Annotated in this window: 51 protein-coding genes and 1 tRNA gene (1 of these 52 only partly in view); 29 read left to right on the forward strand and 23 right to left on the reverse strand. The window is 62.5% G+C overall.

Translation table 11 applies throughout. From position 1 onward, the window contains the following. Positions 1–8: 8 nt before the first annotated feature. Both V3W39_RS26065 and V3W39_RS26070 read right to left on the reverse strand, forming a co-directional pair. Positions 9–3,095, reverse strand: coding sequence for an efflux RND transporter permease subunit (locus V3W39_RS26065; RefSeq protein WP_177079630.1), 3,087 nt, complete (start codon positions 3,093–3,095; stop codon positions 9–11). 2 nt (positions 3,096–3,097) lie between these two features. Next, the gene (locus V3W39_RS26070) at positions 3,098–4,204 is read right to left on the reverse strand and encodes an efflux RND transporter periplasmic adaptor subunit (RefSeq protein WP_177112705.1); all 1,107 of its coding nucleotides are present in this window, start codon (positions 4,202–4,204) and stop codon (positions 3,098–3,100) included. Between the two features lie 183 nt (positions 4,205–4,387). On the opposite strand from V3W39_RS26070, the gene V3W39_RS26075 reads away from it, so the two are divergent. Beyond that, entirely contained in the window at positions 4,388–5,254 is an 867-nt protein-coding gene (locus tag V3W39_RS26075; protein WP_177045829.1) for a pirin family protein, read from the forward strand. A 153-nt stretch (positions 5,255–5,407) separates the two neighbouring features. Further along, the gene (locus tag V3W39_RS26080; protein WP_177045830.1) at positions 5,408–6,850 is read left to right on the forward strand and encodes a mechanosensitive ion channel domain-containing protein; all 1,443 of its coding nucleotides are present in this window, start codon (positions 5,408–5,410) and stop codon (positions 6,848–6,850) included. Positions 6,851–6,877: 27 nt separating this feature from the next. Here V3W39_RS26080 and V3W39_RS26085 read toward each other — a convergent pair whose 3' ends face one another. Then, the gene (locus V3W39_RS26085; RefSeq protein ID WP_330213636.1) at positions 6,878–7,198 is read right to left on the reverse strand and encodes a hypothetical protein; all 321 of its coding nucleotides are present in this window, start codon (positions 7,196–7,198) and stop codon (positions 6,878–6,880) included. A gap of 181 nt (positions 7,199–7,379) precedes the next feature. On the opposite strand from V3W39_RS26085, the gene V3W39_RS26090 reads away from it, so the two are divergent. The 6 genes from V3W39_RS26090 to V3W39_RS26115 all read left to right on the forward strand — a co-directional run bounded on the left by V3W39_RS26090 (position 7,380) and on the right by V3W39_RS26115 (position 14,384). Further along, entirely contained in the window at positions 7,380–8,306 is a 927-nt protein-coding gene (locus V3W39_RS26090) for a substrate-binding domain-containing protein (protein ID WP_177079633.1), read from the forward strand. Between the two features lie 63 nt (positions 8,307–8,369). Further along, positions 8,370–9,878 (forward strand): sugar ABC transporter ATP-binding protein, encoded by a 1,509-nt coding sequence (locus tag V3W39_RS26095; protein ID WP_330213637.1) that lies wholly within the window; start codon positions 8,370–8,372, stop codon positions 9,876–9,878. Next, on the forward strand, positions 9,844–10,836 hold the full coding sequence (locus V3W39_RS26100; protein ID WP_330213638.1) for an ABC transporter permease: 993 nt from the start codon (positions 9,844–9,846) through the stop codon (positions 10,834–10,836). The genes V3W39_RS26095 and V3W39_RS26100 overlap by 35 nt, the downstream gene beginning before the upstream one ends. A gap of 69 nt (positions 10,837–10,905) precedes the next feature. Beyond that, positions 10,906–11,985, forward strand: a complete 1,080-nt coding sequence (locus tag V3W39_RS26105) for an alcohol dehydrogenase catalytic domain-containing protein (RefSeq protein ID WP_177045839.1) — start codon at positions 10,906–10,908, stop codon at positions 11,983–11,985. Position 11,986: 1 nt separating this feature from the next. After that, entirely contained in the window at positions 11,987–13,519 is a 1,533-nt protein-coding gene (locus V3W39_RS26110) for an FGGY-family carbohydrate kinase (RefSeq protein WP_330213639.1), read from the forward strand. A gap of 139 nt (positions 13,520–13,658) precedes the next feature. Further along, complete coding sequence (locus V3W39_RS26115) at positions 13,659–14,384, forward strand: SDR family oxidoreductase (protein WP_177045843.1); 726 nt, start codon at positions 13,659–13,661, stop codon at positions 14,382–14,384. Here the strand turns inward: V3W39_RS26115 and V3W39_RS26120 are convergent. The 10 genes from V3W39_RS26120 to V3W39_RS26165 form a co-directional block, all read right to left on the reverse strand. Further along, positions 14,381–15,385: a LacI family DNA-binding transcriptional regulator gene (locus V3W39_RS26120; protein WP_003215765.1), complete on the reverse strand. Its 1,005-nt coding sequence runs from the start codon at positions 15,383–15,385 to the stop codon at positions 14,381–14,383. The genes V3W39_RS26115 and V3W39_RS26120 overlap by 4 nt on opposite strands. 51 nt (positions 15,386–15,436) lie before the next feature. After that, positions 15,437–16,300: a LysR family transcriptional regulator gene (locus V3W39_RS26125; protein ID WP_177079637.1), complete on the reverse strand. Its 864-nt coding sequence runs from the start codon at positions 16,298–16,300 to the stop codon at positions 15,437–15,439. 161 nt (positions 16,301–16,461) lie between these two features. Then, a complete protein-coding gene (locus V3W39_RS26130) occupies positions 16,462–17,865 on the reverse strand; it encodes an amidase (RefSeq protein WP_330213640.1) in 1,404 nt (467 codons plus the stop codon). Beyond that, the gene (locus V3W39_RS26135) at positions 17,862–19,133 is read right to left on the reverse strand and encodes a Zn-dependent hydrolase (RefSeq protein ID WP_330213641.1); all 1,272 of its coding nucleotides are present in this window, start codon (positions 19,131–19,133) and stop codon (positions 17,862–17,864) included. The genes V3W39_RS26130 and V3W39_RS26135 overlap by 4 nt, the downstream gene beginning before the upstream one ends. A 13-nt stretch (positions 19,134–19,146) precedes the next feature. Continuing rightward, on the reverse strand, positions 19,147–19,842 hold the full coding sequence (locus V3W39_RS26140) for an ABC transporter ATP-binding protein (RefSeq protein WP_008430585.1): 696 nt from the start codon (positions 19,840–19,842) through the stop codon (positions 19,147–19,149). Further along, positions 19,842–20,591, reverse strand: a complete 750-nt coding sequence (locus V3W39_RS26145; protein WP_010175101.1) for an ABC transporter ATP-binding protein — start codon at positions 20,589–20,591, stop codon at positions 19,842–19,844. Before V3W39_RS26145 ends, V3W39_RS26140 begins: the two co-directional genes overlap by 1 nt. After that, positions 20,588–21,598, reverse strand: a complete 1,011-nt coding sequence (locus V3W39_RS26150) for a branched-chain amino acid ABC transporter permease (RefSeq protein ID WP_177045853.1) — start codon at positions 21,596–21,598, stop codon at positions 20,588–20,590. The genes V3W39_RS26145 and V3W39_RS26150 overlap by 4 nt, the downstream gene beginning before the upstream one ends. A gap of 1 nt (position 21,599) precedes the next feature. Continuing rightward, entirely contained in the window at positions 21,600–22,460 is an 861-nt protein-coding gene (locus V3W39_RS26155; RefSeq protein ID WP_003215751.1) for a branched-chain amino acid ABC transporter permease, read from the reverse strand. Between the two features lie 67 nt (positions 22,461–22,527). Continuing rightward, on the reverse strand, positions 22,528–23,730 hold the full coding sequence (locus V3W39_RS26160) for an ABC transporter substrate-binding protein (RefSeq protein WP_330213642.1): 1,203 nt from the start codon (positions 23,728–23,730) through the stop codon (positions 22,528–22,530). 97 nt (positions 23,731–23,827) lie between these two features. Further along, positions 23,828–24,598, reverse strand: a complete 771-nt coding sequence (locus V3W39_RS26165) for a FadR/GntR family transcriptional regulator (protein WP_177079641.1) — start codon at positions 24,596–24,598, stop codon at positions 23,828–23,830. 755 nt (positions 24,599–25,353) lie between these two features. On the opposite strand from V3W39_RS26165, the gene V3W39_RS26170 reads away from it, so the two are divergent. Further along, positions 25,354–26,256: a LysR family transcriptional regulator gene (locus tag V3W39_RS26170; RefSeq protein ID WP_017475444.1), complete on the forward strand. Its 903-nt coding sequence runs from the start codon at positions 25,354–25,356 to the stop codon at positions 26,254–26,256. A 3-nt stretch (positions 26,257–26,259) separates the two neighbouring features. Here the strand turns inward: V3W39_RS26170 and V3W39_RS26175 are convergent, their stop codons facing one another. The 7 genes from V3W39_RS26175 to V3W39_RS26205 all read right to left on the reverse strand — a co-directional run bounded on the left by V3W39_RS26175 (position 26,260) and on the right by V3W39_RS26205 (position 34,389). After that, positions 26,260–27,606 (reverse strand): OprD family outer membrane porin, encoded by a 1,347-nt coding sequence (locus V3W39_RS26175; protein WP_177047510.1) that lies wholly within the window; start codon positions 27,604–27,606, stop codon positions 26,260–26,262. Positions 27,607–27,707: 101 nt separating this feature from the next. Further along, positions 27,708–29,060 (reverse strand): citrate-proton symporter, encoded by a 1,353-nt coding sequence (locus V3W39_RS26180; RefSeq protein WP_256348185.1) that lies wholly within the window; start codon positions 29,058–29,060, stop codon positions 27,708–27,710. A 94-nt stretch (positions 29,061–29,154) separates the two neighbouring features. Further along, positions 29,155–30,543: an amidase gene (locus V3W39_RS26185; protein ID WP_177121968.1), complete on the reverse strand. Its 1,389-nt coding sequence runs from the start codon at positions 30,541–30,543 to the stop codon at positions 29,155–29,157. A gap of 182 nt (positions 30,544–30,725) precedes the next feature. After that, complete coding sequence (locus V3W39_RS26190) at positions 30,726–31,553, reverse strand: hypothetical protein (RefSeq protein WP_330213643.1); 828 nt, start codon at positions 31,551–31,553, stop codon at positions 30,726–30,728. A 3-nt stretch (positions 31,554–31,556) separates the two neighbouring features. After that, a complete protein-coding gene (locus tag V3W39_RS26195; RefSeq protein ID WP_177047505.1) occupies positions 31,557–31,745 on the reverse strand; it encodes a hypothetical protein in 189 nt (62 codons plus the stop codon). A gap of 122 nt (positions 31,746–31,867) precedes the next feature. Next, a complete protein-coding gene (locus V3W39_RS26200; protein WP_177047515.1) occupies positions 31,868–32,458 on the reverse strand; it encodes a helix-turn-helix domain-containing protein in 591 nt (196 codons plus the stop codon). Continuing rightward, positions 32,434–34,389: an oxidoreductase gene (locus tag V3W39_RS26205; RefSeq protein WP_259197586.1), complete on the reverse strand. Its 1,956-nt coding sequence runs from the start codon at positions 34,387–34,389 to the stop codon at positions 32,434–32,436. Before V3W39_RS26205 ends, V3W39_RS26200 begins: the two co-directional genes overlap by 25 nt. Before the next feature lie 131 nt (positions 34,390–34,520). Here V3W39_RS26205 and V3W39_RS26210 point away from each other — a divergent pair, with 131 nt between their 5' ends. The 11 genes from V3W39_RS26210 (at position 34,521) to V3W39_RS26260 (ending at position 47,739) form a co-directional block, all read left to right on the forward strand. After that, the gene (locus V3W39_RS26210) at positions 34,521–35,279 is read left to right on the forward strand and encodes a class II aldolase/adducin family protein (RefSeq protein ID WP_330213644.1); all 759 of its coding nucleotides are present in this window, start codon (positions 34,521–34,523) and stop codon (positions 35,277–35,279) included. A gap of 41 nt (positions 35,280–35,320) precedes the next feature. Beyond that, positions 35,321–35,959: a TetR family transcriptional regulator C-terminal domain-containing protein gene (locus V3W39_RS26215; RefSeq protein ID WP_330213645.1), complete on the forward strand. Its 639-nt coding sequence runs from the start codon at positions 35,321–35,323 to the stop codon at positions 35,957–35,959. Positions 35,960–36,113: 154 nt separating this feature from the next. Beyond that, a complete protein-coding gene (locus V3W39_RS26220; protein ID WP_177121971.1) occupies positions 36,114–36,917 on the forward strand; it encodes an enoyl-CoA hydratase/isomerase family protein in 804 nt (267 codons plus the stop codon). Positions 36,918–36,958: 41 nt separating this feature from the next. Beyond that, complete coding sequence (locus V3W39_RS26225; RefSeq protein ID WP_330213646.1) at positions 36,959–38,119, forward strand: acyl-CoA dehydrogenase family protein; 1,161 nt, start codon at positions 36,959–36,961, stop codon at positions 38,117–38,119. Positions 38,120–38,137: 18 nt separating this feature from the next. Further along, on the forward strand, positions 38,138–40,237 hold the full coding sequence (locus V3W39_RS26230) for an acetate--CoA ligase family protein (RefSeq protein ID WP_330213647.1): 2,100 nt from the start codon (positions 38,138–38,140) through the stop codon (positions 40,235–40,237). An 11-nt stretch (positions 40,238–40,248) separates the two neighbouring features. Next, complete coding sequence (locus V3W39_RS26235) at positions 40,249–41,859, forward strand: 5-guanidino-2-oxopentanoate decarboxylase (protein ID WP_330213648.1); 1,611 nt, start codon at positions 40,249–40,251, stop codon at positions 41,857–41,859. Positions 41,860–41,871: 12 nt separating this feature from the next. Further along, positions 41,872–43,458, forward strand: a complete 1,587-nt coding sequence (locus tag V3W39_RS26240; protein WP_177078829.1) for an ABC transporter substrate-binding protein — start codon at positions 41,872–41,874, stop codon at positions 43,456–43,458. A 157-nt stretch (positions 43,459–43,615) separates the two neighbouring features. Next, positions 43,616–44,575, forward strand: a complete 960-nt coding sequence (locus V3W39_RS26245) for an ABC transporter permease (protein WP_017475430.1) — start codon at positions 43,616–43,618, stop codon at positions 44,573–44,575. Positions 44,576–44,578: 3 nt separating this feature from the next. Next, positions 44,579–45,406, forward strand: a complete 828-nt coding sequence (locus V3W39_RS26250) for an ABC transporter permease (RefSeq protein ID WP_177047493.1) — start codon at positions 44,579–44,581, stop codon at positions 45,404–45,406. A gap of 2 nt (positions 45,407–45,408) precedes the next feature. Beyond that, positions 45,409–47,028: an ABC transporter ATP-binding protein gene (locus V3W39_RS26255; RefSeq protein ID WP_330213649.1), complete on the forward strand. Its 1,620-nt coding sequence runs from the start codon at positions 45,409–45,411 to the stop codon at positions 47,026–47,028. Positions 47,029–47,037: 9 nt separating this feature from the next. Further along, positions 47,038–47,739 carry an NAD(P)H-dependent oxidoreductase gene (locus V3W39_RS26260; protein WP_330213650.1) on the forward strand — a complete coding sequence of 234 codons (702 nt, stop codon included), beginning with the start codon at positions 47,038–47,040 and terminating at the stop codon, positions 47,737–47,739. A gap of 115 nt (positions 47,740–47,854) precedes the next feature. On the opposite strand, the gene V3W39_RS26265 is transcribed toward V3W39_RS26260, so the two are convergent. Beyond that, the gene (locus V3W39_RS26265; protein WP_330213651.1) at positions 47,855–48,937 is read right to left on the reverse strand and encodes a 3-deoxy-7-phosphoheptulonate synthase; all 1,083 of its coding nucleotides are present in this window, start codon (positions 48,935–48,937) and stop codon (positions 47,855–47,857) included. 619 nt (positions 48,938–49,556) lie between these two features. Here V3W39_RS26265 and V3W39_RS26270 point away from each other — a divergent pair. Together V3W39_RS26270 and V3W39_RS26275 are read left to right on the forward strand one after the other, a co-directional pair. Continuing rightward, a complete protein-coding gene (locus V3W39_RS26270) occupies positions 49,557–50,309 on the forward strand; it encodes a carbon-nitrogen hydrolase family protein (RefSeq protein WP_330213652.1) in 753 nt (250 codons plus the stop codon). 13 nt (positions 50,310–50,322) lie between these two features. Beyond that, positions 50,323–50,757 carry a GNAT family N-acetyltransferase gene (locus V3W39_RS26275; protein ID WP_177047484.1) on the forward strand — a complete coding sequence of 145 codons (435 nt, stop codon included), beginning with the start codon at positions 50,323–50,325 and terminating at the stop codon, positions 50,755–50,757. A gap of 64 nt (positions 50,758–50,821) precedes the next feature. Here V3W39_RS26275 and V3W39_RS26280 read toward each other — a convergent pair whose 3' ends face one another. Then, entirely contained in the window at positions 50,822–51,061 is a 240-nt protein-coding gene (locus V3W39_RS26280; protein ID WP_177047483.1) for a DNA-binding protein, read from the reverse strand. Between the two features lie 81 nt (positions 51,062–51,142). Between V3W39_RS26280 and V3W39_RS26285 the strand changes: the two genes are divergently transcribed. From V3W39_RS26285 to V3W39_RS26305, 5 genes are all read left to right on the forward strand, one after another. Continuing rightward, positions 51,143–51,508: a helix-turn-helix domain-containing protein gene (locus tag V3W39_RS26285; RefSeq protein WP_177047481.1), complete on the forward strand. Its 366-nt coding sequence runs from the start codon at positions 51,143–51,145 to the stop codon at positions 51,506–51,508. A 151-nt stretch (positions 51,509–51,659) separates the two neighbouring features. Further along, complete coding sequence (gacA, locus tag V3W39_RS26290) at positions 51,660–52,274, forward strand: response regulator transcription factor GacA (protein WP_330213653.1); 615 nt, start codon at positions 51,660–51,662, stop codon at positions 52,272–52,274. Position 52,275: 1 nt separating this feature from the next. Then, a complete protein-coding gene (uvrC, locus tag V3W39_RS26295; protein ID WP_029616035.1) occupies positions 52,276–54,114 on the forward strand; it encodes an excinuclease ABC subunit UvrC in 1,839 nt (612 codons plus the stop codon). Positions 54,115–54,146: 32 nt separating this feature from the next. Beyond that, a complete protein-coding gene (gene pgsA, locus V3W39_RS26300) occupies positions 54,147–54,707 on the forward strand; it encodes a CDP-diacylglycerol--glycerol-3-phosphate 3-phosphatidyltransferase (protein ID WP_003208929.1) in 561 nt (186 codons plus the stop codon). A gap of 63 nt (positions 54,708–54,770) precedes the next feature. Further along, positions 54,771–54,846: transfer RNA gene (locus V3W39_RS26305), tRNA-Gly, on the forward strand. 49 nt (positions 54,847–54,895) lie between these two features. Here V3W39_RS26305 and V3W39_RS26310 read toward each other — a convergent pair. After that, a complete protein-coding gene (locus tag V3W39_RS26310; protein ID WP_330213654.1) occupies positions 54,896–55,897 on the reverse strand; it encodes a GlxA family transcriptional regulator in 1,002 nt (333 codons plus the stop codon). A gap of 68 nt (positions 55,898–55,965) precedes the next feature. Here V3W39_RS26310 and V3W39_RS26315 point away from each other — a divergent pair, with 68 nt between their 5' ends. Together V3W39_RS26315 and V3W39_RS26320 are read left to right on the forward strand one after the other, a co-directional pair. Further along, positions 55,966–56,697 carry a DJ-1/PfpI family protein gene (locus V3W39_RS26315; RefSeq protein ID WP_330213655.1) on the forward strand — a complete coding sequence of 244 codons (732 nt, stop codon included), beginning with the start codon at positions 55,966–55,968 and terminating at the stop codon, positions 56,695–56,697. A 164-nt stretch (positions 56,698–56,861) separates the two neighbouring features. Then, on the forward strand, positions 56,862–57,000 hold the start of the coding sequence (locus V3W39_RS26320; RefSeq protein ID WP_177047476.1) for a nuclear transport factor 2 family protein. It continues 248 nt past the right edge of the window; the window shows 139 of its 387 coding nt (coding positions 1–139); its start codon is at positions 56,862–56,864; its stop codon lies off the right edge, out of view.

Consider the following 57,000-nt stretch of genomic DNA (forward strand, 5'->3'; position numbering starts at 1 on the left):
GCCAGCTCCTACAGGACGGCGGTGGTGCTTGCTGTCACCACTTCCCGCGTCTTCTCCCGCCCCAGCACCAAGCTGCACAACGCCGGCAAGAACAGCAACGTCAATACCGTCCCCACCAGCACTCCGCCAATCAGCACATACGCCAGCGACGACCAGAACACCGATAAAGTCAGCGGAATAAACGCCAACGCCGCCGCCAGCGCAGTCAGGATCACCGGTCGTGCCCGGCGCACCGTGGCCTCGATGATCGCTTCGCGAATCACCATGCCCTGGTCCTGGTTCTGGCGAATCTGGTCGGTAAAGATCAGCGTGTTGCGCATCAGGATCCCGCCAATCCCGATCAGCCCCAATATCGCGTTGAACCCGAACGGTTGGTTGAACAGCAGCAACGTCGGCACCGCGCCGATCAGCCCCAGTGGCGCCGTGGCAAACACCATGAACATCACCCCGAACGAACGCACCTGGAACATGATCACGGTCAACGTCAGCAGGATCATGATCGGGAACAGCGCCGCCAGCGCGACGTTGGCCTTGGCGCTTTCTTCCACCGGGCCGCCGATGACGATCTGATACCCGGCCGGCAGCTTGGCGATCAGCGGCTGCAGGTCCTTGTACACCGCCATTTCCACATCCGGCGGCTGGGTGCCGTCGACAATATCGGCCCGCACTTCCACGGTCAGCGCGCGGTTGCGACGCTTGAGGATCGGTTCTTCCATCACCGCCTGGAAATGCCCGACCTGGGCCAGTGGCACCGACACGCCGGCGCTGTTGGTCAGGGTCATATTGTCCAGGTTGCCGAGGTCTTCGCGCTGGCTGCCCTGGGAGCGGGCGACCACGGAAACGGTGCGATTGCCTTCGCGCACTTCGGTGATCGGGTTGCCGCTGAGCAGGGCGTTGAGCTGGGATTTCACCCCGTCGGGGGTAAAGCCCAGCAGGCGCAGGCGGTCTTGGTCCAGCACCAGGCGGTAGCTGCTGGCACGCTCGCCCCAGTCGAGGAAACTGTCCCGGGTGAGCTTGTTGGCCGCGACCACCTGGCGCACGTCTTCAGACAGGCCGCGCAGCACATTCAGGTCGGGACCGGACACGCGAAACACCACCGGGAACGGCACCGGCGGGCCGAACACCAACTGGGTAACCCGCACCCGTGCCGACGGAAACTCACCCGCCGCGATGCGTTCATCCATGCGTTTTTTCAGCGCGTCCCGGGCGTGGGCGTCGGCGGTCTGCACGATCAGCTTGGCGAAGGCCGGGTCTGGCAATTCCGGGTTCAGCGACAGGAAAAACCGTGGCGCACCGCCGCCGACGTAGGTGTCGACCATCACGGTTTGCGGCTCCTGCATCAGCGCTTTTTCCACCTGCGCGGCCACCGCCTCGGTGCTTTTGAAGGCGCTGCCCGGCGGCATATACACCTCAAGAATCAGCTCGGAACGGTCGGAGTTGGGAAAGAATTGCTTCTTCACCACGCCCATGCCCAGGCCACACAGCACAAAGGCTGCCACCACCAGCCCGGTGACCCACCAGCGGTTGCGCACGCAGGCGTCCACCAGGTGGCGCAGTTTCTGGTAATACCGGCCGGCATAAATCGCATCGTGGCCGCCGGCAACCGGCTTGATGTGCGGCAACAGCTTGACCCCCAGGTACGGGGTGAACACCACCGCCACCAGCCACGAAGCAATCAGCGCAAAGCCGACGATCCAGAAGATATTCCCCGCGTATTCCCCGGCGCCCGAGCGGGCAAAACCCACCGGGAGGAAGCCGATAATCGTCACCAGGGTGCCGGTGAGCATCGGCGCGGCGGTGGAGCTCCAGGCGAAAGTGGCCGCGTGAATCCGGTCAAAACCTTCCTCGAGTTTGACCACCATCATCTCGATCGCAATGATCGCGTCGTCCACCAGCAGGCCCAGGGAAATAATCAATGCGCCCAGGGTCACCCGGTCGAATTCGCGGCCGGTCATCAGCATGATCACAAACACGATCGACAAGGTCAGCGGCACGGCAGCGGCCACCACCAGCCCGACACGGAACCCCAGGGCGAGCAGGCTGATCACCATCACCACCGCGAGGGCGACGAAGAACTTCAGCATGAACTCGTTGACCGCCAGGCTGATGTTTTTCGCCTGGTCGGAGACCTTGGCGAAGTTGACCCCCAGCGGCAGGTCGGCCTGGATTTTCGCCTCCTGGGCCTTGAGGGCCTTGTCCAGTTCCAGGCCGTTCCAGTGCTTCTCCATGATCACCCCGAGCATCAGCGACGGGTCGCCCTGATGGCGGATGCGGTAGCTGGGCGGGTCTTCATAACCCCGGCTGACGGTGGCCACATCGGCGATGCGCAGCAGCTTGCCGTTGGCTTCCAACGGCACGTTTTCGATCAGCGCCAGGCTGTCGAAGGCGCCGTCGATACGGATATACGCACGGGCGCCGGCGGTTTCGACAAAACCCGAAGGCGCCACGGCGTTCTGGGCGGCGAGGGCGGCGAAAATCTGCTCGGGCTTGATGCCCAGGGTGGCGAGGCGTTCATAGGAGAACTCGACAAAGATGCGCTGCGCCTGTTCGCCGAGGATATTCACTTTCTTCACCCCCGGCAGGTTGAGCAGGCCCTGGCGCATGTCCTCGGCCATTTGCACCAGTTGCCGGTGGGGCAGGTGTTCGGCCTCCAACGCGTACAGGGAGAAGTACACATCGGAGTATTCATCGTTGAAAAACGGCCCGATTACGCCCTTGGGCAGCTTCGCGGCTTCGTCGCTGAGCTTCTTGCGGGTCTGGTAGAACAGGTCCTGGATCTCGCTCGGGCGAGTGGACTCCAGGTACGTCATGCGCATCGAGACGAAACCCGGTTGGGCGATGGTCTCGACGCGGTCGTAGTAGTCCAGTTCCTGCAGGCGTTTTTCCAGGCGGTCGGCCACTTGTTCCTGCATTTCCTGGGCGGTGGCGCCGGGCCAGGCGGCGGTGATGGTCATGACCTTGACGGTGAAGGATGGGTCTTCGGCGCGTCCCAGTTTGCCAAAGGCAAAGACCCCGGCGGCGAGGATCGCGATGATCAGGAACAGCGTGACCGCACGGTGTTTTACCGCCAGTTCGGAGAGGTTGATACCGCGCATTCTCAAGGTTCCTGCCGACGGTTGAGGGCCAATACCTGGGCCGGCAACAGACGTACCGCGTCACCGCTGTGCAGCAGGTGCGCGCCGAGGGCGACCACCACTTGGCCCGGGCTTACGCCGCTGTTCAGCAGGGCATCCTCCTGGCCGAGGCTGGCGACGTTGACCGGGGCGAAGCTGACCTTGTCATCGGTGCCGATCACCCACACACCGGTGCCTTTGCCGGCATCCTGCAAGGCGCCGATGGGCACGCGGGTCTGTTGCGCCTGGCCATCTCCTTGCAGGCGCACGGTGATGGTCGAGCCGAGGGCGAAGCGGTCGACGGGGCCGTGCAATACGTAGCGCGCGCGGTAGGTGCGGGTGGTCGGGTCGGCGCTGGCGGACAGTTCGCGCAACGTGGCGGTCACCGCCTGTTCAGGCGCACCGAAGGGGAACGCCAAGGCTTTTTGCGAGGCCTGGTCGCGCTGGTTTTCCGGCAGGTTGACGATGGCTTCCCGGGCGCCGTCGTGGGCCAGGCGCGCCACCACTTGCCCCTCGGCCACTACTTGGCCGCGGTCCACCCGCACGTCGGTGATGATGCCGTCGCTGTCGGCCCTGAGCACCGAGTAGGTGCGGCGGTTTTCGATCTGGCTGGCGTCGGATTGCGCCGAGGCCAGTTCAGCTTCGGCCACCCGCAGGTTGGTGGCGGACTGGTCGAAAATCTGCCGCGACACTGCGCCGGTGTTGGCCAGGCGCTGGTAGCGGGCTTCGTCATCCCGACGTTGACGCAACTGCGCCTGGGCCGCGATGACGCGGTTTTTTGCCGAGCGCAGGGCCAGTTCGAAGTCGCCGATGTCCAGCACCAGCAAGGTGTCGCCACGGCTCACATGCTGGCCCGGATCCACCTTGCGCTCGATCACCTTGCCGCTGACGCGGAAGCCCAGGTCACTTTCAGTGCGCGCGGCCACCACGCCGGTATAGGCGCTTTGCTGGCTGCCTGCGGCTTCGACCTTGGCGGCCAACACGGGACGGGGCGGGGGCGCTTCGGCAACGGGGTCGGCCTGGCTGTTGCAGCCGCTGAGTATGGCCAGCAAGGCCAGGGGCGTGAGAAGACGCAGGGGGAGAGGGTTCATGTCGGGCTCCGTGGGGGCGGGGTGAAAATTACGGTCGTAATATTTAACGCCATATTATGGTTGAAATATAAAATAATCCAGCCCCCGGGCAGGCGTTCCACTGGTGGGACGATCAGGGCCGGTTTTGCCGGCTAGCGCAAGATTGATAACGGATTTAAGGTGTATCCATTACTGGAGACACATATGAAAAAGATCATCGGCATCTACACCAGCCCGCGCGGTCATTGGGTCGGCGACGGCTTTCCGGTTCGTACGCTGTTTTCCTACGACACCATGGGCAAGCAGATCAGCCCGTTCCTGTTGCTGGATCACGCAGGTCCCGCGGCCTTTACCCCGACCGAACAGCGTCGCGGCGTGGGCCAGCACCCCCATCGCGGCTTTGAGACCGTGACCATCGTCTACAAGGGCGAAGTCGAGCACCGGGATTCCACCGGTGCCGGCGGCACCATTGGCCCGGGCGATGTGCAATGGATGACGGCGGCCAGGGGCATCATTCACGAGGAGTTTCACTCCGAAGCGTTCGCCCGCAGTGGCGGCGCCCTGGAAATGGTCCAGTTGTGGGTCAACCTGCCGGCCAAGGACAAAATGACCGACGCCGGTTACCAGACCATCCTCGACGGTGATATCCCCACGCTGCCCCTGGCCGGCAACGCGGGCAGCCTGCGCCTGATCGCCGGTGAGTTCGACGGGGTCAAGGGCCCGGCGCGTACCTTCACGGCGATCGATGTGTGGGACATGCGCCTCAACGCCGGCAGCCAAGTGACGCTGGACCTGCACGCCGGGCGCAACACTGCGCTGGTGGTATTGCGCGGCTCGGTGCGGATCAACGACACCGACGTGGCGCGGGAAGGGCAGTTGGCGCTGTTTGAGCGCGATGGCACGCAACTGCGCCTGGAGTCCAGCGACGACGCCATGGTGTTGCTGCTCAGCGGCGAACCGATTGACGAACCGATCGTCGGCCACGGCCCGTTCGTGATGAACACCGAGCAGGAAATCCACCAGGCGTTTGCCGACTATCAGTCCGGTCAATTCGGGCAGATGCAGCGCTGACCCCCTGTAGGCGCTGGCTTGCCTGCGATCGCATCACCTCGGTGTCTCTGATAAGCCGAGGTGCCTGCATCGCAGGCAAGCCAGCTCCCACATTTTGTTTGCGGCGTTCTCATTTCATGCGATCTTCATGGCATTCGCCCTGGAGTCGCCTGGATGCCCTCATTTATCTCCGATCACCCGATGTTCTGCGCCCTGGCGCTGGTGCTGATCGACATCGCCGTGTGGCGCCTGATCTCTGCCGATTTTGGCAATTGGAAGCTGGTGGCGCGCGTGGTGATCTTCGCGGTGTTCAGCGCCGTGTTGTTCAACGAAGGCATGAACCCGATGCAGGTCGCGCCGTATGGCGACAATGTGGCGCTGCACCTGGCGGCCACGGCGTTCCAGATCGGCTGGTGGCTGTTTGCGGCGCGCACCCTCACGGTATTGCTCGGCGCGGTGATGATGCAGCGGGTCGGCCACACCGGGCGGCTGTTGCAGGACCTGGTGGGTGCGGTGATCTTCCTGATCGCGATCATCGCGGCCATGGCCTACGTGCTCGACCTGCCGGTCAAGGGCGTGCTGGCCACCTCCGGTGCGGTGGCGATCATCGTCGGCCTGGCGTTGCAAAGCACCTTGAGCGATGTGTTTTCCGGCATTGTCCTCAACACTACCAAGCCCTACCAACTGGATGACTGGATCTCTATTGACGGCACTGAAGGCCGGGTGATCGATATCGACTGGCGTGCCACCCAGCTGCAAACCTCCCAGGGCAGCCTGGCGGTGGTGCCCAATTCATTGGCGGCCAAGGCCAAGATCATCAACTTCTCGCGCCCGGCGGATATGTTTGGCTTGTCGGTCAGCCTGCAAGTCAGTCCCCATGCGCGGCCGCAAACCGTGCTGGATGCGCTGGAGCGGGCGATGCAGGGGTGTCGGCCGCTGCTGGCGAAGCCGGCGCCGAGTGTGGCGTTCAAGACTTCGGCCAGTGGTGGCGTGGAGTATGAGATCAGTGGGTTTGTGCCGGCGATGACGCTCAAGCGTGAGGTGCGTAATCAGCTTTATGATTTGGCGTTCCGGCATTTGCAGGCGGCCGGGGTCAGTTTGTTGTCGGCGGCCGAGAGCAATGCGCCGGTGGCGGTGTCACGGGCGCGGGCGTTGTTGGAGAGTTCTTCGATTTTCTCGACGTTGCGTCAGGATGAGAAGGAGACGTTCAGCCAGAACATGACGCTGCAAACCTTCCGTGCCGGGGAGATGATTTTGCCGGCCGGGGAGGTGAGTGATCATTTGTTTATCATCGAATCGGGGGTGATTTCGGTGATGTTGACCAAGGCCGGGCACAAGTTTGAAGCCGGGCGGATGGGGCCGGGGGAGGTGATTGGCGAGGCGGGGATTCTGTCGGAGCAGGGCGTGCCGGCGGACTTTTCGGCGAAGACGTTTTGCACGTTGTACCGGATTGAGAAGGAGTACCTGAAGCCTTGTTTGGATGCTCGGCATGACATCAGCGAGGCGATGAAGAGTTTGTTGGATTTCCGCTTGCATGCGGCTCAGAGTTTGACGCAGGAGGCGCCGGTGGTACCGGTCAAGAAGGGGTTCATGCAGTGGCTGCGAAGTCGGGCTTGATCCAGCAGGACCGAGCCCGACGTGACATCACACGGGGGCCAGCGGCGTGAGAGGTGCCTTGGAGATTATCGGGTTTTCGGGCAGCGGGGCGGCAGTCGAAGCGATGGACGGTTTCGCGCTGCCCTGGACCTCGGTCCGTTCGCCAAAGGTCTTTTGGACGGCAGGGGTGAATACGTCGCCATTTTTTTTCACCGGTTCATCCCGCGTGGCAGCTTCCGGTTTCTCCTCGAGGGTTGCCTCAAGCGCCTTGGTCGCTCCATAGGCGGCACCTCCGCTCACCGCGCCCAAGCCAATGGCTTTCAAAATCGGTATCGCAATACGGCCCAAAAGCCCCAAGATAGCGCCCATAAGTCTTTCCTCTCGTTCAGTTTTTCCATCGCGGTCTCATGCCCGCTCGTTCCTCTGTGTCAAAAACAATCCCCGCAGTTCCAACTCCCTCTTGCACCGGCCCCATTTCCTTGCTAGTTTCTCGCAAAATGTTAACGATAACATTTGCTCTAAAAATAAAAACAAAACAGAGATCTCAACCATGAAAATGCTTCCGAAAACCCTGTGTTTGTTGGCTTTAGGCATCAATCTCGGCACCGTCGGCCTGGCGTACGCCGACACCAAACCCGCGCCCATCCGCATCGGCGCGTCCTTCCAGGAAATCAACAACCCTTACTTCGTCACCATGAAAGACGCCTTGCAGGAAGCCGGGGCGACCATCGGTGCGCAGTTGATCATCACCGACGCCCGCCACGACGTGTCCAAGCAGGTCAGCGACGTCGAAGACATGCTGCAAAAGGGCATCGATATCCTGCTGATCAACCCCACCGACTCCGTTGGCGTACAGTCCGCCGTCAAGTCCGCCCACGCCGCCGGCGTAGTGGTGGTCGCAGTCGACGCCCAGGCCGAAGGCCCGCTGGACTCCTTCGTCGGTTCGAAAAACTTCGACGCCGGCTTCCAGGCCTGTGAATACCTGGCCAAGAACATCGGCGACAAAGGCAATATCGCGATCCTCGACGGCATCGCCGTGGTGCCGATCCTGGAACGCGTGCGCGGTTGCAAAGAGGCCGTGGCCAAGCACCCGGACATCAAGATCGTGAGCATCCAGAACGGCAAGCAGGAGCGTGACCAGGCGCTGACCGTCACCGAAAACATGCTGCAGGCCCAGCCCACCCTCAAGGGTATTTTCAGCGTCAACGACAACGGCTCCCTCGGTGCGCTCTCGGCCATCGAAGCCAGCGGCCTGGACGTCAAACTGGTGAGCGTCGACGGCGCGCCGGAAGCAATCAAGGCGATCCAGAAGCCCGGCAGCAAATTCATCGCTACTTCCGCGCAATACCCGCGTGACCAGATCCGCCTGGCCCTGGGCATCGCCCTGGCCAAGAAGTGGGGCTCGCAAGTGCCGGCCACGATCCCGGTGGACATCACCCTGATCGACCAGGCCAAGGCCAAGGATTTCAGCTGGTAAACCGCCCAGGCCCCACGCCAGGCGTGGGGCACAGGTCATCCATCTGAATGCGAGGTCGGCGGTATGAGCAGTCTTCTGAAGCTGGAAAATATCTGTAAGCGCTACCCGGGGGTGCAGGCCCTCAAGGCGATCAACCTGGAAGTACAGCGCGGCGAGATTCATGCCTTGCTCGGGGAAAACGGCGCAGGCAAATCGACCCTGATGAAAATCCTGGGCGGGGTAGAGCATCAGGACGAAGGGCAGATCCTGATCGACGGCCAGGCCCGGCAGTTCGCGACCTATGGTGATGCGATTGCCGCCGGTATCGGCATTGTGTTCCAGGAATTCAGCCTGATTCCCTACCTCACGGCGGTGGAAAATATCTTCCTCGGCCATGAGCTGAGCAACCGCTTTGGCCTGTTGCGCAAGCGCGAAATGGTCGAGGCGAGCGAGGCGTTGTTCAAGCGCCTTGGCGTGAGCATCGACCTGCAATGCGCGGTCAAGCACCTGAGCGTGGCCGAGCAGCAGTTCGTCGAGATCGCCAAGGCCCTGGCCCTGGATGCGCGGCTGTTGGTGCTCGACGAACCCACCGCCACCCTCACGCCCAGTGAAGCCGAGCTGCTGTTCGAGATCATGCGCGAACTCAAGCGCCAGGGCGTGGCGGTGATTTTTATCTCCCACCACCTGGAAGAGATTTTCCAGGTGTGCGACCGCATCAGCGTGCTGCGTGACGGCGGCAATGTGGGCGTCACCGATGTGGCCGACAGTGATATCGACCGCCTGGTGGAAATGATGGTGGGGCGCCGCCTGGAATGCAGCTTTCCGCCCAAACCCACCGCCGAACGCGGGCCGCTGTTGCTGGAGGTCAAGGACATCCAGTTGGTGCGCAACGGCCCCCACAACCACTTTGAATTGCACAAGGGCGAGATTCTCGGCTTCGCCGGCCTGGTGGGTTCCGGGCGTACCGAATTGGCCCTGGGCATGATGGGCGCGCTGCCGTCGGTGAGTAAAGACGTGTGGCTGCGGGGTGAAAAAGTCACCCTCGACGACCCGGCCCAGGCCTTGGCCCACGGCATCGGCCTGCTGCCGGAAAGCCGAAAGAGCGAAGGGCTGATCACCGATTTCAGCATTCGCGAAAACATCTCCCTCAACAACCTGCCCAAATACCAGAACGCCAGCGGCCTGATCGACAAGGACAAGGAGTGCGCCAGCGTCGAAGCACTGATGCGCCAGCTTTCGATCAAGGCCCCCAGCGGGGAGAGCCGGGTGTTCAACCTCAGCGGCGGCAACCAGCAGAAAGTCGTGATTGCCCGCTGGATCAACCATCACTGCGACGTGCTGGTGTTCGATGAACCCACCCGTGGCATCGACGTCGGCGCCAAGGCGCAGATCTACGCACTGATGCGCAGCCTCACTGAACAAGGCTACGCAATCATCATGATTTCCTCGGAGCTGCCGGAAGTCATCGGCATGTGCGACCGCGTCGCCGTGTTCCACAAGGGCGCCATCGTCAAGGTACTGGAAGCGTCTGCCGTCAATCCTCAAGAGGTCATGCGCCATGCAACAGGGGGCTCAAGTGAATATGTCCATTAATGCCGTGACGCCTGGCCGGCTGCGCCTGAACCTGGCGCGGTTGATTCGCTCGCCGGCGTTTTATCCCTTTGTGGGGCTGGTGGTGGTGACGTTAGTGATGATCTTCGCCAGCGACAATTTCCTCACCGCCAGCAACCTGTCGAACATCGCGCGCCAGGTGTCGATCAACGCGATTATCGCGGTGGGCATGACCTGCGTGATTCTCACCGGCGGCATCGACTTGTCGGTGGGCCCGGTGATGGCCTTGTCCGGCACCTTGACCGCCGGCCTGATGGTGGCGGGCTTGCCGCCGGGCCTGGCGATCGGTGCCGGGATGATGATCGGCGTGGCCTTCGGCATCGGCAACGGGTTGTTCGTTGCCTACCTGCACATGCCGCCGATCATCGTGACCCTGGCGACCATGGGCATCGCTCGCGGGTTCGGCCTGATGTACACCGACGGCTACCCGATTTCCGGGCTACCGGAGTGGTTCGGGTTCTTTGGCCGCGAAAGCCTGTTCGGCATTTCGGTGCCGATCCTGATCATGCTGGTGACGTATCTGGCGGCCTATGTGCTGCTGCAACACACGCGCATCGGCCGCTATATCTACGCGATTGGCGGCAACGAGGAAGCGGTGCGCCTGTCCGGTGTGCGGGCGGCGCGCTTCAAGTTGCTGGTGTATGGCATCAGCGGGTTCACCGCCGCGATTGCCGGGCTGGTGCTGACCTCGCGCTTGATGAGCGGCCAGCCGAATGCCGGGGTGTCGTTCGAACTCGACGCGATTGCCGCCGTGGTCCTGGGCGGCGCCTCGATTGCCGGCGGGCGCGGGGTGATTGTCGGCACCTTGCTCGGCGCCATGTTGCTGGGGGTGTTGAACAACGGCTTGAACATGCTCGGGGTCTCGCCCTACGTCCAGAGCGTGATCAAGGGCGGGATCATTTTGCTGGCGATCTTCATCAGCCGTCAGCGCCACAAGTAAACCGGTTATCTCCACGCGGCCATGGCGGCCGCGATGGGTTCTCTCATGCTCAAGAAAGGTCCGCACATCATGGAAAAGCACAACGAAATGCAAGCCGTCGTCTGCCACGGCCCGAAAGACTACCGCCTGGAACGCATCAGCAAACCCCAGGCGCGGGTCAATGAACTGGTGATTCGTATCGCCGCCTGCGGCATCTGCGCCAGTGACTGCAAATGCCACTCGGGCGCGGCGATGTTCTGGGGCGGCGACAACCCGTGGGTCAAGGCGCCGGTGGTGCCGGGGCACGAGTTTTTCGGCTACGTGGTGGAAGCGGGCGAGGGCGCCGAGGAGCATTTTGACGTGAAGGTCGGCGACAAGGTGATCGCCGAGCAGATCGTGCCGTGTGGCAAGTGCCGCTTCTGCAAGTCCGGCAAGTACTGGATGTGCGAGGTGCACAACATCTTCGGCTTCCAGCGTGAAGTCGCCGAAGGCGGCATGGCCCAGTACATGCGCATTCCCAAGACGGCCATCGTGCACAAGATTCCGGAGTCGGTGTCCCTGGAAGACTCGGCGCTGATCGAGCCGATGTCCTGTGCGATTCACACCGTCAACCGCGGTGAGATCCAGCTGGATGACGTGCTGGTGATCGCCGGTGCCGGCACCCTGGGCCTGTGCATGGTGCAGGTGGCGGCGCTGAAGACGCCGAAGAAACTGGTGGTGATCGACATGGTGGACGAGCGTCTGGAACTGGCGAAAAAGTTCGGTGCCGACGTGGTGATCAACCCGTCCCGGGACAACGCCCGGGAGATCATCAATGGCCTGACCGACAACTACGGCTGCGACGTGTACATCGAAACCACCGGCGTGCCGGCGGGCGTCACCCAGGGCCTGGAGTTGATCCGCAAGCTGGGGCGTTTCGTCGAGTTCAGCGTGTTTGGCGCCGAGACCAGCGCCGACTGGTCGATCATCGGTGACCGCAAGGAGCTGGACGTGCGCGGCGCGCACCTGGGGCCGTATTGCTACCCGGTGGCCATCGACCTGTTCGAGCGCGGCCTGCTGACGTCCAAGGGCATCGTGACCCATGACTTCGGGCTGGACAGCTGGGCCGAGGCCTTTGAGCTGGCCAACTCGACCAAGTCGATCAAGGTGCTGCTGAAGCCGGTGGTCTGAGATGAACTACGTGATGGGTGTGGACATCGGCACGCAAAGCACCAAGGCGCTGCTGGTGGACGCTGACGGTACGATCATCGCCCAGCACAGCCAGGGGTATCGCGTGGATACCCCGAAAGTGCGCTGGGCCGAGCAGTGGCCGCAGGTCTGGCTGGATGCGGTGGAGGCGTGCGTCGCCCAGTGCATGGCCAAGGCTGGCGTGGCGAAAGAGCAGGTCAAGGCGCTGTGCATCAGCAGCCTGTACGGCGGCTCGGGGATTGCCGTGGACGCCCGGATGACGCCGCTGCACCCGTGCCTGATCTGGATGGACCGGCGCGCGGGCGAGCAGGTGGAGTGGGTGCGCGAGCATGTGGACCTGGAGCGGCTGTTTGCGGTCACCGGCAACTCGGTGGACAGCTACTACGGCTTCACCAAGATGCTCTGGCTCAAGCAGCACCAGCCGCAGGTGTGGGCCAACACCCGCTACCTGCTGCCGCCCAACAGCTACATCAACTGGTGCCTGAGCGGCGAGTTGGCGGTGGATCACAGCAGCGCCGGCAATATCGGCGGCGTCTACGATGTGGCGCAGCGGGGCTGGTCGGCCGAGATGCTGGCGGCGCTGGAGATTCCCCTGGCGATGATGCCGGAGCGTCTGCTGTATTCCGGTGAAGTGGTCGGCGGCTTGCTGGAGGCCTGGGCACCGCGCCTGGGATTGCAGGCAGGTACGCCGATCCTGGCCGGGGGCGTGGATGCGGCCATGGCCACATTGGCCGCCGGGGTGACCCGGCCGGGCAACCATGTGGCGATGATCGGCACCAGCATGTGCTGGGGTTATCTCAATCAGCAGGTGGATGCGCGGCATGGCCTGGTGAGCATGCCCCATGTCTATAACGGCCACCGCGACCTGTACATCTTCGGTGGGGCGATCACGGCCGGGGCGTCGGTGAGCTGGTTCCGCGAACAGTTCTGCCAGGCCGAAGAGCAACAGGCGAAGGACACGGGCCAGGACAGCCTGTGGCTGCTGGAGCAGAGCGCTGCGAAGATCCCGGCGGGCTGTGAAGGGCTGTTGTTCCTGCCGTACCTCATGGGCGAACGCAGCCCGGTGTGGGATGACCGGGCCAGCGGCAGTTTTGTCGGCTTGAACCTGTATCACAGCCGTATCCACCTGTACCGCGCGGTGCTTGAAGGGGTGAGTTTTGCCCTGCGGCACAACATCGAGGCGGGGACTCGTGGGGCACATTCCCTTGATCCACGCCTGATTGTGGTGGGCGGGGCGAGCCATTCGGATTTGTGGATGCAGATTATTGCGGACATCACCCATTACCCGGTCTACACCATCGTGCAAGAGGTGGAGGCGGCGTTGGGCGCGGCGTTGCTGGCGGCCCATGCGGTGGGGTTGGTGGATGACCGGGAGATGGAGAAGGGCTGGGTGCAGCTGGAGCTGCGGGCGGAGCCGGAGGCGGGGAATGTCGGGGTGTATGACCGGGCGTTTGCCAGTTATCTGGCGCTGTATCCGGCCTTGAAACCGGTGATGCACAGCTTGCAAAACGCTTAAGCGAGCACCGATTAAAAATGTGGGAGCTGGCTTGCCTGCGATGGCGGTGCATCAGTACCAAGTGGGCTAAATGACCCACCGCTATCGCAGGCAAGCCAGCTCCCACATTGGATCTCCATTGTCTTTTGGAATAGTTGCCATGAACGCTATTTTTGACTTCTCCGAGCAGCGCATCCTCGTCACCGGCGCCAGCAGCGGCATCGGCCGGGAAATTGCTCTCCAACTGATCGCCAGCGGTGCCGAGGTTTTCGCCCTGGGCCGCGACGCCCAGGCCCTGGCCCAACTCGGCTGCGAAACCTTGTGCCTGGACATCGCCAACAGCGCCGCCCTGGACCTGGCCCTGCAAGGCCTGCCGCCGATGCACGGCCTGGTCAACTGCGCCGGCATCTCCCGCCTGGAACCCGCCGCCGCCATCAGCGCCGAAGCCTTCGACCAGGTGATGCACGTCAACGCCCGCGCTGCGGCCCAGGTCGCCAGCCGTATCGCTGCTGCGATGATCGAAGCCAGGATTGCCGGCAGCATCGTCAACGTGTCCAGCCAGGCTTCACTGGTGGCGCTGGACGATCACCTCGGCTACTGCGCCTCCAAGGCCGCGCTGGACGCCATCACCCGGGTGCAATGCGCCGAATGGGGCCGTTTCGGGATTCGCGTCAACAGCGTCAACCCCACCGTCACCCTCACGCCCATGGCGCAAATGGCCTGGTCGGCGCCCGCCAAGCGCGACCCGGCATTGGCGGCGATTCCCCTGGGGCGGTTTGCCGAAACGGCGGAGGTGGCGTTACCGGTGCTGTTCCTGCTGAGCGACGCCGCCAGCATGATCAGCGGCGTCAGCCTGCCGATCGACGGTGGCTACACCAGCCGCTAGCCGTTCTCCAGTTTGCCGGCGATCACCACCTTGTCCCGCGGCTTGTGTGGGTCTTCGAGGCGGTCCAGCAGCAGCCGCACCGCGCTGCTGCCGGCCAGCGATGCATCGTGGGCCACGCAGGCAATCGGCACGCCGAAGATATCGGCGAAGGGCAGGCGGTCGATGCCGCAGATGGTCAGGCTGTCGTGGGGGATGTTGTGCATGCGCAACGCACGCAGCGCGCCGAGGGTGATCAACTGGTTGAAGCCCATGATCGCGTCCGGCGCCGAGTGCTCGGCCAGGTAGTCGAGGGTGTGCAGGTAGGAGGGCATCAGCGTGTAGTCGCCGGCGCACACTTCGACGTGCACTTGCGGGTGTTCGGCCAGCACTTCTTTGAGGCCCTTGAGGCGTTCCATGGTGATGCGCGAATGCTCGGGCCCGGTCAGCACCAGCAGGCGCTTGAGATTCGGGGTTTGCCGCACCAGGTACTGCGCCGCCTCGATGCCGCTGTGGTAGTTGTCCAGCACCACGCGGCTGAACGGGCTGTCGTGGATCGTGCGGTCGAGCAGCACCACCGGGGTCTTGCCGTTGCCCAGGCGCTCCAGGTAGTCCGGCTGGTAGCTGGGCTCGTCGGAGACCGGCGACAAAATGATCCCCGCCACGCGGTAGCCCAGCAGGGTGTCGACGGCCTTGCTTTCCAGTTCTTCCAGCTCGTCGGTGTCCACCAGCATGATGGTGTAGCCGTGCTTTTTCGCCTCGCGGGAAATCGCCTTGATCATTTCGCTGTAGAAGGGGTTGTCGACGGAGGCGGTGATCACGCCGATGATCAGGCTTTCGCTGCGCTTGAGCCCGCGGGCGAAGGCGTTGGGCACATAGTCCAGCTCCCGCGCCACCTCGAGAATCCGCGCCAGGGTGGCGGGCTTCACCAGGTCAGGTTTGCTCAGCGCCCGGGACACCGTGATGGTGGTCATGTTGACCCGTTTGGCGATGTCGCTGATGGTGACGGACTTTTTCTTGTTCATCGGCAGGGGGCAACCAGGAGAAAACAGTAGGAGGCTAACATGTGTGCCGGATCAAATCACCGGATCCCAGCGCTGCGACCAATCCTTTTCCGCCTCCACCACCGCCCGAAGCAACCCCAGCGCCTGCTGCAAAACCGCCGAATCGCGCTCCCGGGAATACACCAGGTACGTCGGGAAGCTGAACTCCGGCGCCTTGGGCACCCGCTGCATCACGCCGCTGTCCAGGTAGCTCTGCACCACCCGCGTGCGGAAATAGCCGGCGCCGCCATGCTCCAGGATGTACTGCAACGCCAGCGGCCCGAGATTGAAACTCAGGGCGGCGCGGGCCTTGTCCGGCAGGGCTGCGTCATGTTGCTGGCGAAAGCCCTGGCCCCAGTCGATGTACACGTAGGGCTCGGGCCGGGCGGCCAGTTGCACCAGGATCAACTTTTCTTCCAGCACCTGCTCCACCTGCAACCCCGGCCAGTATTGCGGCTGGAACACCAGGGCGGCGTCCAGCACACCGAGTTCCAGTTGGCGCAGCAGGTATTCGCCTTCGCGAATCTCGGTGCGCAAGGCATGGCCGGGAATGTGTTCGCGCAAGGCCTTGGCCCAGCCGAGCATCAACGGATTGCACAGGCTGACTTCGCCGCCGATGTGCAGCACGTTGCGGTAACCATCGGGCAGTGGCAGGTCGCGGCGGGCGGCTTCCCAGGTCTGGACCAGCTGGTTGGCGTAGACCACGAAGGCCTCGCCGTCCGGGGTCAGGCGGGCACCGGCGCGGTTGCGTACGAACAGGGTGCTGTTGAGCTGGCTCTCGAGGTTTTTGACCCGGGCGGTGATTGCCGTCTGGGTGACGTGCAGCTTCTCGGCCGCCGCAGCGAGGCTGCCGCAGCGGGTGATTTCGAGGAAGGTGCGTGCCAGTTCGATGTCCATGAAACCCCCGGGAGTGAATGGGGGACATTGTAGAGCGATGCAGGAGCGGAGTGCGATCAAATGTGGGAGCTGGCTTGCCTGCGATGGCGGTCGCTCAGCTCGCCCATGTGGCACTGATACACCGCTATCGCAGGCAAGCCAGCTCCCACAGTGATCGTATTTCAGGTTGGGGTTTTGGGTGTTTGCAGATGCTCGGTCGGGAAAGCCTTGGCATACGCCTGGCAAACCCTCAGTACCTGATGATCAGCAAACCGCGCGCCCACCACATGCAACCCCACCGGCAACCCGTTCGCCGCCAACCCGCACGGCACCGACGCCGCCGGTTGCTGGGTCAGGTTGAAGGGATAGGTAAACGGCGTCCACTCCATCCATTCCCCAAGGCCCGAACCCGGCGGCACGTTGTGCCCGGCCTCGAATGCGGTGATCGGCATCATCGGCGAAACCAGCACATCGTAATGCTCATGGAACGCCGCCATGCGCGCCACCAGGGCGGCCCGGGCTTCCAGTGCGGCGCTGTAGTCGCTGAGGCTGATCTGCTCGCCCAGTTGCGCAATGCGCAGCAACCCCGGGTCCATCAGTTGCCGCTGGGCATCGCTCAACGGCCCGGCCAGGCGCGCCGCACCGGCAAACCACAGGGTATTGAACACCTCCAGCGGATCGCTGAACCCCGGATCAATCTGTTCAACCTGGGCCCCCAACTGCACCAGGCCTTCGACCGCCCGGGCGACGACTTTGGCCACTTGCGGGTCCACATCCACGTAGCCAAATGCGGGACTATAAGCGACGCGAAGGCCCTTCAAATCAGCCCCGGCGTGCAACCATGGCGTGGTCCGTGGCGCGCCGATCAAACCGTCCCGCGCATCCGGCTGGGCGATGGTTTGCAGCATCAGCACCGAGTCTTCCACGGTGCGGGTCATCGGCCCCAGGTGCGACAGAATGGTCATCGAACTGGCCGGCCATTGCGGCACATAACCGAAGGTCGGCTTGATGCCGAAAGTGCCGGTGAACGCGCAGGGAATCCGGATCGAGCCACCGGCATCGCTGCCCTGGTGCAGCACGCCCAGGTTCAAGGCCGCCGCCGCACCGGCACCACCCGACGAACCGCCCGCCGTCATGCGGGTGTCCCACGGGTTGCGGGTAATCCCATACAGCGGATTATCGGTGACGCCTTTCCAGCCGAATTCCGGTGTGGTGGTCTTGCCCAGCAGCACCGCGCCGGCCTTGCGCATAAAGGCCGAGAAGGGCGCATCCACATCCCACCGGCCTTCGGCAGATGTGGTGCGCGAGCCTTTGCGCGTCGGCATGCCGATGGTCTGCGTCAGGTCCTTGATGGACGCCGGCACCCCGTCCAGCGCCCCGCATGGCTGGCCCTTGAGCCAGCGCTGTTCCGAATCCCGGGCCGCCTTCAAGGCGCCTTCCGGGTCGACGTGGCAGTAGGCGTTGACCGCGGGGTTATAGCGTTCGATGCGCAGCAGGGCGTCTTCGGTGACTTCCACCGGCGACAGGCTTTTATCCCGGTAGTGAGCCAGCAGTTCAACGGCTGTCAGGTTGGCGATATCCGTCATGCCGCTTTACCTCCTTGCGCCGCGTTGACCATGGCCCGCAGCAGCACTGCGCAGCCCGCCGCCAGGTCATCCGGTGCGGCGTTTTCGATTTCGTTGTGGCTGATGCCACCTTCGCATGGCACAAAAATCATCCCGGCCGGGCCCAGTTCGGCGACGAAGATCGCGTCATGCCCGGCGCCGCTGACGATGTCCATATGGCTCAGGCCCAGGGCGCTTGCACCGTCGCGCACCGCGTTGACGCAGGCGGGGTTGAAGTCCAGAGGCGGGAAGTCGGCGGTGGGGGTCAGCTCAAAGCTCAAGCCGTGTTGCTCGGCGGTGGCTTCGATCACTTGGCGCACTTCGTCGACCATGGCCTGCAGCTTGTCGGCGTGCAGATGGCGCAGGTCGATGGTCATGTGCACCTGGCCGGGAATCACGTTGCGCGAGCCGGGGTGCAAGCTAAGGCAGCCGACAGTGCCGCAGGCGTGGGGTTGTTGCTCGTGGGCGATGCGGTTCACTGCGCTGACCACTTGCGCGGCGCCCACCAGGGCATCCTTGCGCAGGCGCATCGGCGTGGGGCCGGCGTGAGCTTCGACGCCGGTGAGGGTCAGGTCGAACCATTTCTGGCCCAGGCAGCCCATGACCACGCCAATGGTGGTGGCCTGGTCTTCCAGCACCGGGCCTTGTTCGATATGCGCCTCGAAATACGCGCCTACCGGGTGGCCCAGTACCGCGCGGGAACCCGCATAGCCGATGCGCTGCAATTCGGCGCCCACCGACAACCCTTGCTCGTCCTGCTTGTCGAGGGTCTCCTGCAAGTCGAACTTACCGGCGAACACCCCGGACCCCATCATGCACGGCGGGAAACGCGAGCCTTCTTCGTTGGTCCACACCACGACTTCAATCGGTGCTTCGGTCTCAAGGTTCAAATCGTTGAGTGTGCGGATCACTTCCAGGCCGGCCATCACGCCATAGCAGCCATCGAACTTGCCGCCGGTAGGCTGGGTGTCGATATGGCTGCCGGTCATCACGGGCGCCAGTGCCGGATTGCGCCCGGCGCGGCGGGCAAAGATATTGCCGATGGCGTCGACGCTGACGCTGCACCCGGCAGCCTCGCACCATTGCACAAACAGGTCGCGGGCCTGGCGGTCGAGGTCGGTAAGGGCCAGGCGGCACACGCCGCCCTTGGGCGTGGCGCCGAGGCGGGCGAGGTCCATCAGCGATTGCCACAGGCGTTCGCGGTTGATCAGCGGGGCATTGCTCTGGAGCGGTTGCGCAAAACTATTCATCAGCAGTCTCCGGTCAGGCACTCAGGGCCAGGTAACGGTTCTTGATCGTCGGGTCGGCGCGGAAGGCTTCGGCACTGCCTTCGTACACCACGCGGCCCTGTTCGAGGACGTAATGACGGTCGGCGAGCTTGTCGCAGACCATCAGGTTCTGTTCCACCAGCAGCACCGGCAGGCCGTCTTCCTTGACCTTGCGCAGGATCTTCACCAGCTCGTCGACGATCACCGGCGCTAGGCCTTCGGTAGGCTCATCAAGGATCAGCAGCTTGGGATCGTTGAGCAGGGCGCGGGCGATGGCGAGCATCTGTTGCTCACCGCCCGACAGCGCGTGGCCGGCGTTTTTGCGGCGCTCCTTGAGGCGCGGGAACATGCCGTACACGTCTTCCATCTGCCAGCGGCTGGTCTTGCGCACCGCGATGCGCAGGTTTTCCTCGACGGTGAGCAGGCGGAAGATCCCGCGGTTCTCCGGCACCAGCGCCAGGCCCTGGCGCGCGATTTCGAAGATTTTCTGCCCCACCAGCGGCTGGCCGTTGAAGTGAATCTGGCCCTGGCGCGGGCAGATGATCCCGAGGATGCTGCGCAAGGTCGTGGTCTTGCCGGCGCCGTTGCGGCCCAGCAGGGTCACCAGTTCGCCGGGGTTGACGGTCAGGGACACGCCTTCAAGGACGTGGCTCTTGTCGTAGTAGGAATGGATATTGTCGACGGTCAGCATCAGGCAGCTTCTCCCAAATAGGCGGTGCGCACGCGCTCGTCGGCGCGCACGAATTCCGGTGTGCCTTCCACCAGGATCTGGCCGTGGCTCATCACGGTGATGCGTTGGCTGATGGACATGACGATGCTCATGTTGTGCTCGATCAACAGCACCGTGTGGTCGCGGCCGAGGTCGCTGATCAGTTGGGTCATGATCGGAATGTCGTCGATGCCCATGCCCGAGGTCGGCTCGTCGAGCATCAGCAGCTTGGGTTTGGAACAGATCGACATACCGACTTCCAGCACCCGCTGCTGGCCGTGGGACAGCTCGCCGGCCAGGGTGTCGGCGCGGGCGGTGAGTTGCAGGCGTTCCAGTACCTGGTCGGCCATCTCCAGGTGTTCGCGCTTGCTGTCGACCCGGCGCCAGAAGTTCAGGGCGCGGGCGCCGTCGCGGCCCTGGGCGGCCAGGCGCAGGTTCTCGCGCACGCTGAGGTTCTGGAACAGGCTGGTGAGCTGGAACGAACGGGCCATGCCCAGGCCGACGCGACCGTGGGCCGGCTTGCGCATCAGGTTCTTGCCATCGAAATGAATCGCCCCGGCGGTGGCCTGGCGTTCGCCGGTCAGGCAGTGGAACAGGCTGGTCTTGCCGGCGCCGTTGGGTCCGATGATGGTGTGGATGGTGCCGGCTTGTACCTTGAGGTTGACGCCGTTCACCGCGTGGAACGCACCGTAGGCCAGTTCCAGGTTCTTGGTTTCCAACAGGATGCTCATGACAGCTTCTCCTTGGTCACAACGTCGGCCTTGCGGCTGCCGCGCACACGTTCGAACAGCGTCGACAACCCGCCCCACAACCCGCCGCGCATGAAGATCACCACCAGGATCAGAATCACCCCCAGCAGCATCAGCCAGCGCGGCCACAGGTCGGAGAGGAAGTCCCCCAGCAGCACGATGGAACCGGCGCCGAGCAAGGAGCCGAACAGCGAGCCGGTACCGCCGACGATGGTCATGATCAGGATGTTCTCGGACATCGCCAGGTCGATATTCGACAGCGGCACAAAGTGCAGCAGCATCGCGTACAGCGCCCCGGCGATCCCGGTGACGGCGCCGGACAACACGAACACCAGGATCTTGAAGTGACGGGTGTCGTAGCCGATGGCGGAAGCGCGGGTTTCGTTTTCGCGGATCGCCATCAGCGTGCTGCCGAATGGCGAGGCGATCACCCGGCGGGCGCCGATGAAGATCAGCAGGAACAGCACCGCGACAAAACCATAAAACGCGCGGGCATCGGTAAGGGACAACAGCACCGTGTCACCGATGCGGATTTCCGGGCGCGGCACGCTGAGCAGGCCGTTGTCGCCGCCGGTCCAGTCGCTCAGGGTGTAGGCGACGAAGTAGGCCATCTGGCTGAAGGCCAGGGTCAGCATCACGAAGTAAATGCCGGTTCGGCGGATCGCCAGGGCGCCCACCAGAAACGCCAGGAAACCACCGGCGACGGCGGCGCCCAGCAGTGCGCTGAACAAGCCGAGTTGCAGATGAATCATCAACAACGCGGCGCAGTAGGCGCCGGCCCCGAAGAAGATGCCTTGGCCGAATGACAGCAGCCCGGTGTAACCCAGCAACAGGTTGCAGGCGAGGGCGGCCATGGCAAAGATCAGGATCTCGGTGGCCAGGGTCGCCGAGGGCAGAATCAACGGCAGGCCGATCAATACCGCCAGCACCAACAGCAGCATGTAGCGCGACTGGGTCTTGGCGAACGGCAGGGGATTTTTCTCGCTCATGTCAGGCTCTCCCGAACAGGCCGTAAGGACGCACCAGGATCACCACGGCCATCGCACCGTAGATCATCAGGCTCGCGCCCTGGGGCCAGAGTGTGGTCATCAGGCTTTGCACCACGCCGACCAGCAGGCCGCCGACCAGTGCACCGCTGAAGGAACCCATGCCGCCGATCACCACCACCACGAAGGCCACGCCAAGGATTTCCGGACCGACAAAGGGTTGGGCACCGCGCAACGGGGCGAACAGCACACCGGCGACGCCGGCCAGGGCCACGCCGAGGGCAAAGGTCATGGAGAACAGGCGAAAGATGTTGGTGCCCAGCAGGGACACGGTTTCAGTGCTTTCACTGCCGGCCCGCACCAGGGCACCGAAGCGCGTGCGCTCCAGCAGCAGCCATAGGCCGAGGCCGACGAGGCCGGAGAATACGATCAGGAACAGGCGGTAGTAGGGGTAGACGAAATCACCCACCACCAGCACCCCGCGCAGCAACTCCGGCACGGCGACGCTTTTGCCCACCGGGCCCCAGATCATCACGCTGGCTTCCTGGATGATCAGGGCGATCCCCAGGGTCACCAGGATCTGGAACATGTGCGGCAAGTGATAAATCCGCTGGATCAATAATCGCTCGATCACCCAGGCCAGCGCGGCCACCACCAGTGGTGCGATCAGCAGTGCCAGCCAGAAACTGCCGGTGAGGCTGACGGCGGTGTAGCAGATGTAGGCCCCCAGTAAAAAGAACGCACCGTGGGCGAAATTGACGAAGTTCAGCAGGCCGAAAATGATCGTCAAGCCGACCGCGATCAGGAAGTAGATCATCCCAAGGCCCAGGCCGTTGAGAATCTGGAACAGGTAAAGATTAAGCATGCAGGAACCCTCGGCAGGCGGCCGCGTGAGCGACCCTGCGCAGTGTCACCAGTAGATTTTCAGCGGATCAGCCGAGCACACAGCCCGTGGCTTCCACCGGCGGGAACGACTGGCCGGAGCTGAGCACCTTGGCCAGGTCGTCCTTGTCGGCCATGTCGCCCGCGGCCTTGCCCACCAGCAGGTAGTAATCCTTGATTACCTGATGGTCGCCGGCGCGGATCGATTCCTTGCCGGTGGGGCCTTCGTAGCTCAGGCCCTGCATGGCCTTGGCTACGGTCGGTCCGTCGAAGCTGCCGGTGGAGATGATGGTTTCGAGCATGACCTTGGTGCTGATGTAGTCAGCGGCCAGCGGGTAGGTGGGGTTGATTCCGTACTTGGCCTTGGTCAGTTTCACCAGGTCGCGGTTGAGCGGGGTGTCGACCTGATGCCAATACTGCGCGCCGAGGTACACGCCTTCCAGCACATCGCTGCCCAGCTCCTGGAACTGATCGAGGCCGGCGGACCACACCAGCAGCACTTTCATGCGCTCCTTGATGCCGAAGTTCACCGCCTGGCGCAGGGTGTTGGACGACTGGCTGCCGAAGTTCAGCAGCACCAGCACGTCGGGTTTGGCAGCGATGGCATTGGTCAGGTAGCCGGAAAATTCCTGTTCCTGCAGCGAGTGGTAGCTGTTGCCGGCGTGCTCCAGGCCATGTTCGGCCAGCACCGATTTGGCGCCCTCTAGCAAGGCTTCGCCGAACACGTATTGCGGAGTGATGGTGTACCAGCGCTTGGCGTCGGGCAGCAATTTGATCAGCGGCACGAGGGTTTCGCGAATCGCACCGTAGGTAGGTACCGACCAGCGGAAGGTGGCGCTGTTGCAGTCCTTGCCAGTGACTTCATCGGCGCCCACCGGGGTCATGAACACGCCGCCGGCCTTGCTCACTTCCTTGGCGACGGCGAGTGCCGAAGACGACAAGGTGCAGCCCTGGAAGAAGCGTGCGCCGTCCTGCTGGATCGCTTCCTGGACCTTGCGCACCGCCTTGCCGGCGTTGCCTTCGGTGTCGATCACCTTGTAGTTCAGCGGGCGACCGAGCACCTCGGGGTGTTGTTCCACCGCGAGGCGTGAACCCATGTCGGCAAATTTGCCATAGCTGGCAAAGGCGCCAGACATGGACTTGAGGCCGTAAAAGGTAAAGGGCTCGGCGGCGAATGCCGAGCGCACACCCAGCGGAAGGCTGAGGGCGGCTGCGGCGGTGAGACTGGCTTTCAACAACGTACGACGCTGCATGGGGTGACTCCCTGGATTAGTTATTGGCAGGAGTGGCAATGGCGATACGGTGGAGCACGGCCTGTGGGCAGGCCTTTTATTTGGATTTTTGGGGGTGTCAGTGGGTGTGATCGAACTCCAGTAGAAAGTGCGGGCTGACTTCACCTTCCAGTGCGGTCATGTGGTGTTCGGCGTCGCACATGTGTTCGTGCATCAGACTGCGCACGCTGGCTTCATCCTCGGCGCGGAAGGCGATCAGCAGTTGCTTGTGGTAGTCGAGGTTGGCGGCGTCGAATTGTTTGCGCTTGGGTTTGTAGGCTTTTTTCAGGACAACCAGGTCGCGCAACAAGTCGTTGAGGAATTGCGCCATGAAGCTCAGCAGCGGGTTGGGGCAGGCCTTGGCCAGCAGGTTGTGGAATTCCAGTTCGGCGATGCGTTGTTCGCGTTGGCCGGCTTCGCTGTCTTCGGGGGCGCTGCAAAAGTCGACGTTGTCCTGAAGGGCGCGGTAGTCGTCTTCGCTCAGGCGGCCCAGCACGGAGACGGCGAGTTCGACTTCGATGACCTTGCGCAGTTGGTAGACCTGTTCGCCGTCCAGGTGCTGGAAGTGCAGGTAGTTGCGCAGGGCGCGGCTGGCGGGTTCGGTGCCGGCCTGGTTGAGGTAGGCGCCGCCGCTGGGGCCGGTGCGGGTGTTGACCAGGCCTTCGACTTCCAGGGCCTTGAGGGCTTCGCGGGCGGAGCCTTTGGAGCACTGGAAGCTTTCCATCAGCTCGCGTTCGGTGGGCAAGCGGTCGCCGGGTTTGAGGGCATCGGTGACGATGGAGCGCTTGACCGACTCGACGATCACGTCGGAGAGCTTCTGGCGTTTGCGGCGCAACGGGCGGCTTAGCATGGCGGTTGATTGATCCTATTAATGCGCATTAATAGTACTTAATAGGGGTTTGGGGTGGGGCGTCAACGGAGGGGGTCGTTTTTGGTTTGGATGGGTCGTAAATGGGGTGGGTGTGTATATCCGTTATTTAGGTGATGGCTGGTATTGGTTCCGCTCTTACAGCGGCTCACTTTTGAAGAGCGCAAAAGTAAGCAAAACGCTCTTGCCCCACCACTCGGCACCTCGCTAGGGCTCGGTGTGCCAGCGTGGTTTAACGGGGCGCCTAAGATCAAGATCAAAAGCAGATCAAGTGCACAGCGGCCTACAGGCCGGCTTGAGTGTGGTGAAGCAAAGGCAACATCAAAATCCAAAGCGGGCACGGTCCACTGTAGGAGCTGGTTTGCCTGCGATGGCATCACCTCGGTGTATCTGATGTTCCGAGTTGTCTGCATCGCAGGCAAGCCAGCTCCTACAGAAAAGCGGCTTTTGCCTTTGCTTTTACCACTCAGGTCGGCTTTCAGGCCGCCGTGCTGTTGATCTTGATCTTGCTCTTGATCTGACTGCCCCACTCAGCCCGGAGTGAGGGAACACCGAGCCTAGGCGAGGTGCCGACAGGCGGGGCAGAGCGTTTTGGTTACTTTGCCGCTTTTGCAAAGTGACTCGCTGTAAGAGCGAAACCATAGGCGGCCGTTACCGAAGAAACGGATATGTACACATGCATGGCGCAGTAATTGCCTGCCCCCCACCCCCAGCCCCCAAAAAAGGAGCACCCCGCCATGCAACTACGCGCCTTGCGCTATTTCCACGAGGTCGCCCGCTGCGCTTCGTTGCGTAAAGCGGCGGAGCGTCTATACGTCACCCCAACCGCCGTAAGCCGCCAGATCGAACACCTGGAACACTTCTTCGGCGCCGCCCTGATTGAGCGCGGCCCCCGAGGCATCCGCCTCACCGCCGAGGGCGAATGCCTCGCCGAACAAGTCACCTCAACCCTGCGCGGCCTCGACCAGGTACGCGAGGTCATCGCCAGCCGCCAAAGCCAGGTGGCCGGTAACATCAGCATCCATGTGTCAGAAAGTATCGTTTCCACCGTGCTCGCCCCGGTACTCGCCACCTTCTACCGCGCTCACCCCAAAGTCACCTTCAACATCGTGATCGCCAGCGCCTCCGCCACCCTCGACGCCCTGTGCAGCGGCGAAGCCGACCTGGGCCTGGCCTTCTACCTGCAAGAGCGCGCCGACGTCGAAGTCACCGCCCACTGCCAGTTATGGCACCGGGTACTGGTCAGCGCCGAACACCCCTTCGCCCAGCGCGAAAGCATCGAATTGAGCGAACTGGAAGGCCAGCCCCTGGCGATTCCCGACTCGGCCTACGGCGTGCGCCAGGCCCTGGAAGTGGCCGCGAAAAAACGCGGAGTGACCCTCGAGCCAGTGTTCACCACCAGCTCCCTGGAAGTGCAGAAGAGCCTGGCCCGACAACGGGCAGCCGTGCTGATTTTGCCCCAGGTAGAGGCAGACGTGCGGGACCTGGGTGACGGCCTGGTCGCCGTGCCGATCGCCGATGAAGACCTCGGCCGCATCCGCATCGACCTCTGCGTATACCGCAACCGCCCCCGTTCGGTGGCGGTGCTCAAGTGCCAGGAGATGCTGGCGGGGGCGATGCAGCGTTGTTCGTTGAACTGAGCCTCAGAAGATATTGATCGGCACGTTGGCGACCAGGCGGAACTCGTCGTAGCTGCCGTCGATCTGCCCGCCGCTGGCGCGGTGGTTGTAAACGATGGTGCGCAGCACGGTGTTCTTGAGGGTGCCCGACTGGATCACGTACGCCAGCATCAAGCCGTTTTCGTTGTGCTTGGCGCCATCCAGGCTGCGCACGTTGTAGCCGGTGTTGTGGCCGTTGCGGTCGCCGTCGTAGTGGGTGCCGTCGATGTCCCAGCCCTTGGCGTGCCACAGGCTGGCGGTGAGGCCGGGCACGCCGTAGGCGGCGAAGTCCAGGTCGTAGCGCAGTTGCCAGGATTTTTCGTTGGGGCCGTTGTAGTCCGAGTACAGCGAGTTGGCCATGTAGTTGCCGGTGGACTCCCATACGTAGTCGAAGTACTCGTTGCCGAACACTTGCTGCCAGGCCAGGGTCAGGCTGTGGGCCAGGTGCGTGGCGGTGAAGGCCAGGCTGGCGGCGTTGTTGTCGATGTAACCGAGGTTTTTGTCGCCCGAATCGCTGGTGTGGTAGTAGTTGAAGGCGGTCTTCAGGGCCACGTCGCTTTTGTCGCCGATACGGTGGGTCAGGCCGACGTAGGTCTGGTCCCACATGTCTTCGAAGCGTGAGGCGTAGACGCTGGCTTCCAGCCCGTAACCCGGCTTGACCGTGGCCCCCAGGTAACTGATGCGCGCACCGGTGTAGGCGCGGTTGCCGAAGGTGGTGGTGAGTTTTTCGGCGCCTGTGCCGGTGCGGGGGATCGCCCGTTCGAAGCTGCCACCCTGCACCGACAGCCAGTCGAATTCGTTGCTGAACAGGCCCACGCCCTGGAAGCTGGAGGGCAGGGCGCGGTTGTCCTTGTAGCGCAGGATCGGGTTGTCGGTCATCAGCCGGCCGGCCTTGATCTCGGTGCTCGACAGGCGAAAACGCACATCGCCCACGCCCAGGCGGCTCCAGGTAGGAATCGCGTCGCCGTCACCGTCCACCAGCACCCGGTCGCCGCCATTGGCCACCTTGCCGTGGCCGCGTTCCAGGTTGACCGCGCTGAAGATCCCCGCGTCCACCCCCACACCAATCAGGCCCTGGGTATAGCCGGAGCTGTACTTGAGCATGCTGGTCTGTACCCAGGTTTCCCGCACGCGGGTGGGCTCGATGCCGCCGGCTTTCTTGATGCTCAGGTGAGTGGTGCGTTGGGTGTGCTGGTTGGAATAGTAGTGACGCAGGTTCAGGTCCAGGGTGCTGCCTTCGAGGAAGCCCGGTGCGCTGGCTTGAGCGTTGTCCTGGGCAAAAGCCTGGGTGCTGGACGCCAGAGTGACGGCCAGCAAAAGACGTGGATACATGGTAAATCCCCATACAAATCAGACGTAAGGCGACCGTCCCGGCAGGCCCTCAGGCGCTGCCGGTCGGTGGCGAAAAGACGCGGGACAGTGGGAAGCGTGTATCAGCGAACCGTGGCTTCTGTGAGCCGGGTTTCGCGGGCCGGGCTGCCGGGCAGCGGCGGGCGGGTTTCCTTGGCGAACCAGGCAGCGGTGAGGCATACCAGGTTGGCGATCAGCAGGTACCAGACCGGCGACATCGGATCGCCCGTGGTGCCGATCAGCCAGGTGATGATGATTTGCGCGGTGCCGCCAAACGCCGCCACACCGAAGGCGTAGACGATGGAGAAACCGGTGGAGCGCACGGATTTCGGGAAGCTTTCCACCAGCAGCACGATCAACGCCGCGCCGCTCATGCCGTGCAGGCCCGAGAGTACTGCGAGGGTCAGCAGGAAAGTCGCCGGGCTTGGATGCTCGGTCATCAGTTGCAAGGCCGGGAACAGGATCAACAGCAACACCACCCGGGGTGTCATCAGGATCATCCGGCGCCCGAAGCGGTCGCAGAGCATGCCGCCGGCCACCGCGCACACGGCCATGGCGGCACCGGCCACCAGGGTCGAGAGCATGGAGATGCTGGTGGGCAGCTTCAGCTCGGTAAGGGCGAAGGTGGTCATGTAGTTGAGGAAGTATTGGGTGATGGTGCTGCCGGAAAGGATCAGCAGTCCCAGCACCAGTGCCCGCCGGTGTTTGCCGCAGACTTCCCGCACCAGGTCGCCGGTGCTGGTCTTTTCGCCGTGGCCGTGAAAGGTTTCGGCGAGGTTGCGGCGGATGTAGATGCCGATCGGCAGCACCAGCAGGCCGAACACGAACGGCACGCGCCAACCCCAGCTGTTGAGGTCTTCCGGGGACATGACCTTGGTCAGGGTGAAACCCACCAGCCCGGCCACCATGGCCGCGACGCCCTGGGCGACCACCTGCCAGCAGGCATAGGTCCCGCGTTTGTGAGGCGGCGCAGCTTCCAGGATGTAGGTGGTGGCGGGGCCGGCTTCACCGCCCCAGGCCAGGCCCTGGATCATGCGGGTGACCACCAGCAGGATCGGCGCGGCGATGCCGATGGTCTCGTAGCCGGGCAGTATCGCGATACTGCCGGTGCCCACTGCCATCATCACCAGGGTCAGCAGCATCGCTGGTTTGCGCCCGACGCGGTCGGCGTAGGCGCCGATCAACACCGCGCCCAAAGGCCTGACGATAAAGCCGATACCGAACGCGGTGACCGACAGCATCAAGCTGACGAAGGCGCTGTCGGATGGGAAAAACGTGTGGCCGATCATCACCGCAAAGGTTGCGTACACACCAAAGTCGAAAAACTCCACGGCGTTACCCAGGACCACGGCGAAGATGCTCTTTTTGCCGGCGTCCGGGGACGGTGTTTCGGGTGCGTGATCAGGATCGGATCGTGTCAATTGCTCAGTGTGCATACCAGCCCCTCGATTTTAGTTATAGGTCGTCCGAGCTCCCGGCCGGTGTGGCCCGGAGCTGGCGTGTGGGTGGGCAGTTCTTACAGCGTCAAAGTCAGGAAGGATTCGGCCAGTGGTGGATTGCGCCACGCCAGCTCTCGTAGGTTTTAGCGATTTGCAGCAGCCATTGATCGGCAAAGCGCGGGGCGATCATCTGCAGGCCGATGGGCATGCCATCGGCGGCGAAACCGCAGTTGATCGACAGCGCCGGTTGTTCGCCCATGTTCCAGGGCACCGTGAACACGATGTGCTCGAACGGCAATTGCGGGTCGTTGCTCGGTGACGGCCACTCGGCCGGGAAGGCGTTGACCTGGTTGGTGGGGGAGAGCACCAGGTCGAGTTCGGTGAACACCTGGGCGGCGCGGCGGCGCATTTCGAAGGTCTGGTTGAAGCCCTTCACGGCCTGTACACCACTGATTTCGGCGCCCGGCGCGGCCCAGTCGCGAATGTACGGCAAGACCTTGTCGAACTGTTCGCTGCTCAACGCCGACAGGTCGCCCCACTGACGGGCGCGCCAGAAGTGGTCGAGGCCGTCGAGTTGTGCACGGTCCATGATCGGCGGGATCAACGTGACCTTGGCGCCATGGGCTTCGAACAGCCGCGCGGCTTGCTCCACGGCTTCACACACGAAGCCTTCCGGCTGCATGCCCACCCCGGGCTCGAGCATCAGGCCCACGCGCAGGCCTTTCACCGACAGCGGCTGGTTGCTCCACGCAGTGGTGAGCGGCGGCAGGCTGGTGGCGTCGCGGGCATCGGGGCGGGCCAGGTGTTGCATCAGCAGCACGCAGTCGTCGACGGTACGAGTCATGGGGCCGGCGGCGCGGCCGGTGTAGTACGGGTCGATGGGGATGCGCCCCAGGGTCGGCTTGAATCCCACCAGGCCACACCAGGCGGCGGGCAGGCGCACCGAGCCACCGATGTCGGTGCCCACGTGCAGCGGGCCGTAACCGGCGGCGGCCGCTGCCGCAGCACCGGAGCTGGAGCCGCCGGTGTTGTTGGCGGTGTTCCAGGGGTTGCGGGTGACGCCATGGAAGCTCGACAGCCCGGAAGACAGCATGCCGAAATCCGGATTGGTGGTCTTGGCCAGGATGATTGCGCCGGCTTCACGCATACGGGCGGCGGGTGGTGCGTCCTTGAGGGCCGGGGTCAGGCGGGTGGCGGCGCTGCCGAGGGGAATGGGCACGCCTTCGGTGGCGATCAATTCCTTGAGGGTCACCGGTATGCCGTCGAGAGCGCCGTTGGGTTGGCCCTTGTTCCAGCGTTCGGTGGAGGCCTGGGCCTGCTGGCGTACCTGTTGCGGGTCGAAGGCGTAGAGCGCGTTGATCCGCGGCTCCCAGCGGTCGATATGGGCCAGGAGCTGGTCGTAATAGTCGATGGGCGCGAGTTGCCGGCTGGCGAATTGCGCCAGCAGTTCGGCGGCCGTAAGGGTGTGCAGGTCAGTCATCGAACGCTTCCTTGGGATGGGCCGGGTGGCTCATGGCGGGTTGCAGTAGGGCTGACTATATAAACCCGAGTGTGGCGCGGCCATCACAATCGGTGCAGTTCAGTGTTGCGTTTTTGTGTGCACTGAGACCGGTGGGTAGATACGGGATATGGCTGGAAGTTGTACTGCTCGGCAGGAGGGCCTCAGGCACAGGCGCCTGGGGTCTTTTTCTTGTGTGCCGACGTACGACGATAGCTCCGGATAGGCTGGGGTTTTGCCCTTGTGCGGGATTGGAAAGACATCCACGTCGCAGGGTCAAAGCAGGTCGCTGATACCACCGCTTCTTGGAGCAGCATGATGGAAATGGCGTCTGACGCATCCGGGTATTCAGTATTGAGGACGATTTCCAGGGTGTCCTTGTCTCGATACCCGCTACAGGTCGGAATCAGACTGAAGGCGTGATCTATACCTTCGGACTCATTTGGCTCGCAGATGGACGAAACGACGCCCACATAAACGTTTCGATCGTTCAGCGTGAACATACATTGAGAGCCGCGCGCAATAGACTCCCTGAGCAGTGTTCTGAGGGGGCGGCCCGTTAGAAGCTCAAGCATCAATTGCTGGTTCAGTTCCTCCTCTGAAGCAAGTTGCAGTCGCCGCAGACGCCAACGCACAAATAATCGGGCCCAGCAGTAGGGAATAATCATGGCTGTCAGGCCTACCTGGAGCAAAAATACCCAGAGGCCATGATTTCTCTCGGTGGCAATATCCAGCTCTACCAGCAGCTTGCCCAGATAAGCACTGTAATCAATTGGGATTGCCTGACCAGCCAGTTGCAGCGGCTGTTTCGACAGGCAAAGAATCAGGGTAGTCAGTACGAATGACAGTACGAGGCAGGTCCAGCCTAATCTTGCGACCTGTAGATAGAGTAACTGGCCCTCAAAGCGGTGAAGGCGGCAGTAATGGCCCGGGTGTTTCAGGCACACCAGATAGCCACTCACCAGCAATGGCAGTATCAGTAGTAGTCCCATGGGTTATTTGAATATCAGCTCACGTATCTTGCGCTTGTGCTCCTTGAATTCGGGCGAATTGGCAATTTCTTCAGGATCAACCGCAATGCCCCAGTCACCCACTATCCTCATGGTTTTGTATCGCTTGATAGCCCTGATATTTTCCAGATCTTCCTCAGTGGGTTTCTTGAACCACGCAAACGACTCAAACATGACCGGCACCCTCGAAAAGAAGTAGTCGGTTTTATAGCAAGAGTCGTTTTTACAGACTACTGATGGCCCCCATTCAGAATTCTCCACGTATCGTAGGAAACGTCCTCAGTTGCTCCAGCGGTCTAAAACGTCGGCGGCGTAATCACCCAGATCACTACCGCATCCACTTTCCCTGGGTTGCCATACCGATGGGGCTCACTGCTGGGGAAGCTGAAACTGTCCCCTTCATCCAGCTGGAAGTGCCGCTCACCCACCCACAGCTCGAATTTCCCACTCAGCACATAACCCGCTTCTTCACCCTCATGGCTATAGCTCTGCTGGCTGTAGCTGCCCGGAGGAAAGCGCGAATGCAGCATTTCCAATTGATGATTGGGCAGGGGCGTCAGCAACTGGTCGACGATGCCGTCTTCGTAATGAATGCTCTGCCGATTGTTCTTGCGCACCACAAAACCTTCATCCTCCGCTGCCGGGGTGGTTTCACTGGCAAAAAACCACTGTATCGTCACCCCCAGGCTGCGGGCGATATTGAACAGTGCCGGAATCGACGGGTACGCGAGGTTCCTTTCCAATTGGCTGATGTAGCCGGCGGTCAGTTCACTGAGTTCAGCCAGCGCCGTGAGGGTCATGCCGCGGGCCTTGCGCAAGCCACGGATGCGCGTGCCGAGAAACAGCTGGGGTGGTTGGTCGTTCAAATGTCCCACGCTACCTTCAATCCTTCATAAATCGCCTCTTCGGCGGTACGCGGCGCCAGGCAATCGCCGATGCGCGTGAACGCCACCAGGCCTTCCAGTTCTGCGCCCAGAGTGTCCACCGGCTGGTGGCCCTGGCACAACACCAGGGTGTCGATATTTTCCAGCAACATCGGCTCGCCGCTGGCGGTGTGTTGCAGGTAGACGGTGGTGTCGTCGCAGCCGTACAACCGGGCGTAGGGGATGATCGGGATGCCCAGCCGATGCAGTTCACCGGCCAGTTGGTCACGCACGTACAGCGGCAGGTTTTCCCCGCAATGGGTGCCGTTCACCGCCAGTTGCACCTGATGGCCGGCGCGGGTCAGGCGCTCGGCGATGCCCGGCCCGATCCAGTCGCAACGCCAATCCACCACCACCACCGAACGGCCCAGCGGAACCTCATCGCGCAGCACTTGCCAGGCATCCACCACCTGCAATTCGCCGCCGCGCTCGAAGGCGGGCCAATAGGGTTCGGCACCGGTGGCGATAATCACCCGATCAGGTTGTTCGCGCTCCACCAACCCACGGTCGACGCGGGTGTTGCGCATCACCCGCACGCGGGCCAGTTCCATCTCGCGCTGCAGGTTGGTACTGGCGCCGCCGAACTCGCTGCGCCGTGGCAGCAACTGCGCGAGCAGCACCTGGCCGCCCAGTTGGGCACTGGCTTCATACAGGGTCACCTCGTGCCCGCGTTGCGCCGCCACCGCAGCCGCTTTCATCCCCGCCGGGCCGCCACCGACCACCATGATCCGCTTGCGTTGCAGTGCCGGTTGCAACTGGCCGAATTGCAATTCGCGGCCGGTCTCCGGGTGCTGGATGCAGGAGATGGGCAAGCCCTTGTGGAAGTGGCCGATACACGCCTGATTGCAGGCGATGCACGCCCGCACATCCTCGGCATGGCCGCTTGAGGTTTTGGTCGGCATTCGTGGGTCGCAGATCAGCGCGCGGGTCATGCCGCACACATCGGCCTGGCCCCGTTGCAGCATCAGTTCGGCCTCCTGGGGCTGGTTGATGCGGCCGGTGACGAACAGTGGAATCGACAGGCTGGCCTTGAACGTCGCGGCTTCTGCCGCCAGGTACGCCGGGGCGATGGCCATGGGCGGGACGATATGGATTGCGCCGCCGAGGGAGGCCGAGGTGCCGGCGACGATGTGCACATAGTCCAGCGCGGATTGCAGCTGTTGCACGGCGGTCAGGGAGTCCTCTTCGGTCAAGCCTTCGGGGTCGCGTTCATCGGCAGAAATGCGCAGGCCGATGATGAACTGTTCGTCGGTTGCGGCCCGCACCGCCGCGATGATTTCCCGCAGGAAGCGCAGGCGTTGTTCAAGCTCGCCGTTGTAGCCATCGGTGCGGCGATTCACCCGTGGATTAAGAAATTGCGCCGGCAGATAACCATGGCTGGCGACCACTTCCACGCCGTCAATCCCCGCCTGATGCAGGCGCCTCGCCGCCGCACCGTAGCCCGCCACAATCTCGTCGATCATCGCCTGGTCAAGCGCACGCGGCATCACCCGGAACCGCTCGTTGGGCACCCCGGACGCCGAGTAGGCCACCGCCAGCAGGCCGTCGGCCGACTCCATGATTTCCCGCCCCGGATGGAAGATCTGCGACAGCACCACGGTGCCGTGGGCATGGCAGGTGTCGGCCAGTCGGCGGTAGCCGTCGATGCAGCTGTCATCGGTGGCCATCAGCACATGGGAGGTGTAGCGGGCGCTGTCGTGCACCCCGGCCACCTGCAACACAATCAGCCCCACGCCGCCCTCGGCGCGGGCTCGGTGGTAGGCGATCAACTGCTCGTTGACCCGGTTGTCGGTGGGCATCGAGGTGTCGTGCCCGCTGGACATGATGCGGTTTTTCAGGCGTTTGCCGCGCAGCGTCAACGGTTCAAAAAGATGCGGGAAGGCATGGGGCGACATGGTGCGGATACTCCAGGCGCTGTTGTTATTATTTTTCTATAGGAGGTCAGCCCCAGTAAAAAATCAACTTGTTTTTTTACTGGGGACTGGATTAGCGTCAGCCACATCACCCACCCGCCTGGAGAATAAAAATGACTGGGGCCACCGAACAACACCTGCGCGAAGAGCTTGCCGCCTGCTACCGGCTGATCGCGCATTTTCGTATGAGCGATTTGATTTTCACCCATATCTCGGTGCGCATCCCGGGGCCCGAGCATCACTTTTTGATCAACCCTTATGGGCTGATGTTCGAGGAGATCACCGCGTCCAGCCTGGTGAAAATCGGCCTGGACGGGCGCGCCGTTGAGGCTTCGGCCCATGGCGTCAACCCGGCGGGGTTTGTGATCCACAGCGCGATTCACGGGGCTCGCGAAGACGCCCAGTGCGTGCTGCACACCCACACCCGCGCCGGCTGTGCGGTGGCGGCACTGGAATGCGGGCTGTTGCCGGTGAACCAGATCTCGATGGAGTTCTACGGCAAGGTCGCCTACCACGACTACGAAGGCGTGGCGCTGGACATGGACGAGCAGCAGCGACTGGTTCGCGACCTGGGCGACAAGCCGGTGTTGATGCTGCGCAACCATGGCCTGTTGACGGTGGGGGAGACGGTCAGCCAGGCGTTCCTGCGCATGTACTACCTGGAAAAGGCCTGCGATATCCAGATCGCCGCCCAGGCCTGCGGCACGCTGATCCTGCCGCCTGCGGATGTGTGCGAATACACCGAGCGCCAGTTCAACGAACCGGGCCGACCGCTGGAAGAGGGCGAACTGGCCGACCTGGACGCGATGCAGTTGGCGTGGGCGGCATTGCTGCGCTTGCTGGATCGGGTGTCGCCGGGGTTCCGGGAGTGAGGTAGAGTCGTCCAGCCGACTCAACCCAAGGACACCGCCTCATGACTCAGGAATCCCGTTTCTCCCGCATGGAACCGGAGTTGCGCAAGGCCAATCTGGTCCAGGCGACATTGGCCTGCCTCAAGCGCGATGGCTTCCAGGGCGCGTCGATCCGCAAGATCAGCGCCGAGGCCGGGGTGTCGGTGGGGCTGATCAGTCACCACTATTCGGGCAAGGATGAACTGGTGGCCGAGGCTTATCGTTCGATTACCCGGCAGGTGATGGACCTGCTGCGTGATGCCATGGCCAAGGCGCCGCCCAGCCCACGGGAACGGCTGTCGGCGTTCTTTCGCGGCTCGTTTTCCCCCGAGTTGCTGGACCCGCAACTGCTGGATGCCTGGCTGGTGTTCTGGGGCGCGGTCAAGACGGCCCCGGCGATCAATCAGGCCCACGAACATTCCTATGGCGAGTACCGCACCATCATGCGCTCGGCGTTGGTGGACATGGCTGCAGAAGAAGGCTGGAAGCGTTTCGACGCCGACCTGGCCGCGATTGCCTTGAGCGCCTTGCTCGACGGTTTGTGGCTGGAATCGGGGCTTAATCCCGGCACCTTCACCCCGGAGCAGGGCGTCCAGATCTGCGAGGCCTGGGTCGATGGCTTGCAGTCTGGCGGCCGCCAGCGCTTCCAGATCACACCCTGAACTGACGATTTCTCGCCGCCTGGACGCAATGTCCAGGCCGGCATTCCTCCCTCGAAAAATATTTGCAGCTACCCGATTGCCTCCTTACTGAACACTCGTTTAGTATCGCCCCATGTCGCACCCCTCAAGCCAATTAAAATAATTCGAGGATTCCATGACTACAGATCCGTCCGTGCTCACTCAAGTGCAAGCAGGCGTTGCCTGGATCACCCTCAATCGCGGCGCCCAGCGCAATGCCCTGGACATCCCGACCCTCAAGCACCTGCATGCCTTGCTGGACGGTTTCAACAGCGACCCGGCCGTACGCGTGGTGGTACTGACCGGCAGCGGTCGCAGCTTTTGCGCCGGTGCCGACCTGGCTGAATGGGCCGACGCCGAAGCCCGTGGCGCTCTCGAAACCTACGGCTGGACCGAAACCGCCCACGCCCTGATGACCCGCCTGCACACTCTCGACAAACCCACCCTCGCCGCCATCAATGGCACCGCAGTCGGTGCCGGCATGGACCTGACCCTGTGCTGCGACCTGCGTGTGGCCGCGCAATCGGCTCGCTTCAAGGCCGGCTATACCAGCATGGCTTACTCGCCGGACGCCGGTGCCAGCTGGCATCTGCCGCGCCTGATCGGCAGCGAACAGGCCAAGCGCCTGCTGTTCCTCGATGAGCTGTGGAGCGCCGACCGCGCCCTGGCCGCCGGCCTGGTGGGCGAAGTGGTCGCCGATGAACAACTGCACGCCCACGTCACCGACCTGGCGACTCGCTTGGCTAACGGTCCGACGTTCGCCTTTGCCCAGACCAAAACCCTTATCCGCGAAGGCGCCGGGCGCAGCCTGCCCGAGCAGCTCCAGGCGGAACTCGCCGCCGGTTTGCTGTGTGGCCGCAGCGCTGATGGTGCCGAAGCCTTGCGCGCCTCGATGGAAAAGCGCCCTGCGAATTTCTCCGGCAAATTCTCCGGCAAATAGCCCCTCCTCAAAACACCCTCGAACGATCGACAGGTAGCGCCATGAATTTCCAGCCCAGCCAAGAACAAGACATGTTGGTGGACGCGGTACGCAGTTTTGTTGCCAAGGAGTTGTTGCCCCACGAGGAGGCGGTGGACCGCGCCGATGAGGTCTCGTCGGAACTCGCCGCGCAGATCCGTGACAAGGCCATCGCCGCCGGCTTCTATGCCTTCAACATGCCGGAAGAGGTTGGCGGTGGGGGCCTGGATTACCTGTCCCAGGCGTTGATCGAGCGGGAGTTGTCGAAGGTGTCCTGGGCGCTGCATGTGTTTGTCGCCCGGCCGTCGAAAATCCTCATGGCCTGCACCGGCGAACAGATTGGCGAGTACCTGTTGCCGTGTGTGCAGGGCAAGAAAATCGACTGTTTCGCCCTGACCGAACCGGGCGCCGGTTCCGACGCCAATGCCATCAAGACCCGCGCCGTGCGCAGTGGTGATGACTTTGTACTCAACGGCAGCAAGCACTTCATCAGCCACGCCGGCCACGCGGATTTCGCCATCGTGTTTGCGGTCACCGACACCTACGAACACAACGGCCGCCAGCGCAACGCCGTGACCTCGTTCCTGGTGGACCGTGGCACGCCGGGCATGACCATTCGCCGGGGCCCCAAGTGCGTCAGCAACCGCGGCTACCACACCTATGAAATGTTCTTCGACGACTGCCGCGTACCGGCCTCCAAGGTCCTCGGTGAAGTCGGCAAGGGCTGGGATGTCGCCAACGCCTGGCTGACCGCAGGCCGGGTGATGGTCGCCGCCAACTGCGTCGGCCAGGCCCAGCGTGCGCTGGACGTGTCCCTGCAATGGGCGGCGGACCGCAAACAGTTCGGCCAGCCCATCGGCACCTATCAAGGCATCTCGTTCAAGCTCGCCGACATGGCCACGCAAATCCGCGCGGCCGAGCTGCTGACCCTGAACACCGCCTGGAAGATGGACCAGGGCACCATGACCGATGGCGAGGCCGGCATGGCCAAGCTGTTTGCCAGCGAAGTGCTGGGCAAGGTCGCCGACGAGGCGGTGCAGATTTACGGTGGCATGGGCTTGATGGACGAAGGGCCGGTGGAGCGCATCTGGCGCAACGCGCGGATCGAGCGGATCTGGGAAGGCACTTCGGAAATCCAGCGCCACATTATTGCCCGCGAACTGTTGCGGCCGTTGTTGCGCTGATCGGGCGGGAGAACGCTTATGTCCCAGGCTATTCGCGACAATCTCAAGCGCCTGCTGGCGCCCCGGCACCTGGCGTTTGTTGGCGGGCGCAGCATGGCTCGTGCCCTCAAGCGCTGTGCCGAGGGTGGTTTTGCCGGCCAGATGTGGCTAGTCAACCCACAGCATGACAGCCTCGACGGCATTCCCTGCGTGCGCCGCGTGGCCGACTTGCCGTGCGGCCCGGACGCGGTATTTATCGCCACCAACCGCGAGCTGACCCTGACCTGCGTCGCCGAACTGGCGGCCATCGGCACCGGCGGCGCCATCTGCTACGCCTCCGGGTTTGCCGAAACCGGTGCCGAGGGCCTGGCCTTGCAACAACAACTGCTCAAGGCGGCAGGCGAGATGGCGTTGCTCGGCCCCAATTGCTACGGGCTGCTGGACTACTTGCACAGCTCTGCGTTGTGGCCGGTAGCCCATGGCGGCAAGCCGGTGGAGAAGGGCGTTGCGGTGCTGACCCAGAGCGGCAACTTCGCCTACAACCTGTCCATGAGCGACCGTTCGCTGCCGGTGGCCTATATGGCGTCGGTGGGCAACCAAGCGCAATTGGGCGTGGCCGAATTGATGGACGTGCTGCTGGATGAGCCGCGCGTAACGGCCATCGGCTTGCACCTGGAAGGCTTGAAGAATGTGCCGGGGTTCGCCCGGGCGGCCCACAAGGCGCTGGAAAAAGGCATTCCGATCATCGCGCTGAAAACCGGCGTGTCGCAGATCGGCGCCGAGTTGGCCTTGAGTCATACCAGTTCGTTGTCGGGTTCCGATGCGCTGTACGACAGCCTGTTTGCGCGCCTCGGCGTTATCCGGGTAAGCGGGCCGGTGAGCTTTGTCGAAACCCTGAAAGCCGCGGCCTGCGGTAATTTGCCGGCGGGCAATAGCCTGATTGCCCTGGCCTGTTCCGGTGGCGATGCCGGGTTGATTGCCGACTATGCCGAGCGCAACCATTTAAGCCTGCCGAAACTCGATGAAGGCCAGCGTTCGGAACTGGCGCAGGTACTGCCCAGCTACGCCAACCTGGTCAACCCGCTGGATTTCACCACGGCCATCTGGGGCAACCGCGAAGCCCTCAACAGCATGCTCGACACGGCGCTGCGCACCGAAGCGGATGCGGCGATGCTGGTGCTCGACTACCCGGCGGAATTTACCGGCGAGCGCAAGGAGTGCGACTTGCTGCTGGAGCTGTTTTGCAGCGCGCTGGCCCGCCACGGCAAGACCGGTTTTGTCACCTCGGCATTCCCGGAATTGCTGCCGGCCCACGCCCGTGAGCGCCTGCATGCCCAGGGTGTTGCAGCGTTGCAAGGCGTGGAAGACGCGCTGGCGGCCTGGGGCCGGATTGCCGATTACCAGGACAATCGCCGGGCGCTCCTGGCGCGGGGTGAATCTATACTGGTTCCGCTGTGTCCGCAGGCGCTTGAAGAGCACGGGCAGTCGCTGAATGAATGGGATTCCAAGCAGGCGCTACGGGCTTTCGGGCTGACCACGCCGGCAGGTGTGTTGAGCACGCCCGAGCGAGCCATTGCCGATGCAAAACTGCTGGGCTATCCGTTGGTCCTCAAAGCCGTCAGCGCCGATCTACCGCATAAAACCGAAGCCGGTGCCGTTGCGCTCAACCTGCGAGACGGCTTCGCCTTGACTGCCGCCCTGGCTCATATGCGCGAGCAAATCGCCGCCTATGCGCCGGATGTGCCGTTCGATCACCTGCTGCTGGAATCCATGGCCACGCCACCCCTGGCCGAGTTGATTGTGGGCATCAAGCGCGAAAACGACTTCGGCCTGGCGCTGGTGATCGGCGCTGGTGGAATCCTCGTGGAATTGCTCAAAGACAGCCGCAGCCTGTTGCTGCCGACCACCGACGACGCGATCCGCAATGCCTTGCTCAGCCTGCGCAGCGCGGCATTGCTGCAAGGCTTTCGTGGGCGTGAAGTGGCCGACATGGAAGCGCTGGTGATGGCGATTCGTGCCGTGGCCGACTACGCCTGCGCCAATGCCGGGCAGTTGTTGGAACTGGATGTGAACCCATTGCTGGTCAATGCCCGGGGCGCCACGGCGGTCGATGCATTGATCCGTCTCGCCCACGCGTGAAGGAGATGACGATGCAAAGCAAAACCTTGACGGGCGGCCAGGCCCTGGTGCGATTGCTGGCCAACTATGGCGTCGACACCGTGTTCGGGATTCCCGGCGTGCATACCCTGGAGCTGTACCGCGGCTTGCCCGGCAGCGGCATTCGCCACGTCCTGACGCGCCACGAGCAGGGCGCTGGCTTCATGGCTGATGGTTATGCGCGGGTCAGCGGCAAACCGGGGGTGTGCTTCATCATCACCGGGCCTGGCGTGACCAATGCCGCGACCGCTATCGGCCAGGCCTATGCCGATTCGATCCCGCTGCTGGTGATTTCCAGCGTCAACCATACCGCCAGCCTCGGCAAGGGTTGGGGCTGCCTGCATGAAACCCAGGACCAGCGGGCGATGACTGCGCCCATCACCGCGTTCTCGGCGGTGGCGTTGAGTGCCGAGGACCTGCCGGAATTGATCGCGCGGGCCTACGCGGTATTCGACAGTGAGCGGCCACGCCCGGTGCATATTTCGGTGCCGCTGGATGTGCTGTCGGCGCCGATCAAAAGGGACTGGAGCAATGAAGTGGTGCGCCGTCCCGGACGTGGTTTGCCATCGGCTGAAAGCCTCGATCAGGCGGTGGCGAAACTGGCTGCGGCCAAGCGCCCGATGATCATCGCCGGTGGCGGCGCATTGTTGGCGGCGGATGCCTTGCAACGCTTGAGCACGCAATTGGCGGCGCCGTTTTTCAGCAGTGTGGCCGGCAAGGGATTGCTGCCGGCGGAGCACCCGTTGAATGCCGGTTCGACTTTGTGTGTCGAGCCCGGCTGGCAGTTGATCGCCGAGGCGGATGTGGTGTTGGCCATCGGTACCGAAATGGCCGATACCGACTTCTGGCGAGAACGCCTGCCGATTAATGGCGAGCTGCTGCGAGTGGATATCGACCCGCGCAAGTTCAACGACTTTTATCCCTGCGCCGTGGCCTTGCACGGTGACGCCCAACAAACCGCACTGGCCTTGCTGGAGCGCCTGCCGGCCACGCCGCGCAATGCTGATGCAGCGGCCGAAGCAGTTGCAGCCTTACGCCAGGCAGTCAGCACCGGGCATGGTCCGTTGCAGCGCATTCACCAGGCGATTCTCGACCGCGTGGCCGCCGAGCTGCCGGCCAATGCTTTCATCAGCAGCGACATGACCCAACTGGCCTACACCGGCAACTATGCCTTCGCCAGCAACGCCACCCGCAGTTGGTTGCATCCCACCGGCTACGGCACCTTGGGCTATGGCCTGCCGGCGGGTATCGGCGCCAAGTTCGGCGCGCCTGAACGCCCGGGCCTGGTGCTGGTGGGCGACGGCGGGTTTCTCTACACCGCCCAGGAACTGGCCACGGCGGTGGAAGAACTGGACAGCCCGCTGGTGGTGTTGCTGTGGAACAACGACGCCCTGGGGCAGATTCGCGACGACATGCTGAACCTGGGCATCGAACCCATCGGCGTGCTGCCGCGCAACCCGGACTTTGCCGCCCTGGCGCGGGCCTTCCGTTGCACGGTCAGCGAGCCACAGAACCTGGATGAGCTGCAGACGGATTTGCGTAACGGTTTCAAGCGCAACGGCGTGACCTTGATCGAGTTGAAGCATGCCTGTGTGAACCTTTAGAGGAGCGACACCATGAGCGAAAACAACAACAAAATGACTCAAGCGATGCACCGACGGGATTTCCTCAAACACAGCGCCGTCGCCGGTGCCGTGGCCGCCGCGTTTTCCATGGGCCTGCCATTGCAGGCCTTCGCCGAAGAGGCCGTGCCCAAGCCGGGTGGCGTGCTGCGCATGGGCCTGGCCGGGGGCAGCACCACCGACTCTCGCGACCCGGGTTCGTGGGTCGACACTTTCACCTTCGTCGGCTTTTCGGCGGTGTACAACACCCTCACTGAAATCGCAGTGGACGGCAGTGCCATCCCCGAACTGGCCGAAAGTTTTGAGTCAACCCCCGACGCGCGTATCTGGACCTTCAAGTTGCGCCAGGGCGTGACCTTCCATAACGGCAAGAGCCTGACCGCCGAAGACGTGGTGGCCTCGATCAACCACCACCTCGCCGCCAACTCCACCTCGGCGGCCAAGACGGTGATCGGCGATGTGGCCAGTGTCAGCGCCAAGGGCAGCGATGCGGTGGTGTTCGAGTTGCACTCGGGCAATGCCGATTTCGCCTATGTGGTCGCCGATTACCACCTGGTGATCATGCCCGCCAAGGACGGCGCCGCCGACTGGCAGGCCGGGATCGGCACCAGCGGTTATCGCCTGAAAAGCTTCGAGCCCGGCGTGCGCATGGACCTGGAACGCAACCCCGATTACTGGAAACAGGGAAGGGCGCATTTCGCCAGTGCCGAGCTGATCGCCATTGCCGACGGCGCGGCGCGGGTTAACGCGCTGGTCACCGGGCAAGTGGATGTGATCAACAAGGTCGACCTGAAAACCGTGGCCCTGCTCAAGCGCAACCCCACGCTGGTCATCGAAGAAACCAAGGGCGCCCAGCACTACACCTTCCCGATGTTGTGCGACAGCAACGAGTTCAAGAACAACGACATTCGCATGGCAATGAAGCATGCGGTCAACCGTGAAACCCTGCTGGCGTCGGTGCTGCATGGCTATGGCCTGGTGGGCAATGATCACCCGATCCAGCCCGGCAGCCGTTTTATCAACGCCGCGCTGGAGCAGCGCAGCTACGATCCGGACAAGTCGCGCTTCTACCTGCGCAAGGCCGGTGTGGATTCGCTCAAGGTACGCCTGCAAGCCTCCGACGCCGCCTACACCGGCGCGGTGGACGCCTCGGTGCTGTTCAAGGAACAGGCACGCCAGGCCGGGATTGATATCGACGTGGTGCGCGAGCCGGCGGACGGGTTCTTCTCCAACGTCTGGATGAAGCAGCCGTTCACCACCTCGTTCTGGTACAGCAGCCTGACCGCCGACCGCATGTTCAGCATCGGCTACGCCAAGGGCGCGGCGTGGAACGAAACCCATTGGGATAACGCCCGCTTCAACCAGTTGCTCAACGCCGCGCGGGGCGAGATGAACGCGCCGCTGCGCCAGGAGATGTACAACGAAATGCAGAGCCTGTGCCGGGACGATGGCGGGGCGATTGTGCCGCTGTTCGCCAGCTCGGTGGCGGCACGCTCGAACCGCGTCAGCCATGGACCGTTGACGGCGCCGTATGGGGAACTGGATGGGTTGCGGCTGATCGAGCGGTGGTGGCAGGCGTGATTCTTGTGCCGGGCGCTATAGCTCAGGCAATGAAGCTCAACTGTAGGAGCTGGCTTGCCAGCGATGCAGGCACCTCGGTGTTTCAGGAATATCCAGGCGATGCCATCGCCGGCAAGCCAGCTCCTACACAAGCGTGCCCGACTCAAGGAACTGCACGATGAATAGCCTGTTCAAACTGGTGCTCCAACGCCTGGCGCTCGGCCTGCTGTCCTTGTTCGCCGTCTCGGTGATCATCTTCCTGGCCGTAGGCATGCTCCCCGGCGATATCGCCCAGGCCATGCTCGGCCAGTCCGCTACGCCGGAAACCATCGCAGCGTTTCGCGCCCAATTGGGCCTCGACCTGCCGCCCCTGAGCCGCTTCGTGCAATGGCTGCTGCGCCTGCTGCACGGTGACCTCGGCGCCTCCCTGGCCAACCAGCGGCCCATCGCCGAGCTGATCGGCGCACGCCTGGGCAACACCTTGCGCCTGGCGGCACTGGCCGCGCTGGTCTCGGTGCCCCTGGCGCTGGTGCTGGGGATGCTCGCCGCGTTGTACCGCAACAGCTGGTTCGACCGCCTGCTCAATACCTCGGCCTTGAGTGCGGTGTCGTTCCCGGAGTTCTTTGTTGCCTACCTGCTGATCCTGGTGTTTTCGGTGAAGCTGGGCTGGTTTCCCAGCCTGTCCAACCTGGCACCGGACGCCTCATTCGGCACCATCCTCGAACGCTCGGTACTGCCGGTCGCCACCCTGAGCCTGGTGGTGATCGCGCAAATGATGCGCATGACCCGCGCCTCGCTGATCAACCTGTTGGCCAGCCCCTATATCGAAATGGCCCGGCTCAAGGGCATCAGCCAATCGCGGATTATCTGGCGGCACGCGCTGCCCAATGCCCTGGCGCCGATCGTCAACGTGATCGCGCTGAACCTGGCGTACCTGGTGGTGGGCGTGGTGGTGGTCGAGGTGGTGTTTGTCTACCCGGGGCTCGGGCAGTTGCTGGTGGACTCGGTGTCCAAGCGCGATATCCCGGTGGTGCAGGCCTGCAGCCTGATCTTCGCCGCCACCTACATCCTGCTCAACACCGGCGCCGATGTGCTGTCCATCGCCACCAACCCACGCCTGATGCATCCCAAGGGGTAGTCCATGAGCCTTCTCACACAACTGGCCCGGGCGCCATTGAGCGCGAAGTTCGGCCTGCTGATTATCGTGCTGTACGTGCTGGTGGCGCTGTTTGCGCCGGTGCTCGCGCCTTATGGGGAAACCCAGGTGGTGGGCGACGGGTTTGCGCCCTGGAGCGGCCAGTTTTTGCTGGGCACCGATAACCTCGGGCGGGATATGTTCAGCCGCCTGGTGTATGGCGCGCGCAACACCCTGGGCATCGCGTTCCTGACCACGGTGCTGGCGTTTTTGCTGGGGGGCTTGAGCGGCCTGGTTGCGGCGATCAAGGGTGGCTGGGTCGACCAGGGATTGTCGCGGGTGGTGGACATCCTGATGGCGATCCCGCAACTGATCTTCGCCTTGCTGATCCTCAGCGTGGTGGGCACCAATGCCACTTCGCTGGTGCTGGTGATTGCCCTGCTGGATTCGACCCGGGTGTTTCGCCTGTCACGGGCCGTGGCGATGACTGTGGTGGTGCAGGATTTCGTCGAAGCCGCGCGGCTGCGCGGGGAAGGGCTGTGGTGGCTGGTCACCCGCGAAGTGTTGCCCAACGCCGCGGCGCCGTTGATTGCCGAGTTCGGCCTGCGGTTCTGTTTCGTGTTCCTGTTTATCAGCGCGCTGTCGTTCCTTGGCCTGGGCATTCAACCGCCCACCGCCGATTGGGGCAGCATGGTTCGTGACAACGCGGTGCTGATTACCTTCGGCGACATCAGCCCGTTGCTGCCGGCCCTGGCCGTGGCGCTGATCACCGTCAGCGTGAATTTTGTCGTCGACTGGATGCTGCACAAATCCAGCGGCCTGAAGGAGTGTTGAGGATGGACAAGCCACTGCTGGAAATCCGCAACCTGCAGATTGAAGGGCATTACGAGGACGCCTGGCATCCACTGATCAAGGGCATCGACCTGACCTTGCAACGGGGCGAGGTGTTGGGGCTGATTGGTGAGTCTGGCGCGGGTAAGTCAACGCTTGGCCTGGCAGCCATGGGCTTTGCCCGCGATGGTTGCCGCATCACCGGGGGCTCGGTGTGCTTTGACGGCATCCAGCTGTTGCAGGCCAAGCCCGAAGCCTTGCGCAAGCTGCGCGGCCTGCGCATTGCCTATGTTGCGCAAAGCGCTGCCGCGTCGTTCAACCCGGCGCACCGGCTGATTGACCAGCATGTGGAAACTGCCGTGATCAACGGTGGCATCAGCCGTGCCCAGGCCGAACGCGAGGCGGTGGAGTTGTACCGTGTGCTGCGCCTGCCGAATCCGGAAACCATCGGCCAACGGTATCCGCACCAGGTGTCCGGCGGGCAACTGCAACGGGTGATGACCGCCATGGCGATGGCCTGTCACCCCGACCTCATCATCTTCGATGAACCCACCACCGCCCTCGACGTCACCACCCAGATCGAAGTGCTGGCGGCGATTCGTGATGCGATAAAAACCTTCGGCAGCGCCGCGCTGTATATCAGCCATGACCTGGCGGTGGTCGCGCAAATGGCCGACCGTATCATGGTGCTGCGCCACGGCAAGCTGGTGGAGGAGGCCGAGACCCGCACCATGCTCAGCGCACCGCAGCAGGACTACACCAAATCCCTGTGGGCGGTGCGCAGCTTTCGCACCGAGCCCAAGGCCTGTCCGCAGCAGCAAGTGCCGCTGCTGGAAGTGCGCCAGGTGTGTGCCAGCTACGGGCATCAGCCGGTGCTGCACGACGTGTCGATGAGCCTGTATCGCGGCCAGACGCTGGCGGTGATCGGAGAGTCCGGCAGCGGCAAAAGCTCCACGGCGCGGCTGATCACCGGGTTGCTGCCGGCCACGGCGGGGCAGGTGTTGTATGACGGTGAAGCGTTGCCGGCGGACTTCCGGCGGCGCAGCAAGGAGCAATTGCGGCGGATCCAGATGATCTACCAGATCCCCGACACGGCCCTGAATCCGCGCCAGCGCATCGTCGACATCATCGGTCGGCCACTGACCTTCTACCTCGGCCTCAAGGGCAAAGCCATGCGCGCCCGGGTCGCCGAGTTGCTGGAGATGATCGAACTGGACCCGGCCACCTTCATGGAGCGTCAGCCCCGTGAACTGTCCGGCGGCCAGAAACAGCGGATTTGCATCGCCCGCGCCCTGGCGGCTGACCCTCAACTGATTATCTGCGACGAAGTGACCTCGGCCCTGGACCAACTGGTGGCCGAAGGCGTGCTGAAGCTGCTCAACCGTATCCAGCAGCAGTTGGGCGTGGCCTATCTGTTTATCACCCACGACGTGGCCACCGTGCGCGCCATCGCCGATGAAGTGGTGGTGATGCAGCGGGGCAGGGTGGTGGACCAGGGCAGCCGCAGCGCGATCTTCACCCCGCCGTATCAGGATTACACCGGCCTGCTGTTTTCATCGGAGCCGGAGATGGACCCCGACTGGCTCGACCATTTGCTGGCCGAACGGGCCACGCTTACTTCTTGAGGAGTTTTTATGAAGGTGTTGATTGTCCACGCCCATCCCGAGCCGCAGTCGTTTACCGCGGCCTTGCGCGACCAGGCGATTTCCACCCTGCAGGCGCAGGGGCATCAAGTGCAGGTCAGTGATCTTTATGCGATGAACTGGAACCCGGTGGCCAGCGCCTCGGACTTCACCGCGCGGGAGAATCCCGAGTACCTGGTGTATGCCCTGGAGCAGCGACTGGGGGTTAAAAGCCAGTCCATCGCGGCGGATATCCAGCAGGAGTTGGACAAGCTGCTGTGGGCCGATTTGCTGATCCTCAACTTCCCGATCTTCTGGTTCTCGGCGCCGGCCATGCTCAAGGGCTGGATTGACCGGGTGCTGGTGTCGGGCGTGTGCTATGGCGGCAAGCGGTTTTATGATCAGGGTGGGCTCGCGGGCAAGAAGGCGCTGGTCACGGTCACCCTCGGCGGGCGCGAGCATATGTTCGGCGAGGGGGCAATTCATGGACCGCTGGAAGATATGCTGCGGCCCATTCTGCGAGGCACGCTGGCGTATGTCGGGTTTGAGGTGCTGGAGCCGTTTGTGGCGTGGCACGTGCCGTATATCAGCGCCGAGGCCCGGGAGGAGTTTCTGCAAAGTTACCAGCGGCGGCTGGAAGGGCTGGCGGATGACCAGCCGTTGGTGTTTCCCAAGTTGGCGCAGTTTGATGAGGGGCTGTATCCACTGCCTTGAACTCAGTGAAGATCTACTGTGGGAGCCGGGCTTGCCCGCGATGGCGGTGCATCAGTCAGCCTATCAGGTCACTGATACACCGCTATCGCAGGCAAGCCAGCTCCCACATTGATCTTCATTGTCCGCCGGGATTGTGTGCCCGCAACCGCTCGGCAGCGCTGCGCAGCAACTGCTCGGTACCGTCCCAGCCCAGGCAGCCATCGGTGATCGACACGCCGTATTTCATCGACGGACCGAGCGGCTGGCAGCCTTCGAACAGGTGGCTTTCGATCATCATGCCGATCAGCGACGTGTCGCCCTGCAAGCGTTGCTCCAGCACATCGTTGAATACCGCCGGTTGACGCAGCGGGTCTTTGCCGCTGTTGGCGTGGCTGCAATCGACCATGATCCGTGGCGCGACTTTGCTCTTGGCCAGGTCGGCGTGAACCTGGGCCACGCTCTGGCGATCGTAGTTCGGCCCACGGTGGCCGCCGCGCAACACCAGGTGCGTGTCGGGGTTGCCGGGGGTCTGAATGATCGCCGGATGGCCCTGGCTGTCGACACCGAAGTGGCGGTGTGGGTGAGCCGCGGAGCGCATGGCGTCACAGGCGATGGCGACGCCGCCGTCGGTGCCGTTCTTGAAGCCCACGGGCATGCCCAGGCCGCTGGCCATTTCGCGGTGGATCTGCGATTCGGTGGTACGTGCGCCAATCGCGACCCAGCTCAGCAGGTCATCGAAGTAGCCGGCAGCCATGGGTTGCAGCAGTTCGGTGGCGACCGGCAAACCCAGGCGCAGCATTTCGCGCATCAGTTCCCGGGACAGGCTCAGGCCGGCGGCCATGTCGTCGCTGCCGTCCAGGCGCGGGTCGTAGGCCAGGCCTTTCCAACCGATGGTGGTGCGGGGTTTTTCGACGTAGGCGCGGATTACCAGCAGCATCTGGTCACTGACTTCATGGGCCAGTTTCTTCAGGTTGCGCGCGTATTCCATGGCCGATTCCGGGTCGTGGATCGAGCACGGGCCGACGATCACCAGCAGGCGTGAGTCTTCACCCTTGAGGATGGCGCGCACGGCTTGGCGATGGGCGTGGATCTGTTCGTTGAGGAACGGGCTCAGGGGCAGTTGGTGCTTGAGCTCAAGGGAACTGGGCAAACGCTGGGTCAGCGCTTCATTGGCGCAGGACAGGGTAGAAACAGGCAGAGCGGCGATCGAGGAGTTCATATTCGGGCTTCCTGGGCAAGCGGCGGGCTGTTCCCGCACGCTCTGCCCTACTGGGGTGTTCGACAATTGGCCGTATTGGCTACGTGTGTTGGCTTGCCACCAATAGGTGACCGATCGGAGGCGGCAGGCTGTCCCGAACGGAGCTTGCTAAATCGCCAGGCGGTGGAGGTGTCGTAGCGGTAATAGGTGGCGTAGTTCATGTCGTGAGTCCTTTAAGTGTTCGGTGTGTGGCAAAAGTAATAAGGGCTGAAAAAACAAAACCCCCGGTCGGGGAGCCGACCGGGGGTTAGATTTCTCTGGTAGGCGACCCCTTGAGTAGTGGGCGCCGATTTCAGGTATCAGGCGCGCCAGTGGCTAAACCAATACCCAAAATAAAAGCTGACCAGTGCGCTCAAACCGCTCACACGGGTAGCCACGACCGAGCGCTGGGCGCTGGCAGCAGGGCAAACCTGAGTGTGGGTGAGTTGCAACATGGTGTTTCTCCAAATGATGGGAGGGAGCTTAACTGAGGCGAGCGGGTGGATTCAATCAGTAATTTCTATCGCGGCTGGGTACTTACGGCTATGACCCAAGTGTCGATATGCTGCACGGACTTCCCAATGATTGCCAGGATGCGACCATGACTGCCTTGACCATTGCTGCTGCCCAATCCATCTCTATTGCGGGCGACGTGCCGGGCAATATCGCCCGTCACCTGGCATTCATGCGCAAGGCGGCGGAGCACGGCGTGCAGTTGCTGGTGTTTCCTGAGCTGTCCCTGACCGGCTATGAGCCGTCGCTGGCCGCCGGGTTGGCGATCGCGCCGGACGATGGCGTGCTGGCGCCGCTGCGGGAGATGGCCCGTGAGCTGCGCATCACCGCCGTGGTGGGTATGCCAATTCGCCTGGGGGCGGCCAGTCAGGTGCTGATCGGCGCGCTGGTGCTGGGGCCGGATGGCTCGATGGCTGTCTATACCAAGCAGCATCTGCATCCCGGCGAAGAGGCGGCATTTGCGGCAGGGCAGGGCGGCGAGGCGCTTGAGTGGGGCGACGACCGCATCGCCCTGGCGGTATGCGCAGATTTCTCCCTCGCCAGTCATCCACGGCAGGCTGCCGAGGCCGGGGCGAATATCTACGCCGCCGGTGTGCTGATCAGCGAAGGCGGCTACGCTCCTGATACCACCTTGCTACAGGGCTACGCCGCCGAGCATCACATGGTGGTGCTGATGGCCAACCATGGCGGCTCAACCGGTGGCTGGGCGTGCGCCGGGCGCAGCGCAATCTGGGGCGATGATGGCGGTTTGATCGCAGCTGCCCCAGGTGTGGGCGATACGCTGGTGATTGCACGCCGCAACACGGCCGGCCAGTGGCACGGGGAACAGCTGGCGATTTAGGGAGCGCAGGCTCATGGCGTTTCAACTGCAGGCCGCAACCAGCCAACATCTGGCGTTCGCCCGAACCCTGACTCATCAGGCCATGGGCAACTACTACCGCCAATACGACTTGTCTTGGTCCGACGCCGGGTTCGATACCGCCTGGGCCGGTCGGGAGAATTGGCTGGTGTGTCGCGATAACGAAGTGCTGGGGTTTGTCAGTCTCAGTCGTGACCCCAAGGCGCTGTATATCCGCGAATTGCACATCCTTGAGGCGTTTCGTCATCAAGGGGCGGGCGGTTGGGTCATCGAGCAGATGGTGTACAAGGCGCGCGCCGAAGGGCTGGGTCTTTTACGGTTGACCGTTTTCAAGACCAACCCGGCGCGAAGGCTCTATCAGCGCAAGGGCCTGGACATCGTGGATGCGGAGGATTGCTTCTGGCGCATGGAGCGCAATTGCCAGCCGTGATCAGGTGCGGATTTGTCTGATTTCAGGAAAACAGGCACGTGGTTTTAATAAGCGCATACTGACTTCACGGAGTGACTTCCTGCTCTTGCCTCACGACTTCATCATCATTTGGAATGATGCCGTCCTTCATGCCCAACAGGACCGCCACCTTGTGGGCTTCTCCGCGCCGTCCTTTTTTGCGCCCAGCGAGCACTTGATAAGTGGTTGCCGGGTCCACGCCATGTTCCCGGGCGAACGCTTGAACAGACTTACCTTGATGTTCCAGCCAGGCCTTGGCTTGTGCAGCAGTGCGAATACCGGGCATAGTTCAAAACCGTTCAAGTTTGTGTAAAACGAGATGAGTGTGTCACCTCTTGAGGTGTGCCAAATAGGATCATACATCCAAATGAGTGGAATCGGTTTCCGGTTAAGGCAAGAAAGAGAGCGGCTCGGCCTGTCGCAGAAAAATTTTGGTGAAATAGGAGGAGTAGAGGCAAACGCACAGGGTAAATATGAAAATGGCGGCCGCGCGCCCAAGGCTGATTACCTGTCTCGCGTAGCAGAAAGAGGTGTCGATATCCTGTACGTGCTGACCGGCACACCAACGCCGACTCAACTTGAAAACCTGAGTCAGGTCGAAGAGAAAGTGCTGGGCAACTACCGGGCGATGTTCAAGGAAGACCAGGATGCAATCCATCGTTTAACCTCTACGCTGGCCGAGCATTCAACCTTGAGCAACGGGAAAAACAGGTCGTCGGCCCAGGATTCTTGACCTTTTACCCAGGAAACTAAGCCGCCAGCCGCTCGGCGACGGTCTGTCGTGCATTGAAACTCTATATATATGACGCTTGCAGCTAGGTCTGCGCCTTGGTTTTTTGCTAAGGTGTTCAGCAACCTATAAGACCATATCGCGAGGTGTCTGCTTGATTAGGGTGCTAGTAGTCGATGACCATGATCTCGTTCGTACAGGCATTACACGAATGCTGGCTGACATCGATGGCCTGCAAGTAGTCGGCCAGGCCGAATCAGGGGAGGAATCTCTGATCAAGGCCCGGGAGTTGAAGCCCGACGTGGTTTTGATGGACGTCAAGATGCCCGGGATCGGCGGTCTTGGCGCCACTACGAAGTTGTTGCGCAGCCATCCGGATATCAAAGTCGTCGTAGTCACCGTGTGTGAGGAAGATCCGTTTCCTACACGGCTTCTACAGGCGGGCGCTGCCGGCTATCTGACAAAAGGTGCTGGCCTGGTGTTTGCCGGCCAACGCTACATCAGCCCGCAGATTGCCCAGCAATTGGCGATCAAGTCGTTCCAGCCCACCAGCGACTCGCCGTTCGACGCGCTGTCGGAGCGGGAAATCCAGATCGCCCTGATGATCGTCGGCTGTCAAAAAGTCCAGTCGATCTCCGACAAGCTGTGCCTGTCGCCGAAAACCGTGAACACCTACCGTTATCGGATTTTCGAGAAGCTTTCCATCAGCAGTGATGTTGAACTGACCCTGCTGGCGGTACGCCACGGCATGGTTGACGCCAGCGCCTGAAATGACAGCCCCTGAAATAAAATTCCTGTTCGATCCGAGTGCGTTTCTTGCAACCTGCAGTGGCCGCCCCGGCGTGTATCGCATGTTCGACAGCGAAGCGCGCCTGCTCTACGTCGGTAAAGCCAAGAACCTGAAGAGCCGCCTGGCGAGTTACTTCCGCAAGACGGGCCTGGCGCCGAAGACTGCGGCGCTGGTGGCGCGTATCGCCCAGGTGGAAACCACCATCACCGCCAATGAAACCGAGGCGCTGCTGCTTGAGCAGACGCTGATCAAGGAATGGCGGCCGCCCTACAACATCCTGCTGCGTGACGATAAGTCCTACCCGTACGTGTTTCTCTCGGACGGCGACTTCCCGCGCCTGAGCATCCATCGCGGGGCCAAGAAGCAGAAGGGCAAGTATTTCGGGCCTTACCCCAGCGCCGGCGCCATCCGCGAAAGCCTGAGCCTGCTGCAAAAGGCATTTTTCGTGCGCCAGTGCGAAGACAGCTTCTACAAGAACCGCAACCGCCCGTGCCTGCAGTACCAGATCAAGCGCTGCAAGGCGCCGTGTGTGGGCCTGGTTGAGCCGGCGGAATACGCCGAGGACGTGCGTCACTCGGTGATGTTCCTCGAAGGCCGCAGTAACGCCCTGGCCGATGAATTGTCCGGTGCCATGGAGCAAGCGGCCAGCACCCTGGATTTCGAGCGTGCTGCCGAGCTGCGTGACCAGATATCCCTGCTGCGCCGCGTCCAGGACCAGCAGAGCATGGAAGGCGGCACCGGCGACGTCGACGTCATCGCTGCCTTCGTCAACCCGGGCGGCGCCTGTGTGCACCTGATCAGCGTGCGCGGCGGCCGGGTGCTGGGCAGCAAGAACTTCTTCCCCCAGACCGGTATAGAAGAGGAGGTCGCCGAAGTCATGGCGGCGTTCCTCGGCCAGTACTACGTCAGCAGCCCCGAGCGCGACCTGCCGAGCGAGCTGATCGTCAACGTGGTGCACGAGGACTTCCCGGCGCTGATCGAAGCGATTCACGAACTGCGTGGCCGCGAGCTGGACATCAGCCACCGCGTGCGCGGCACCCGTGCCCGCTGGCAGCAACTGGCCGTGACCAATGCCGAACAGGCCCTGGGCGCGCGCCTTGCCAACCGGCAACACGTTGCTGCAAGGTTTGACGCGCTGGCCGAAGTGCTCAAGCTCGACGAGCCGCCCCAGCGCCTCGAGTGTTACGACATCAGCCACTCCAGCGGCGAGGCCACCGTGGCCTCCTGCGTGGTGTTCGGGCCGGAGGGGCCGATCAAGTCCGATTACCGGCGCTACAACATCGAAGGCGTCACCCCGGGCGATGACTACGCCGCCATGCACCAGGCCCTGACCCGGCGCTTCAGCAAGCTGAAGGACGGCGAGGGCAAGCTGCCGGACATCCTGCTGGTGGACGGCGGCAAGGGGCAGCTGTCCATGGCCCGCGATGTGCTCAACGAATTGGCGGTGCCCGACCTGATCCTGCTCGGCGTGGCCAAGGGCGCCACCCGCAAGGCCGGTTTCGAAACCTTGTACTTGAATGATGCGGCCCATGAGTTCACCTTGAAGGGCGACTCCCCGGCGCTGCACCTTATCCAGCAGATCCGCGACGAAGCCCACCGTTTCGCCATTACCGGCCACCGTGCCCGGCGTGGCAAAACCCGGCGTACCTCAACCCTGGAAGGGGTGGCGGGGGTCGGGCCGACACGGCGGCGCGACTTGTTAAAACATTTTGGTGGCTTGCAGGAGCTGTCCCGTGCCAGCATCGAAGAAATAGCCAAAGCTCCCGGTATCAGTAAAAAGCTCGCAGAGTTGATTTATGCAAATCTGCACAGCGAGTAGAATGCCTTCTCACCTCGTAGCCAGTTGTGCCGATGAATATCCCTAATCTGATCACCGTACTACGCGTCCTGCTCATCCCGATTTTCATTTTGCTGTTTTACCTGCCGTACGAATGGAGCTACATGGCATCCAGTTCGGTGTTTGCCTTTGCGGCCGCCACCGACTGGCTGGACGGCTACCTGGCCCGCCGCCTGGAGCAGAGCACGCCGTTTGGCGCGTTCCTCGACCCGGTGGCCGACAAACTGATGGTAGCGGTGGCCCTGGTGCTGCTGGTGCAGGAACACGGCAACCTCTGGCTGACCTTGCCGGCGGCCGTGATCATTGGGCGCGAGATCGTCGTCTCGGCCTTGCGGGAATGGATGGCCGAAATCGGCGCCCGAGCCCATGTGGCCGTGTCCAACATGGGTAAATGGAAAACCGCGGCGCAGATGCTGGCGCTGGTGATCCTGCTGGCCAACCCGTCGGACTTCTCCTTCTGGGTATTGCTGGGCTACGCCTTGCTGCTGATCGCCGCAGGCCTGACCTTGTGGTCCATGCTGCAATATTTGCGCGCCGCCTGGCCGCATCTGCGCACCGAGGTTGAAAAGAAATAAAACTTTTTTGAATCAAGGGGTTGACGGGTGATGAGGATTCTATAGAATGCGCATCACCAAGACGCGGGAATAGCTCAGTTGGTAGAGCACGACCTTGCCAAGGTCGGGGTCGCGAGTTCGAGTCTCGTTTCCCGCTCCAAACACAAAGAAAAAGCCACTCTAGCGAGTGGCTTTTTTTTGCCTGTGATTTAGTTGGCTGAGCTGAAACGACGACGGTACTCAGTTGGCGTGAGGCCAACGACTTTTCGGAACCGCGACCGGAAGGTCACTGCAGACCCGAATCCGGAAAGAAATGCTGTTTGATCAATCGATGTCTCGCTCTCCTCAAGCAATGCACGCGCTCGATCAATACGAGCGGTGAGAAGCCACTGTAAAGGAGTAGTACCGGTCTGTTCTTGAAATCGCCGAGCAAAGGTGCGGGAGCTCATGTTGGCGCGAGCCGCAAGACTATCGACCGTGTGCGAACTGTTCAAATTGTCCCGTATCCATTCGATCAAGGGCGCCAAGCTTGTTGGAGAGCCTGGAAGCTCCTGACGAATAAACTGGGCCTGACCACCATCACGGTACAGTGGCGCGACCGCTAGACGGGCAGTGTTTGCCGCAACAGACTGACCATAATCGCGTCGCACGAGATGCAAACACATATCCAATCCTGCTGACGCACCCGCCGAAGTCACGATGCTACCTTCATCAACGAATAGAACATTAGGTTCTACTGTTATCTCTGGGTGAAGCCTGGCCAAGTCCTCGGCGAAGCGCCAATGCGTCGTGACGCGCTTTCCGCTTAGAAGACCGCTCGCGGCAAGGATAAAAGCTCCTGTGCAAATTGACGCTAATCTTGCACCACGAGCGTGTGCCTGGCGAAGAGCAATTCTTACCGCCTCTGGAACCTCTCCAAACGGGTCTTCACACCCGGGAATGACAATGGTGTAGGCCAGCTCAAGACGGTCGAGGCCGTACCGCACATTCATATCAAAGCCAGTGGCCCGAATTGTCCGCTCGGGTGCGCACACCTCCACCTCGTAAGCTTTGCTCCCATCAACTTGAGAAGCCAAAGCGAAAACCTGATAAGCGATACCAAAGTCCAACGGCACCACGTCATTCAATACCAGAACCGCAATTTTATGCACGGCGTCGACCTCCGCTCTCACAATCAAAATAACTGGCAGAAAACGATCGCTCGATGTCATTTAAGCCACTCACGTGCAGCGTCCGGCAGGAATACTCTTTTAGTCAAGTACGACGAGAGGAGACGGTAATGTCTGATGAGATGAGCAATGAGAGTGAAGGCCGCCAACTGCAGATTGGCATGGTGATTTTTCCTGGTTTCACTCTGCAGGACTTGGCCGGCCCACAGACGGCATTCGGCCTTCATGCCAAAACCCACATAATCTGGAAGACCCTGGAGCCCGTTCCCACGGATATGGGCGTCACCATGAACCCCACGATCACGATTGATGACGTTCCAGATAACCTGGACGTGCTGTTTGTCGCAGGTGGCGGAGGAACGCCTGAGATCATGAAGGACCAGGAGCTGCTCGATTTTATTGCTCGCGCAGGCAAGACTGCCACCTATGTCACCGCTGTATGCACAGGCTCTGTACTTCTTGCTATGGCGGGACTATTGGAGGGCTACCGTGCAGCGACCTATTGGCCTTTCTACGAACCCCTTATCGCACTGGGTATCGAACCGAGCTACGAACGGGTATGCGTCGACAGGAACCGAATCACAGGCGGCGGTGTAACGGCAGGTATCGACTTTGCGCTGCAGGTCATCGCCGAACTCAAAGGTCGGGACGCGGCTGAGTTTACGCAGCTCGTGCTCGAGTACGACCCGCAGCCGACAATGAACTCGGGGAATCCACGTACCGCGCGGCCAGAGATCGTCGCACAGATAACGGGGCTGTGGGGGCGGACTGACGAAGCGGTGAGAGTCGCGAATGAGCATATGGCGCGTCGAGCGCAATTATCAAAACTGGCTTTCACCTGATCTTGGCTTCGTTGCACTGTTCTCGGCGGACCATGCGGCGGACATAGTGCGGTGAATATCCATGCAGCCGAACGAATGCCTGACGCATCCGTCCTGGGTCAGTAAAGCCCACCGCCTGAGCAACTTGCTCGATCGGCTCGCTAAGTAGCTTTCGAGGGTTCAACATGACTTTACATATAAAACCAGTGGACACCACTGAGTACGATGATGTGATTCAGGCAGCACAGGCTTATATCGACGGCTATCGCTCTGGGGATATCGCCGGAATTGAGAAGGCCTTCCACGCAGATGCGATCATGTGGG

This window comes from Pseudomonas sp. Z18(2022) (assembly GCF_036346535.1).
Taxonomy (GTDB): domain Bacteria; phylum Pseudomonadota; class Gammaproteobacteria; order Pseudomonadales; family Pseudomonadaceae; genus Aquipseudomonas; species Aquipseudomonas yamanorum_A.

Coding starts and splice junctions, on each gene's coding strand:
- V3W39_RS26155 (WP_003215751.1), bottom strand. CDS start 22,460: ATGCTTAATCTTTACCTGTTCCAGATTCTCAACGGCCTGGGCCTTGGG.
- V3W39_RS26230 (WP_330213647.1), top strand. CDS start 38,138: ATGTCCCAGGCTATTCGCGACAATCTCAAGCGCCTGCTGGCGCCCCGG.
- V3W39_RS26190 (WP_330213643.1), bottom strand. CDS start 31,553: ATGGGACTACTACTGATACTGCCATTGCTGGTGAGTGGCTATCTGGTG.
- V3W39_RS26120 (WP_003215765.1), bottom strand. CDS start 15,385: ATGAACAAGAAAAAGTCCGTCACCATCAGCGACATCGCCAAACGGGTC.
- V3W39_RS26235 (WP_330213648.1), top strand. CDS start 40,249: ATGCAAAGCAAAACCTTGACGGGCGGCCAGGCCCTGGTGCGATTGCTG.
- V3W39_RS26315 (WP_330213655.1), top strand. CDS start 55,966: ATGTCTGATGAGATGAGCAATGAGAGTGAAGGCCGCCAACTGCAGATT.
- V3W39_RS26095 (WP_330213637.1), top strand. CDS start 8,370: ATGAGCAGTCTTCTGAAGCTGGAAAATATCTGTAAGCGCTACCCGGGG.
- V3W39_RS26090 (WP_177079633.1), top strand. CDS start 7,380: ATGAAAATGCTTCCGAAAACCCTGTGTTTGTTGGCTTTAGGCATCAAT.
- V3W39_RS26085 (WP_330213636.1), bottom strand. CDS start 7,198: ATGGGCGCTATCTTGGGGCTTTTGGGCCGTATTGCGATACCGATTTTG.
- V3W39_RS26100 (WP_330213638.1), top strand. CDS start 9,844: ATGCAACAGGGGGCTCAAGTGAATATGTCCATTAATGCCGTGACGCCT.
- V3W39_RS26255 (WP_330213649.1), top strand. CDS start 45,409: ATGGACAAGCCACTGCTGGAAATCCGCAACCTGCAGATTGAAGGGCAT.
- V3W39_RS26210 (WP_330213644.1), top strand. CDS start 34,521: ATGACTGGGGCCACCGAACAACACCTGCGCGAAGAGCTTGCCGCCTGC.
- V3W39_RS26170 (WP_017475444.1), top strand. CDS start 25,354: ATGCAACTACGCGCCTTGCGCTATTTCCACGAGGTCGCCCGCTGCGCT.
- V3W39_RS26265 (WP_330213651.1), bottom strand. CDS start 48,937: ATGAACTCCTCGATCGCCGCTCTGCCTGTTTCTACCCTGTCCTGCGCC.
- V3W39_RS26275 (WP_177047484.1), top strand. CDS start 50,323: ATGGCGTTTCAACTGCAGGCCGCAACCAGCCAACATCTGGCGTTCGCC.
- V3W39_RS26285 (WP_177047481.1), top strand. CDS start 51,143: ATGAGTGGAATCGGTTTCCGGTTAAGGCAAGAAAGAGAGCGGCTCGGC.
- V3W39_RS26180 (WP_256348185.1), bottom strand. CDS start 29,060: ATGCACACTGAGCAATTGACACGATCCGATCCTGATCACGCACCCGAA.
- V3W39_RS26130 (WP_330213640.1), bottom strand. CDS start 17,865: ATGACGGATATCGCCAACCTGACAGCCGTTGAACTGCTGGCTCACTAC.
- V3W39_RS26070 (WP_177112705.1), bottom strand. CDS start 4,204: ATGAACCCTCTCCCCCTGCGTCTTCTCACGCCCCTGGCCTTGCTGGCC.
- V3W39_RS26165 (WP_177079641.1), bottom strand. CDS start 24,598: ATGCTAAGCCGCCCGTTGCGCCGCAAACGCCAGAAGCTCTCCGACGTG.
- V3W39_RS26115 (WP_177045843.1), top strand. CDS start 13,659: ATGAACGCTATTTTTGACTTCTCCGAGCAGCGCATCCTCGTCACCGGC.
- V3W39_RS26065 (WP_177079630.1), bottom strand. CDS start 3,095: ATGCGCGGTATCAACCTCTCCGAACTGGCGGTAAAACACCGTGCGGTC.
- V3W39_RS26135 (WP_330213641.1), bottom strand. CDS start 19,133: ATGAATAGTTTTGCGCAACCGCTCCAGAGCAATGCCCCGCTGATCAAC.
- V3W39_RS26145 (WP_010175101.1), bottom strand. CDS start 20,591: ATGAGCATCCTGTTGGAAACCAAGAACCTGGAACTGGCCTACGGTGCG.
- V3W39_RS26195 (WP_177047505.1), bottom strand. CDS start 31,745: ATGTTTGAGTCGTTTGCGTGGTTCAAGAAACCCACTGAGGAAGATCTG.
- V3W39_RS26260 (WP_330213650.1), top strand. CDS start 47,038: ATGAAGGTGTTGATTGTCCACGCCCATCCCGAGCCGCAGTCGTTTACC.
- uvrC (WP_029616035.1), top strand. CDS start 52,276: ATGACAGCCCCTGAAATAAAATTCCTGTTCGATCCGAGTGCGTTTCTT.
- V3W39_RS26185 (WP_177121968.1), bottom strand. CDS start 30,543: ATGACTGACCTGCACACCCTTACGGCCGCCGAACTGCTGGCGCAATTC.
- V3W39_RS26160 (WP_330213642.1), bottom strand. CDS start 23,730: ATGCAGCGTCGTACGTTGTTGAAAGCCAGTCTCACCGCCGCAGCCGCC.
- V3W39_RS26175 (WP_177047510.1), bottom strand. CDS start 27,606: ATGTATCCACGTCTTTTGCTGGCCGTCACTCTGGCGTCCAGCACCCAG.
- V3W39_RS26225 (WP_330213646.1), top strand. CDS start 36,959: ATGAATTTCCAGCCCAGCCAAGAACAAGACATGTTGGTGGACGCGGTA.
- V3W39_RS26250 (WP_177047493.1), top strand. CDS start 44,579: ATGAGCCTTCTCACACAACTGGCCCGGGCGCCATTGAGCGCGAAGTTC.
- V3W39_RS26105 (WP_177045839.1), top strand. CDS start 10,906: ATGGAAAAGCACAACGAAATGCAAGCCGTCGTCTGCCACGGCCCGAAA.
- V3W39_RS26110 (WP_330213639.1), top strand. CDS start 11,987: ATGAACTACGTGATGGGTGTGGACATCGGCACGCAAAGCACCAAGGCG.
- V3W39_RS26075 (WP_177045829.1), top strand. CDS start 4,388: ATGAAAAAGATCATCGGCATCTACACCAGCCCGCGCGGTCATTGGGTC.
- pgsA (WP_003208929.1), top strand. CDS start 54,147: ATGAATATCCCTAATCTGATCACCGTACTACGCGTCCTGCTCATCCCG.
- V3W39_RS26310 (WP_330213654.1), bottom strand. CDS start 55,897: ATGACATCGAGCGATCGTTTTCTGCCAGTTATTTTGATTGTGAGAGCG.
- V3W39_RS26240 (WP_177078829.1), top strand. CDS start 41,872: ATGAGCGAAAACAACAACAAAATGACTCAAGCGATGCACCGACGGGAT.
- V3W39_RS26215 (WP_330213645.1), top strand. CDS start 35,321: ATGACTCAGGAATCCCGTTTCTCCCGCATGGAACCGGAGTTGCGCAAG.
- V3W39_RS26220 (WP_177121971.1), top strand. CDS start 36,114: ATGACTACAGATCCGTCCGTGCTCACTCAAGTGCAAGCAGGCGTTGCC.
- V3W39_RS26080 (WP_177045830.1), top strand. CDS start 5,408: ATGCCCTCATTTATCTCCGATCACCCGATGTTCTGCGCCCTGGCGCTG.
- V3W39_RS26270 (WP_330213652.1), top strand. CDS start 49,557: ATGACTGCCTTGACCATTGCTGCTGCCCAATCCATCTCTATTGCGGGC.
- V3W39_RS26125 (WP_177079637.1), bottom strand. CDS start 16,300: ATGGACATCGAACTGGCACGCACCTTCCTCGAAATCACCCGCTGCGGC.
- V3W39_RS26280 (WP_177047483.1), bottom strand. CDS start 51,061: ATGCCCGGTATTCGCACTGCTGCACAAGCCAAGGCCTGGCTGGAACAT.
- V3W39_RS26150 (WP_177045853.1), bottom strand. CDS start 21,598: ATGAGCGAGAAAAATCCCCTGCCGTTCGCCAAGACCCAGTCGCGCTAC.
- V3W39_RS26205 (WP_259197586.1), bottom strand. CDS start 34,389: ATGTCGCCCCATGCCTTCCCGCATCTTTTTGAACCGTTGACGCTGCGC.
- V3W39_RS26245 (WP_017475430.1), top strand. CDS start 43,616: ATGAATAGCCTGTTCAAACTGGTGCTCCAACGCCTGGCGCTCGGCCTG.
- V3W39_RS26140 (WP_008430585.1), bottom strand. CDS start 19,842: ATGCTGACCGTCGACAATATCCATTCCTACTACGACAAGAGCCACGTC.